At 39.1% G+C, this 57,671-nt stretch carries 47 protein-coding genes (2 of these 47 only partly in view); 23 read left to right on the top strand and 24 right to left on the bottom strand.

Annotated features, from left to right (window positions below; all coding sequences use genetic code 11):
* Positions 1–628, bottom strand: the 5' portion of a protein-coding gene (locus BMSHG_RS09085; protein ID WP_019154136.1) for a GntR family transcriptional regulator. Its footprint begins 122 nt before the window's first position; only the first 628 of its 750 coding nucleotides appear in the window; the start codon lies at positions 626–628; its stop codon lies beyond the left edge, outside the window.
* 176 nt (positions 629–804) lie between these two features.
* Here BMSHG_RS09085 and nagZ point away from each other — a divergent pair, with 176 nt between their 5' ends.
* Positions 805–2,442, top strand: coding sequence for a beta-N-acetylhexosaminidase (nagZ, locus tag BMSHG_RS09080; RefSeq protein WP_019154135.1), 1,638 nt, complete (start codon positions 805–807; stop codon positions 2,440–2,442).
* Between the two features lie 92 nt (positions 2,443–2,534).
* On the opposite strand, the gene BMSHG_RS09075 is transcribed toward nagZ, so the two are convergent.
* The 8 genes from BMSHG_RS09075 to BMSHG_RS09040 form a co-directional block, all read right to left on the bottom strand.
* The gene (locus tag BMSHG_RS09075; RefSeq protein WP_019154134.1) at positions 2,535–3,920 is read right to left on the bottom strand and encodes an MBL fold metallo-hydrolase; all 1,386 of its coding nucleotides are present in this window, start codon (positions 3,918–3,920) and stop codon (positions 2,535–2,537) included.
* Between the two features lie 82 nt (positions 3,921–4,002).
* Positions 4,003–5,346 (bottom strand): ABC transporter substrate-binding protein, encoded by a 1,344-nt coding sequence (locus BMSHG_RS09070; protein WP_019154133.1) that lies wholly within the window; start codon positions 5,344–5,346, stop codon positions 4,003–4,005.
* Positions 5,347–5,445: 99 nt separating this feature from the next.
* Positions 5,446–6,273, bottom strand: a complete 828-nt coding sequence (locus BMSHG_RS09065; protein WP_235776345.1) for a carbohydrate ABC transporter permease — start codon at positions 6,271–6,273, stop codon at positions 5,446–5,448.
* Positions 6,274–6,290: 17 nt separating this feature from the next.
* Positions 6,291–7,184 carry a carbohydrate ABC transporter permease gene (locus tag BMSHG_RS09060; RefSeq protein WP_034658648.1) on the bottom strand — a complete coding sequence of 298 codons (894 nt, stop codon included), beginning with the start codon at positions 7,182–7,184 and terminating at the stop codon, positions 6,291–6,293.
* Positions 7,185–7,193: 9 nt separating this feature from the next.
* Positions 7,194–8,285 (bottom strand): ABC transporter ATP-binding protein, encoded by a 1,092-nt coding sequence (locus BMSHG_RS09055; protein ID WP_019154130.1) that lies wholly within the window; start codon positions 8,283–8,285, stop codon positions 7,194–7,196.
* Between the two features lie 445 nt (positions 8,286–8,730).
* Positions 8,731–9,447 (bottom strand): 3-ketoacyl-ACP reductase, encoded by a 717-nt coding sequence (locus tag BMSHG_RS09050; RefSeq protein WP_019154129.1) that lies wholly within the window; start codon positions 9,445–9,447, stop codon positions 8,731–8,733.
* A gap of 84 nt (positions 9,448–9,531) precedes the next feature.
* Complete coding sequence (locus tag BMSHG_RS09045; RefSeq protein ID WP_019154128.1) at positions 9,532–9,882, bottom strand: ArsR/SmtB family transcription factor; 351 nt, start codon at positions 9,880–9,882, stop codon at positions 9,532–9,534.
* A 17-nt stretch (positions 9,883–9,899) separates the two neighbouring features.
* Entirely contained in the window at positions 9,900–11,642 is a 1,743-nt protein-coding gene (locus BMSHG_RS09040) for a SulP family inorganic anion transporter (protein ID WP_019154127.1), read from the bottom strand.
* 252 nt (positions 11,643–11,894) lie between these two features.
* On the opposite strand from BMSHG_RS09040, the gene BMSHG_RS09035 reads away from it, so the two are divergent.
* The 3 genes from BMSHG_RS09035 to BMSHG_RS09025 all read left to right on the top strand — a co-directional run bounded on the left by BMSHG_RS09035 (position 11,895) and on the right by BMSHG_RS09025 (position 14,902).
* Entirely contained in the window at positions 11,895–13,082 is a 1,188-nt protein-coding gene (locus BMSHG_RS09035) for a GTP-binding protein (protein ID WP_019154126.1), read from the top strand.
* Positions 13,083–13,100: 18 nt separating this feature from the next.
* Positions 13,101–13,250 (top strand): 50S ribosomal protein L33, encoded by a 150-nt coding sequence (gene rpmG / locus BMSHG_RS09030; RefSeq protein WP_019154125.1) that lies wholly within the window; start codon positions 13,101–13,103, stop codon positions 13,248–13,250.
* Between the two features lie 116 nt (positions 13,251–13,366).
* Positions 13,367–14,902 carry a histidine kinase N-terminal 7TM domain-containing diguanylate cyclase gene (locus BMSHG_RS09025; protein WP_019154124.1) on the top strand — a complete coding sequence of 512 codons (1,536 nt, stop codon included), beginning with the start codon at positions 13,367–13,369 and terminating at the stop codon, positions 14,900–14,902.
* A 573-nt stretch (positions 14,903–15,475) separates the two neighbouring features.
* On the opposite strand, the gene BMSHG_RS09015 is transcribed toward BMSHG_RS09025, so the two are convergent.
* A complete protein-coding gene (locus BMSHG_RS09015; protein ID WP_019154122.1) occupies positions 15,476–15,913 on the bottom strand; it encodes a hypothetical protein in 438 nt (145 codons plus the stop codon).
* Positions 15,914–15,931: 18 nt separating this feature from the next.
* Positions 15,932–16,690 (bottom strand): hypothetical protein, encoded by a 759-nt coding sequence (locus BMSHG_RS09010; protein WP_019154121.1) that lies wholly within the window; start codon positions 16,688–16,690, stop codon positions 15,932–15,934.
* A gap of 272 nt (positions 16,691–16,962) precedes the next feature.
* On the opposite strand from BMSHG_RS09010, the gene BMSHG_RS09005 reads away from it, so the two are divergent.
* From BMSHG_RS09005 to BMSHG_RS08980, 5 genes are all read left to right on the top strand, one after another.
* Entirely contained in the window at positions 16,963–18,663 is a 1,701-nt protein-coding gene (locus BMSHG_RS09005; protein ID WP_019154120.1) for a DUF3450 domain-containing protein, read from the top strand.
* 218 nt (positions 18,664–18,881) lie between these two features.
* Positions 18,882–21,956 carry a formate dehydrogenase-N subunit alpha gene (fdnG, locus tag BMSHG_RS08995; RefSeq protein WP_083879304.1) on the top strand — a complete coding sequence of 1,025 codons (3,075 nt, stop codon included), beginning with the start codon at positions 18,882–18,884 and terminating at the stop codon, positions 21,954–21,956.
* Between the two features lie 3 nt (positions 21,957–21,959).
* Positions 21,960–22,802: a 4Fe-4S dicluster domain-containing protein gene (locus tag BMSHG_RS25980; protein ID WP_019154117.1), complete on the top strand. Its 843-nt coding sequence runs from the start codon at positions 21,960–21,962 to the stop codon at positions 22,800–22,802.
* Positions 22,795–23,484, top strand: a complete 690-nt coding sequence (locus BMSHG_RS08985) for a formate dehydrogenase subunit gamma (protein WP_019154116.1) — start codon at positions 22,795–22,797, stop codon at positions 23,482–23,484. Before BMSHG_RS25980 ends, BMSHG_RS08985 begins: the two co-directional genes overlap by 8 nt.
* Positions 23,485–23,566: 82 nt before the next feature.
* Positions 23,567–25,018, top strand: coding sequence for an aminotransferase class V-fold PLP-dependent enzyme (locus BMSHG_RS08980; protein ID WP_019154115.1), 1,452 nt, complete (start codon positions 23,567–23,569; stop codon positions 25,016–25,018).
* Between the two features lie 182 nt (positions 25,019–25,200).
* On the opposite strand, the gene BMSHG_RS25975 is transcribed toward BMSHG_RS08980, so the two are convergent.
* The 4 genes from BMSHG_RS25975 to BMSHG_RS08955 all read right to left on the bottom strand — a co-directional run bounded on the left by BMSHG_RS25975 (position 25,201) and on the right by BMSHG_RS08955 (position 29,019).
* Positions 25,201–25,593 carry a winged helix-turn-helix domain-containing protein gene (locus BMSHG_RS25975; RefSeq protein WP_019154114.1) on the bottom strand — a complete coding sequence of 131 codons (393 nt, stop codon included), beginning with the start codon at positions 25,591–25,593 and terminating at the stop codon, positions 25,201–25,203.
* 146 nt (positions 25,594–25,739) lie between these two features.
* Positions 25,740–26,648: a nuclease-related domain-containing protein gene (locus BMSHG_RS08970; protein WP_026073382.1), complete on the bottom strand. Its 909-nt coding sequence runs from the start codon at positions 26,646–26,648 to the stop codon at positions 25,740–25,742.
* 740 nt (positions 26,649–27,388) lie between these two features.
* A complete protein-coding gene (locus BMSHG_RS08960) occupies positions 27,389–28,594 on the bottom strand; it encodes an MFS transporter (RefSeq protein WP_019154111.1) in 1,206 nt (401 codons plus the stop codon).
* A 5-nt stretch (positions 28,595–28,599) separates the two neighbouring features.
* Positions 28,600–29,019, bottom strand: a complete 420-nt coding sequence (locus BMSHG_RS08955) for a MarR family winged helix-turn-helix transcriptional regulator (protein WP_019154110.1) — start codon at positions 29,017–29,019, stop codon at positions 28,600–28,602.
* A 183-nt stretch (positions 29,020–29,202) separates the two neighbouring features.
* On the opposite strand from BMSHG_RS08955, the gene BMSHG_RS08950 reads away from it, so the two are divergent.
* From BMSHG_RS08950 to BMSHG_RS08915, 8 genes are all read left to right on the top strand, one after another.
* On the top strand, positions 29,203–29,988 hold the full coding sequence (locus tag BMSHG_RS08950; protein ID WP_019154109.1) for an SDR family oxidoreductase: 786 nt from the start codon (positions 29,203–29,205) through the stop codon (positions 29,986–29,988).
* 125 nt (positions 29,989–30,113) lie between these two features.
* On the top strand, positions 30,114–31,541 hold the full coding sequence (treP, locus tag BMSHG_RS08945; protein ID WP_019154108.1) for a PTS system trehalose-specific EIIBC component: 1,428 nt from the start codon (positions 30,114–30,116) through the stop codon (positions 31,539–31,541).
* A gap of 208 nt (positions 31,542–31,749) precedes the next feature.
* Positions 31,750–33,423, top strand: coding sequence for an alpha,alpha-phosphotrehalase (gene treC, locus BMSHG_RS08940; protein ID WP_019154107.1), 1,674 nt, complete (start codon positions 31,750–31,752; stop codon positions 33,421–33,423).
* A 15-nt stretch (positions 33,424–33,438) separates the two neighbouring features.
* A complete protein-coding gene (treR, locus tag BMSHG_RS08935) occupies positions 33,439–34,155 on the top strand; it encodes a trehalose operon repressor (protein WP_019154106.1) in 717 nt (238 codons plus the stop codon).
* Positions 34,156–34,328: 173 nt separating this feature from the next.
* The gene (locus tag BMSHG_RS08930; protein WP_019154105.1) at positions 34,329–35,156 is read left to right on the top strand and encodes an electron transfer flavoprotein subunit beta/FixA family protein; all 828 of its coding nucleotides are present in this window, start codon (positions 34,329–34,331) and stop codon (positions 35,154–35,156) included.
* On the top strand, positions 35,156–36,181 hold the full coding sequence (locus BMSHG_RS08925) for an electron transfer flavoprotein subunit alpha/FixB family protein (protein ID WP_019154104.1): 1,026 nt from the start codon (positions 35,156–35,158) through the stop codon (positions 36,179–36,181). Before BMSHG_RS08930 ends, BMSHG_RS08925 begins: the two co-directional genes overlap by 1 nt.
* On the top strand, positions 36,174–37,469 hold the full coding sequence (locus BMSHG_RS08920; RefSeq protein WP_019154103.1) for an FAD-dependent oxidoreductase: 1,296 nt from the start codon (positions 36,174–36,176) through the stop codon (positions 37,467–37,469). The genes BMSHG_RS08925 and BMSHG_RS08920 overlap by 8 nt, the downstream gene beginning before the upstream one ends.
* Positions 37,469–37,765: a ferredoxin family protein gene (locus BMSHG_RS08915; protein WP_019154102.1), complete on the top strand. Its 297-nt coding sequence runs from the start codon at positions 37,469–37,471 to the stop codon at positions 37,763–37,765. Before BMSHG_RS08920 ends, BMSHG_RS08915 begins: the two co-directional genes overlap by 1 nt.
* Before the next feature lie 180 nt (positions 37,766–37,945).
* On the opposite strand, the gene BMSHG_RS08910 is transcribed toward BMSHG_RS08915, so the two are convergent.
* Positions 37,946–38,788, bottom strand: a complete 843-nt coding sequence (locus tag BMSHG_RS08910; RefSeq protein WP_019154101.1) for an aldo/keto reductase — start codon at positions 38,786–38,788, stop codon at positions 37,946–37,948.
* A 54-nt stretch (positions 38,789–38,842) separates the two neighbouring features.
* Positions 38,843–40,057, bottom strand: coding sequence for an MFS transporter (locus BMSHG_RS08905; protein WP_019154100.1), 1,215 nt, complete (start codon positions 40,055–40,057; stop codon positions 38,843–38,845).
* Positions 40,058–40,292: 235 nt separating this feature from the next.
* Between BMSHG_RS08905 and BMSHG_RS08900 the strand changes: the two genes are divergently transcribed.
* Positions 40,293–40,667 carry a winged helix-turn-helix transcriptional regulator gene (locus BMSHG_RS08900; RefSeq protein ID WP_019154099.1) on the top strand — a complete coding sequence of 125 codons (375 nt, stop codon included), beginning with the start codon at positions 40,293–40,295 and terminating at the stop codon, positions 40,665–40,667.
* Positions 40,668–40,712: 45 nt separating this feature from the next.
* On the opposite strand, the gene BMSHG_RS08895 is transcribed toward BMSHG_RS08900, so the two are convergent.
* From BMSHG_RS08895 to BMSHG_RS08885, 3 genes are all read right to left on the bottom strand, one after another.
* Complete coding sequence (locus BMSHG_RS08895; protein ID WP_019154098.1) at positions 40,713–42,164, bottom strand: carbon starvation CstA family protein; 1,452 nt, start codon at positions 42,162–42,164, stop codon at positions 40,713–40,715.
* A gap of 481 nt (positions 42,165–42,645) precedes the next feature.
* Positions 42,646–43,377: a LytR/AlgR family response regulator transcription factor gene (locus BMSHG_RS08890; RefSeq protein ID WP_019154097.1), complete on the bottom strand. Its 732-nt coding sequence runs from the start codon at positions 43,375–43,377 to the stop codon at positions 42,646–42,648.
* A 2-nt stretch (positions 43,378–43,379) separates the two neighbouring features.
* The gene (locus BMSHG_RS08885; protein ID WP_019154096.1) at positions 43,380–45,116 is read right to left on the bottom strand and encodes a LytS/YhcK type 5TM receptor domain-containing protein; all 1,737 of its coding nucleotides are present in this window, start codon (positions 45,114–45,116) and stop codon (positions 43,380–43,382) included.
* Between the two features lie 193 nt (positions 45,117–45,309).
* Here BMSHG_RS08885 and BMSHG_RS08880 point away from each other — a divergent pair, with 193 nt between their 5' ends.
* On the top strand, positions 45,310–47,061 hold the full coding sequence (locus tag BMSHG_RS08880; protein ID WP_019154095.1) for a methyl-accepting chemotaxis protein: 1,752 nt from the start codon (positions 45,310–45,312) through the stop codon (positions 47,059–47,061).
* A gap of 48 nt (positions 47,062–47,109) precedes the next feature.
* Here BMSHG_RS08880 and BMSHG_RS08875 read toward each other — a convergent pair whose 3' ends face one another.
* Entirely contained in the window at positions 47,110–48,033 is a 924-nt protein-coding gene (locus BMSHG_RS08875; RefSeq protein WP_019154094.1) for a proline dehydrogenase family protein, read from the bottom strand.
* A 377-nt stretch (positions 48,034–48,410) separates the two neighbouring features.
* On the opposite strand from BMSHG_RS08875, the gene BMSHG_RS25970 reads away from it, so the two are divergent.
* From BMSHG_RS25970 to msrA, 3 genes are read left to right on the top strand one after another with little or no spacing between them, the layout of a single operon-like run.
* The gene (locus tag BMSHG_RS25970; protein ID WP_034658644.1) at positions 48,411–49,796 is read left to right on the top strand and encodes a sigma-54 interaction domain-containing protein; all 1,386 of its coding nucleotides are present in this window, start codon (positions 48,411–48,413) and stop codon (positions 49,794–49,796) included.
* 14 nt (positions 49,797–49,810) lie between these two features.
* Positions 49,811–50,707: an aminoglycoside phosphotransferase family protein gene (locus BMSHG_RS08865; protein ID WP_019154092.1), complete on the top strand. Its 897-nt coding sequence runs from the start codon at positions 49,811–49,813 to the stop codon at positions 50,705–50,707.
* 12 nt (positions 50,708–50,719) lie between these two features.
* The gene (gene msrA / locus BMSHG_RS08860; RefSeq protein WP_019154091.1) at positions 50,720–51,676 is read left to right on the top strand and encodes a peptide-methionine (S)-S-oxide reductase MsrA; all 957 of its coding nucleotides are present in this window, start codon (positions 50,720–50,722) and stop codon (positions 51,674–51,676) included.
* Positions 51,677–52,197: 521 nt separating this feature from the next.
* On the opposite strand, the gene BMSHG_RS08855 is transcribed toward msrA, so the two are convergent.
* Positions 52,198–54,306, bottom strand: coding sequence for an MMPL family transporter (locus BMSHG_RS08855; protein WP_019154090.1), 2,109 nt, complete (start codon positions 54,304–54,306; stop codon positions 52,198–52,200).
* A gap of 109 nt (positions 54,307–54,415) precedes the next feature.
* Positions 54,416–54,991, bottom strand: coding sequence for a TetR/AcrR family transcriptional regulator (locus tag BMSHG_RS08850; protein WP_019154089.1), 576 nt, complete (start codon positions 54,989–54,991; stop codon positions 54,416–54,418).
* Between the two features lie 245 nt (positions 54,992–55,236).
* Here BMSHG_RS08850 and BMSHG_RS08845 point away from each other — a divergent pair, with 245 nt between their 5' ends.
* Positions 55,237–56,790, top strand: a complete 1,554-nt coding sequence (locus BMSHG_RS08845) for a BCCT family transporter (protein WP_019154088.1) — start codon at positions 55,237–55,239, stop codon at positions 56,788–56,790.
* Between the two features lie 45 nt (positions 56,791–56,835).
* Here BMSHG_RS08845 and BMSHG_RS08840 read toward each other — a convergent pair whose 3' ends face one another.
* Positions 56,836–57,671, bottom strand: partial view of a tetracycline resistance MFS efflux pump gene (locus BMSHG_RS08840; RefSeq protein ID WP_019154087.1) — the 3' portion only. 340 nt of this gene lie beyond the right edge of the window; 836 of the gene's 1,176 nt are visible here — the last part of the coding sequence; its start codon lies beyond the right edge, outside the window; its stop codon occupies positions 56,836–56,838.

Raw genomic sequence — 57,671 nt, 5'->3', positions numbered from 1 at the left:
CCATCAGGTTTCGATCTTTTGCCTTTATCGCTTCAATATACAATTCATGGTTGTTAATAATTCTTGTAAAATCCTCATTTTTTTCGGCAAAGCGCATTCGCATTGATAAAAGAATGAAGCCTTCCATAACCGGTTTTAAATTCTCCCAAATCATCAGGATATAAGAGTGGTCAATGGCACGGATGATGGTTTCGTGGAACATCACATCTTGAAAGGAAAATTCATCTGCGTCAGAATAATTAATAGCCACTTTCATCATTTCTACTATTTTGCTCAGTTCCTTTGCTAAAGGATTCGAGTCCATTTTTACGAGACGCTCAAATACGAATGATTCAATCAATAAGCGCACATCGTAAATTTCTTTGATCTCTTTATCAGTAAGCCCGATTACGACGGCTCCCATTCTTTCTAAACGGATCATATTTTCAGAAGCCAAAATTTTTAATGCTTCTCGAATCGGTGAACGACTTACAGAAAAATCGGCGGCCAATTTATTTTCAGAGAGAACTGTGCCACTAGGGATGAAACCAGAAATAATTCGCATCCTTAGCTCACGAGCAACACGTTCACCTGAAGAAGCTTTAGAAAGCCATTTTTCTGGGTATAAAAAAGGAATAGGTTCAGTCATAAGTCCACCTTCAATGCTTGAGTAATCAAGTATTTAAGAATTGGAATTCAAGTATACTTGTATACAAGTATTATAATCCAATTTATGAAAGATGTAAACGCTTTTCATAAGAAAGGAAGTTCGTTAGTATTTTAATTAGTATTGTTCGGTTGCCGGAATACATAAGGAGGCAAAAAATGTTAAAGAAAATTTTCTTTATTTGCTTTTTCGTCGTGATTTTGGGATTCGTGATTTTCTTTTTTTTCAGAGGGGAAGAGGAGAATAAAGGATCAGAAAAAGTGGAGGATACCTTTCTAGAAGAAATACAGACATGGGCGCAAAAAGGGATGATTATGGACGCCCCCATTATAGCTGGTGATTCTCCATATAAAGAGGTTGCAGACATACTGGGGGAGTATGAGAGCCTCGACGAGACGTCTATTGGTCCGTTTGCCGTTTATCCAGAACATCAAGTGACGATTGGATATCGGAACTCAGTTGCAGTTGATTTACGTTCATACGATAAGAAACTACAGGATATTCACTATCAAGAAATCATCGATCAATTTGGGGAAGCAGATGAAAAGAAGTATTACCAAGATAGTGAATTTAATCAAATCATTTTAATTTATCAAGTAAACCGTAATTATCAGCTAAAGTGGATTCTTAACAAACCAACTGAGCAAGAACCCAATCCTCCTGTCCATCATATTTCTCTTGTTGCAATGGAAACACCGAAACAAGCATCCGTATCTGAAACAATTAAGAATATGAGTATCGATGAAAAGCTCGGACAGATGATTTTTGCTGGCATCTCAGGAAAAGAAATCGATGAAGGAGCAGAGCGCTTAATCGAGGAGTACAAAGTGGGCGGAATCATTGTGAATGGAAAAAACATTACTAATCCAAAGCAAACAGTAGCATATATCAATGCTTTAAAATCGCTTAATAACCTAAATAAAATCCCACTCTTTTTCGGGATCGATCAAGAGGGTGGAAGGATTGCTAAGCTTCCAGGGGATTTAATGCCAATGCCTACCAATTTGGAAATAGGGCAAAAAAATAATCCTTCCTTATCTTTTGAAATCGGCAGTCTTTTAGGTAAATTAGTTAAGGCTTATGGATTTAATATAAATTTTGCTCCTGTTTTGGATGTAAATAGCAATCCCGATAACCCGGTAATTGGTGATCGTTCATTTGGCGATAATCCTAATCTTGTAAGCGAATTGGGAATAGAGACGATGAAAGGACTCAAGTCGGAGAGCGTCATCCCGACGATCAAACATTTCCCTGGTCACGGTGATACCTCGGTTGATTCTCATGTGGAGCTACCGACCGTTCAAAAATCGCTTGCGGAACTTGAGAAACTAGAGTTAATTCCATTTAGAGAAGCAATTGTAGCAGGGGCGGACATCGTCATGGTCGCTCATATATTACTACCCAAGGTCGATCCGGATTATCCATCTTCCATGTCTAAGAACATCATCACAGATCTTTTAAGAGACAAGTTGGAGTTTAATGGAGTTGTTATTACTGATGATATGACGATGGAGGCGATTGCAGGCAACTTTGATCTAGGTCGTGCTGCCGTCACTTCAGTGCAAGCCGGCAGTGATATCATCATGGTTGCCCATGGGAATGACAACATGATAAAAGTCATTTCAGCATTAAAGGAAGCGGTAGAGAATGGAGAAATTGAAGAAGAGAGAATAAATGAAAGTGTGACAAGAATTCTTCAATTAAAAGCGAACTACGATCTTGATGATTTGTATGTGGAAGAGGTCAATAACGAAGAACTGAATCCATTCATCGAATCCGTTCTAACTCATTTTTAGAAGCTAGCATAGGAGCGTATTTCGGAGGTTCGAAAAAGAAATAAGAGATAAAATGAAAGACTGTAGATCCATTTCATCTACAGTCTTTCATTTTAGAGTTCAGTGAGTTTTCCTTTACTTAATACATAGCTTTTACCGTATTGAGGTAGTAGTTGGACTCCCGTTTTTGGCTTAAGTCTCTCCGGGTAAAAACTATGGAGAGGAATAAGAATGGCAGGGTCTAGCTTATCGACGATGTATTTAAGGTTTTGAGGAGTCGCATGTCCACCAGTCCCCATGTGGATTTTCTCAAGACCAACAAGCTGTAAGATTCGATCTAGGTTTTCGAAAGCGGGATCATAGGGGCCTAACGGGACTCCGTCTGAGTGCAGATAAATCCCATCTTCCACATGCAAATCAAATAATTCAAGAGAGCTGGCGTAAGAATTTTGTACGAGATATTGATTAGGATTTTCATTGATTTCCTTATATGAAATAGCTGGGATTTGATTTAATAAATTTTGCCGCCATTCTGATAATGACGAGTGTCTTAATTCATCAGATTCATAGACGAGGAAATTTTTAGATTCCATCAATGTTAAGGCAAGTTGAGCTGTTTCCGCTTCAAATACAACTTTTCTACCAGACTTTTTCCCTGCTTGTAAAATACCGTGTATCCGATCAATATTTCGATGGTAAATATTAAAAACACCTAGACCTTTTGTTTCAGTTAAAATATCTGCCATTTTGAAAGGAAGGAGTGTCTCTGTAAGAGTATCCTCGGAAAGCTCCTTATTCGCAATAAGCATGTCTTCAGGTGTTTCTTCTTCACTGCGGATGCTCGTTCCTTCCATGATCACAGCATCAAAGCCCAGTTTCTTTGCTTTTGTTATAAAAGCTTCTATCCATTCTGGATGAGAGCCGTGCATCCGTACATCGCCAGTATAAATAATGGCACCGTCTGGTGTTTCGATATGAAAAGCACATGCTCCTAAAATATCGTGATCGACCTGAAGAGGAGTAATCGAGATATCACCAACGGCAAAAGATTGATTGTAATGACAGGTCTGATACTTTCGGTTGCCAGCTACTCCTTCGCCAATTACGTCTAGTGTGTCATACAGTCGAAGAGAATCCTCCGTCATATAAACAGGTATTGTGGCGTCAATCAAGCCCATTGCTCCTATGTGATCTAAGTGTAAATGGGATACTAGGACAGCTGTGTTCCCAGAATAGCCATCTGCTGCCACAATAGTTGAGTCGTTTGAGAGGTCATCTTTGCTGTAAATGCCATCAATATTTGGGATAATCCCTAGCTTCAAATAATCTCTTACAAGAGCGTTTCTTCTTAGTTTGATATGTCCATCAAAGATGTTTTTCTGTGGATTGTAAACTAGTCCAAAATCAAAAATGACGCGGGAATCTCCATATTGAAGAGAGATGATCGTACCACCAATGGTGTTCAGACCGCCATAAAAAGTAAGGGTTGTCTTATTCATGAAGTGTCTCCTTTTATAAAAGATAGAAGGAACCCTGTAAATAGCGGTTCCTTCCTGTGAGTCTATGAAAATAGCAAATCAATTATTGGCCAAGTTCTCTTTTAGCTGCTTCTTCGGCATTTTTTAATCCTTCTTCAGCAGAAATTTGTCCTAGTAGTACACGGTCAAGTTCTTTCGCAACTGCATTTTTCAATGCGTAAGCACCTTTGATACGTGGGTCATAGAAACCAGCATCAAATTGCTGTTCTCCTATACCATATTCAGGGTTTTCAGAAGTGTAGGCTTTCCACTCATCACTCTCTAAAGCAGAATAGCGAACAGGTAGGTAACCTGATTGCATAGCCCAGTAAGTTGTATTTTCTGTGTTAATCAAGAATTTGATATATTCCCATGCAGCAAATTTTTCTTCTTCAGTAGCAGAAGCAAAAACAGATACGTTTGTCCCAGCGAATGGTGTAGCTGCTTGCTTCCCAGCAGGTAATACAGCTGCAGCCCAGTTCGTACCATTTTCTTCAGCTGGTGCCGCAACATAAGGGATACCTGCAGAAGAACCAATATAGAGCCCTACATCACCACGTGCGAAAGGTTCTGACATGTAGCCATCTTCACCAGCAGTACGAGCAATACCATCTTCAATCATACCGTAAACAAAATCGATTGCTTCTTTTCCTTCTGGTGAGTTCATCTTAAATTCAGATGTTGCTTCATCAAAGTAAACACCGCCAGCTTGGTGTACCCATTGGTTAAATTCTAACGTTACTGAGTTTTCTAATCCAAGTCCAATGACGTTTCTACCCTCTTTATTACCTGTTAATTTTTCAGCAGTAGCACGAAGCTCCTCCCAAGTTGTTGGTACTTCTGCACCAGCTGCATTTAAGTAATCAACATTATAGAACATAATACGTGTACTTTTGTTAAAAGGCATTCCGTAGTACTTGCCATCCCAAATATTCATTTCGCGGAAAACTTCTACAATATCATTGAGTTCATCGTCACTGAATCCAACTTCAGGATGTGTTACATAAGGTGTTAAATCGGCTACTAAATCATTTTCTAAATACTCCGTAATCCAATCTTCATAAGCTTGCGTTAATACAGGAAGATTATTTGCTTTGGCAGCAGCCATATTTTTTGTGGACAGGTCATCGTAGCTACCTTGGTTCACCAATTTTACCGTAATCATATCTTGAGATTCATTGAAATCATTTGTAATTTTAGTTAATGCTTCTTCATGTCCACCGCTCATCGCATGCCAGAATTCAATTTCCACTGGTTCACTTAATGAAGCAACAACCCCAGTTTCTTCTTGTTCAGAGGTATCTTTATTTGGCTCAGCATCACTAGTCGATGCCTCATCATCATTCCCACAAGCAAAAAGAACAGCGGCAACAAGGGAAATAAGTAATGTTAATAAGAACTTTTTCAATCTAATTTCCTCCTAAATGAATAGTATTTAAGGTTATGTATCTTGTAAAAGATAGAAACGTTGATTTGGTTGAACCACCTCCTCATAGGATTGCCTGATTTAGCCTTTAATTCCAGCCTTTGCAACCCCTTCAATGATGTATTTCTGCAAAATTAAGTAAAGGATAATCATCGGTAATATAATCATTGTAGAAGCAGCCATTAATAATTCATAAATCGTTCCAGCTTCCGTACTGAAGGAGGTAAGTCCAACAGGTAGTGTCCGCATTTCTTTTGACTGAGTGACAATTAATGGCCAAAGGAAGGCATTCCAGCTCCCAATTGCTTTTAAAAGGACGATCGTAATAAGCGCTGGTTTGGCTAATGGAACCATGATCGACCATAAGAATCGAAAATCTCTGCAACCATCAATTTTAGCTGCATAGGACAATTCTCTCGGTATTCCCAGAAAGAATTGGCGTAATAAAAAGATAGAGAAGATGCTTGCGAGCCATGGAATAATTAATGCTTCATATTGGTCAATCCAGCCGAGATTGGCTAGGGTGACATAGTTTGGAATTAATAGAACTTCTCCTGGCACCATCATCGTACCTAAAAGAACCGCAAAAATAATATCTCGTCCATAAAATTGTACGCGCGAAAAGGCGTAAGCTGCTAGAATGGTCGTTAATAGCTCCCCGATCGTTGATAAAACAGTTACAATTACACTGTTTAAGGCATAGCGGAGAAAGGGGGCGATTGCCCAAGCCTCTTGATAGTTTTCCCACTTTAAATCAGCGGGAATCCAAACAGGCGGGAGGGCTGTTACTTCTCCAGGTGATTTCAAGGATGTACTAATCATCCAAATAAAAGGAAGCAGCATTAAAAAACTTCCAACAATTAAAATGAGGTAAATAAACCCTTTTGAAAAGACTCCTTTAGTTGGCACGGTTCCTTCCCCTTCCATTAGTAAGTGACCTTGCGTTTTCCAATATACAGTTGGACAAGGGTAAAGATGAAGATAATGATAAATAAAATATAGGCAGCGGCAGAGGCAATCCCAAACTGCCACTCATTATAAAATTTTTCATAAATATAATAGACGATTGTTTGGGCGCTATATGCCGGCCCAGGTTTCCCGCCAAATAAGGCAAAGATTTCATCAAACACTTTAAAATTATTGATAATCGCCACAATTGAAACAAAGAAAGTGGTTGGTGACAATAAAGGCACTGTAATATGTAGGAATCGTTTAAATGGTCTAGCACCATCGATTTGGGCAGCTAAATAGTATTGCTTGTCGATATTCTGTAAGCCTGCTAGGAAAATAATGATGTTATAGCCGAGTCCTTTCCAAATGCTCATGATAATTAGTGCAGGCATGGCCCACTGAGGGTCTGTTAACCATTTAATTGGATCAATATGGAAGAGACCAAGAAAATAATTCATTAATCCGTATTCGGTATGGTAAATCCAACGCCAGACAATCGAAACCGCAACGACTGAAGTAACAAAAGGAATGAAATAGATCGAGCGGAATAATCCTCTTAATTTAATATGGGAATTTAATAGAATCGCAATTCCCAGAGAAATTAAAATAGAAAGGGGGACAACCCCGAGAACAAAAATAAATGTATTTTTAATAGAAGTCCAAAATTCCTGATCACGAAAGAGATAAGCGAAATTATCAAACCCATATTCCTTTACGATGTCATTAAAGTAGTCATAGTCTGCATAAAAACTCATTAAAAACGATTTAATGATCGGATAAATATTAAATACTCCTAAAATGATTAGTGCCGGAGCTAAATATAGAAGAGCTTTTAACGTACTTTGTAATGTTGGTTTTTGATTCAACATAAGCCCTCCTTATACATGTTCCACTAACAAATTTTCTTCGGACTCAGCATCGAATAAGTGGAATTGATGATTACGAATCGCTAAATGGACGATATCACCAGGTTGGACATGCATATCAGGACTAACAAGTGCTCGGATGGAGTGTTCGCCAATCGTGGCACTTAATAATGTGTCCCTTCCTATTCTTTCAACTATTTCAACCCTTGCCTTTAATGATTCGGCTGTATTCGTTTCAGCAATGAGCCAATCCTCCGGGCGAACCCCTAGCATCATTTGATGGTGGGAAGAACGGGGAGGATGTAAAGGTTTGCTAATCGCTAGCGATTCCTTTGTTCCGTTCACAGCGAAGGTCGAATTCTCTTGGTTATAGATAACCGGCACCATATTAATAGGAGGGCTACCCATGAACTTGCCAACAAAGGCATTAACTGGAGAATCATACATTTCCTGCGGTGGACTATATTGTTGATACTGCCCGTCTTTCATTAATAGGATCCGATCTGATATGCTCATCGCTTCTTCTTGATCATGGGTAACAAAAATAGTCGTGATTCCAACCTCTTGTTGAATTCGGCGTATTTCTTCTCGCATTTCAAGACGTAGACGAGCATCTAAATTGGATAGTGGCTCATCTAAAAGCAATAGTTTAGGTTTTTTTACAAGGGCACGGGCGATCGCTACACGCTGTTGCTGTCCACCTGAAAGTTGCTTTGGTTTGCGGTCAAGCAAATGTTCAATTTGCACAAGCTTGGCCATTTCAGTGGCTCTTTCCTGCGCTACTTTCTTTGGCATTTTTGCCATTTTTAATGGAAACATAATGTTGTTGAGAACGGTCATATGTGGATAAAGCGCATAGTTTTGGAATACCATCCCTATTTCCCGGTTTTCTGGTTCTACATGGTTGACTAACTTATCGCCAAAATATAACTCACCAGAAGAGGGCTTATATAAACCAGCTAACATGAATAATGTTGTACTTTTACCACAACCACTAGGGCCAAGAAGGCAAACAAGTTCACCTTCATTAATGGTGATGTTTAAATGATCAACAGCAGTTATTTCATCGAATTTCATCGAAATATCTTTTAACTCTAGTTTCAAAATGAAGCCTCCTAGAAATATAAGTGAGAAAGTTACAATGTTCATTCTATATTTCGTTTATTAATCGAATGTAAATATTCTGTTAATTACGATGTTGTTTCTATTGATTTCGTGTAAATAGTAGAAATAGATTAGGAGATTTGACGAGTTAAAGTGAGAGGGATATTTAAAAGGATCAAAAATTCCACCTAAGATATACATTCTTAGATGGAACCGTGTAGAGAAATTAATACCAGCTCCCCCAAGCCAATTCAAAACATTTAATTTCGAGACGTTATTTGGGAGGAGCAGAAGAGTTATCACAGTAGTAATGAGCAAAGAAGAAAGCAAGCGTTTACCGGCAAGCTTAGTAAACGTAAAGAGCGGTCAGTGATGGCTAGACTGTTTCCAGGGCTAATAAGAAAGGACATACCAGATAAAGGAATCTGTTATGTCCTAATGTATGTTAGGGATTCGTTGACCATAATCCTGCAGTTTTGACGAACACTCTTGGGTTTAGTTTTAATCCAGCTACAAGAAGATCAGCGAGATCCTCTGGTTGCATTACATTTTCAGGATTTCCAGAAATAAGGTTTGTTTCAATTGCAAGATCTGTGGCTACTGTACTTGGCGTTAAGGCTGTTACACGAATATTATGCTTTCTGACTTCAAGGGCAAGAGATTCCGTTAACCCTAATACAGCAAATTTTGACGAACTATAAGCACTTGTTACAGGAGCTCCTTTTTGACCAGCTGTTGACGAAATATTGACAATATCGCCTGATTTTCTTTCAATCATTTCTGGTAAAACCGCTCTTGTCGCATTATAGACTCCCATAACATTGACGCGAATAATGTTTTCCCACTCTTCCGGTGTTAAATCAAGGAACCCACCGAATTTAGCAGTTCCTGCATTATTGATGAGAATATCAATAGGTCCAAGATCAGCCTTGATATGCTCGACTGCATGGGTAACGGCTTCAAGATCTGCCACATCTGCTGTTGCTGCAGAAATATTTATATCATAGGCTTCTAGTTCAGTTGCAACCTTTTCAAGATTGGACATCGTTAAGCCGATTAACCCTAGATTCACGCCTTCTTTTGCTAATGCGATTGCAATAGCACGTCCGATTCCTCTACCTGCTCCGGTAATGATCGCTGTTTTTCCTTTTAGTGAGATCATATCATCATCCCTTGTCTTAGAATTTTAAAAACATCATAATTGTTATTTAAAACGAAGGAAGATGAAAATGCAAAAAATTAAACTCTATTTTCCTTCATCGATCCGACTTGACCCGACATTTAACTGGTCTAACATTTGAATCGTATCAACTAAATGATTGTTGAAAATCTGGCGGGCAACGGAAAGAAGGTCAACAATCATCGGATCACGAAGGGAATAAATGACCCGATTTCCATCTTTCGTTCCGGTCACAATATTTTTCCCTCGCAATATCGTTAATTGCTGAGAAACAGCAGAACCCTCGCTTCCAGCCAAGCTTTGGATCTCATTGACACTTTTATCCCCATCAGCCAATAACTCAAGGATTCTAATTCTAAGTGGGTGGGCAAGGGCTTTAAAAAAGTCTGCCTTGAACTTTTGCATTTCTAAATTCAATGTTCGTTCCTCCTAAATTAGGTCGTAAACAGATTCTCCTTTACCCGCTCATGAGCACGTGAAAATGTGGAGCATTCCTGAAAAGCGAAGTGTTTACACCCAATGCATTTCTCTTTGTTTACATGTGAAAGAGCGTAGTTAATGGCATCTCCTGTATGCTCAAAAAAGTGAGTCTCTCCAATTAAATCATATAATCCGCTCTTCATTAACACATTTTTTGGCTGTGTATTTAAACCAGAAATAAGAACGACCCCATTCTTTGAAAAATCATGTATGATGCTTGATAAATAAGACTCTCCGGTCATATCCATAAAGGGGACTTTCCCCATTCTTAGTAAAAGTACGTTTGGTTTATAGTTAATGGTATTCATAATACTCTGTTGGAACGTTTGCGCTGCCCCAAAAAAGAGTGGGCCTTCCACATTATAGATGCTAATTTGTGGGCAATCATGAGATTCCGTCACAATTTGTGCATCTACTTTATGTTCAGGATTAGGCAATACCTTTGCCGTAACCATTATATCACTCATCCTTTTTGTGAAGATAATGATAGCCAATATGAGACCAATACCGACTGCCCAAGTTAAATTCAAAAATACCGTCAGTAAAAAGGTGATCGCTAAGACGAGTGAATCCCCAGTTCGTGTCTTTAACAATTGAAAAAAGACGCGGCGTTCACTCATATTCCAGGCAACAATCATTAAGATCGGTGCCATACTAGCTAACGGTATTTTCGATGCATAGGGAGCAAAAAGTAAAAGTACGAGAAGAACAACAAAGCCATGAATAATTCCAGATAGAGGAGATGTTGCCCCGTTTTTAATATTGGTGGCAGTTCTTGCAATAGCACCAGTAGCTGGAATTCCACCAAACATTGGTGTGATCATATTGGCAATTCCTTGCCCCATTAATTCACGGTTGCTATTATGCTTACTATTTGTCATTCCATCAGCCACGACAGCTGACAATAAGGACTCTATCGCTCCAAGAAATGCGATGACAAATGCGGGTCCAATCAGCAATTGAATGCGATCCAACGTAATAGCAGGAACATCAAAATGTGGTAATGAACTAGGAATCGTACCAAAGGTTGAACCGATGGTGGCAATATCGTTAGGGTAAAGAAAGGTTGCCACAAGTGTTGAAAAAACAAGTCCAATAAGAGGACTTGGGATATTAGGCAGCCATTTCGGCATGATTAATATCGTTAATAAGCAAATTCCGGCTGTTAATAAACTATACAGATTAATCGTATCAATGTGATGGAAAATTTCACGTAAATTTTGAAGAAAATATTCATGGTTTTTAACATCTGTGAGACCTAAGAAATTTGCAATTTGGCCAACAAAGATAATGACGGCAATCCCTGAGGTAAATCCAATCGTCACCGATCTGGGAATGAATTTAATCAAGACCCCTAGTTTGAAAATCCCCATCAAGAATAAAATAATTCCAGCCATAAAGCCTGCAATTAGTAAATTTTCATAGCCATAAGTCATGATGATGCCAAATAAAATCGGAATAAATGCCCCGGTTGGACCGCCTATTTGAAATTTTGATCCTCCAAATAAAGAAATCAAAATCCCTGCAATAATCGTTGTGTAAATTCCGTACTCAGGTTTCACTCCTGAGGCAATAGCAAATGCCATGCCTAAGGGAATAGCGATAATTCCGACAACAAGTCCTGAAATAATATCCTTTTGCAAGGAGTGAAGCGAATAGTTGCTATACCGGCTGTTAGAAAACCACTTTTGTATCATAAATACCCTTCTTCTCTTTAAATATTTGTATATCTGATTATTTGAATATAGTTCATTATGGATGTATGATCAATAGTAATTTTGAAAGTAAAATGGATTGCTCTAAAAAACTTGACCTTTAAAAAGGATTATATTATATTTAATCGTAATGATTTCGATTTACAAGGTATAGCTTATTGAATAACCACTGAAGGTTATTTTTTAAGCTTTAAATCGTAATGATTTTGATTTGTGAGAATGAGGAGTGAAAATATGACAAAAAGAATACCTGTGACAGTACTAAGTGGTTACTTAGGTTCTGGAAAGACGACGCTGTTAAACCACATATTAGCGAATCGAGATAATCGAAAAATTGCGGTCATCGTCAATGACATGAGTGAGGTCAATATTGATGCTTCAATGATAAAGCAAGGTGGATTTTCAAGAACGGATGAAAAACTAGTCGAGCTTCAAAATGGCTGTATTTGCTGTACATTAAGGGAAGATTTGATGATTGAAGTGGAGAAGCTTGTGAAGGCAGGTGACATCGATTACATTGTGATCGAATCATCAGGGATTTCGGAGCCGATTCCTGTTGCCCAAACCTTTACCTATATTGATGAAAACGTAGGGATCAATTTAAGTGAACTATGTAAATTAGATACGATGGTGACAGTGATTGATGCAAATCGCTTTTGGCATGACTTTGCTTCAGGGGAAACATTGCTTGAGCGAAATCAAGCCAATGATGAGCAAGATACTCGAGAAGTAGTTGATCTTTTAATCGATCAGATTGAATTTGCTAATGTTCTTATTTTAAACAAAATTGATTTAGTGGATGAAGAGGATGTCAAGGAATTGAAGGCTGTCCTTCTTAAACTAAATCCAGATGCAAAAATAGTGGAAAGTGTTCAAGCAGAAGTTCCCCTACAAGAAATTCTAGATACGAATTTGTTTGATTTTGAGGAAGCAAGTCAAGGCGCAGGCTGGCTGAAGGAATTAAATGAGGAGCATATCCCTGAAACAGAGGAATATGGAATCTCTTCTTTCGTTTATCGTAGGAAGAGGCCGTTTCATCCAGAAAGATGGATGAAATGGCTCGAACAATGGCCAGTCGATGTCGTTCGTGCCAAAGGTTTCTTTTGGTTGGCAACACGCAATAACATTACAGGATTACTATCACAAGCAGGACCATCGATTATGATTCAAGGAGCAGGAGAATGGATTGCTTCATATCCCGAATCTGAAAGAGAGCAAATTCTTAAGGAAGAACCGGAATTATTGGAGAAATGGGATGAGGAGTTCGGAGATCGAATGATTGAACTTGTAATGATTGGCATTGAAATGAATCGGGATGAAATCGAGTCCTCTTTAGATAAATGTTTGTTAACAGACGAAGAAATGAAGTTAGACTGGAGCACATTGAAAGATCCGCTTCCAGCATTCACAACCGCAATTTAAACGATAGGAGGAAGAAAAATGAGAGTCAAAATTACATTAGCATGCACAGAAACTGGAGATCGTAATTACATTACAACGAAAAATAAAAGGAATCATCCAGATCGTATTGAACTGATGAAATATTGTCCACGGTTAAAAAAGCATACATTGCATCGTGAGACAAAATAATAATAATTGGGAATAAAAACCTGTTATCTAGGATAAAGGTCTCGGTTGATAGTCCACTTTTATCTTCTTTTATGCTACATTAAAGAAAATGTAGTTATAAAAGGAGTCTCTAGATTGTGAATTCGGAATTAACAGCTTTTGTCACTCTTGCTAGTACTTCAGGTGTTCTCAACTTATTTTTATGCTTATATGTCTTTTTAAAGAGACAGCACTATACGAAAATCGCTCATTTTTTCATTGTCTATACGGCGACAATCGCCATTTATTGCTTTGCTTCAGCATTTGGCTTGATGTCGACAACACTTGAGCAAATAAAGATTTGGACCATCATTCAATATGTGGGAATGCCCTCTTCGGCAGCGTTAGGGCTATTATTTGTCATGCAGTATTTAGGAATGAATGTAACTGCAAAGAAGTATACAGCCATTTTAGCAATTCCTTTTATAACTTTGTTCATAGTCATGACAAATGATTGGCATCATCTTCATTACCGTGTATTTGAGATGGAGCCGAATTTAGGGCTTCCCTATATTCATCAAGAAATCGGGATTTGGTATGTGATTCATGGTATTTATATCTTTTCTTGCATGCTTGTTGCCTTCTTTCTTGTAATATCTCGTTGGCGGGAAACTTCAAACTTATATCGTCCCCAACTTCTTGCCATAGCGTTTGGTCAATTTGTTCCGATCGTAACCGCTTTTCTTTATTTAGTCGGTTTTACACCTCCGGGTGTTGATCCGGTGCCGATGGTTTTATGGTTATCTTCCTTGTTATATTTGTGGTCGATAAATTCTTCGCGACTATTCACGCTTATGCCGATTGCAAAGGACACGATTTTTAACAGTATTAATGATGGGGTTATCGTATTAGATGAAACGAATCGACTCATTGAATTTAATCAATCTAGCAAGAAAATATTTGCAAATTTGAACAAGACACAGCTTGGAAAAGATTTTACCGAAGTTTGGTTCGAATTGGCAGGATGTCCATTGCCTTTTTCATTAGCGCAGACGTCTGCTTTTGAAATAAAGTTAGGAGGAAAAACCTATCAAGTTCGAATTTCTTCCTTACAGCATGGTCAAGGAAATAAAGGAATATTAATGATTTTTACGGATATTACAGAGGTAAAAAGATTACAGCTTAAATTGGAGCACCAAGCTTATTATGATGAACTGACAAAGATTTATAATCGGCGAGCTTTTTTTCATATGTGTGAGCAAATAGTTAATGAAGCAAAAGGGCATCCCGTACCCTTTACGGTTATATTAATGGATGTGGATCATTTTAAAAAGGTGAATGATACATATGGTCATGATGTAGGGGATCAACTACTGTTCCATGTCGCCCAAATTTGCCAAGCTGAGATGGAAGAAGGAATGGTATTGGCTCGCTATGGTGGCGAGGAATTTGTCATTGGACTAAAAGGAAAGACGATAGTAGAAGGCGAGGCGTTAGCTAACCGTTTACGGGAACAAGTTGAGAACAATCCGCTTATTATGCTAGACGCTGTTGTTTCGGTTACGTTAAGTAGTGGTGTTGCTGGGATAAAAGATGAGAGATGGGAAACGTTGCAAGAAATTTTGATTCGAGCGGATAAGGCATTATATCATGCGAAACGAGAGGGACGAAATCAAGTTCATGTTCATATATAAGGGGTACTGCATCCTGGATACATTCGGGCTGCAGTTTTTTTGTGTTCCAGGAATTTATAAATTGCCTCGATTTATGGGTAAAATCTTCGTATAAACGGTAGGCGTATCGGTATGAAAACCTAACAGGAAAAATTCCGCTTAATAAGCAACCATCATGAAAAAGAGCCGAAATAACAGGAAAAATTCCTGCTATTCTCTCAAAAAATGCCAAAATAAACGATTTTGCCCTTCATAAGCGGAAAATCTTCCGTTATTTCCCCTAAAAGGGACGTCATTGAGGAAATAACAGGAAAAATTCCGCTAAAGGGTGAGAGATGGTTGAAGCGAAGATTGAGACAAACCGCAAGCTTCCTACATTTTGTAGGCGCTTTTCTCATAGAAATGAAGCAATAGGGTTATTTGCAAAAAGAACAACGGCTCTTCCAATTTCTGATATTGCTAGAGCGATAGTTTATAGGAATAGTAGAAGTTTTATTCCTATTCTCTCAAAAAAATGTCGGACAATCCCCAATCAATTCGTAAATATTGATGAAAGATGAGCCCTATATCAATAATGGGCTCTCTTGAATTTTTCTACATGGACTGATCCGATTTTCCAATGGATAGAGCTTGATACTTTCGTAACAAAGCAATAATGGACTTTGTTTGTTCTTTATGACACTGTAAGATAACCGTGGCCTCGTCCATTCGCTCTAACTTTCGTTTGCGACTTTTTTGTTTTTTCAAAAGTGTATGTGCCAGTAATCCGATCGTAAATCCAATCGCTGCCCCAATTAGTCCCCACAGGATCGGTCCCCATGTTAAGACAAACCCACTAGATGCTCCAATAACTGCTCCTGCAGTACCACAAGAAATCCCTATTTCAAAAGCATGAGGACTATGAACATCGCTTTCGACTTGCTCCGCATCCATAAAGAATAGAAGGATATGTTCTTTTGGGATCAACATTTCTAGTTCAGCAAGTGCTTGCTCTAACTCGATCGATTGTTTAAAAATCCCGATTATTAACATGAAAAAGCACCTGCCTACTTAAGAAAATATTCGAAGTCTAGCTTGCTGGTATCTTTTCATCAGATAGTGCTGCTGCTCGATTTGAAAAAGTCTATTATGTTCGATGGTTGTACGGTAGGTGAAGTAAATAGAACCAAACAAAACAGATGGCATAAAGAGCAGCCAGTGTGGGTGAAGAATAGAAATGGAATCTTCTAGTCGTCCATGCCAAAGAAATAAGATGGATTCATGGAAATTTGAAAGTATTAAATAAATCCACCACCAAAACATCGCATAAAAAGCTAGTCCGAATCGTTGATTATATAATTGCCCTAAACCAGGAAAGAAGAACGAATACAGAGCGCCGATGAGCGGATTTTTCTTTTCTATATATTGTATTTCGATGGGGGAAATATGCACTGTATGATTTCCTTTATACTCTAACAGGGCAAGCTGGTGTAGTTTATTTTGATAGATGGCCGAGCGGAAACTGTCTCCAACGGCAATTAAATAGATGGCAAGGTAGCCAAATGCCCATTTAGGCTCGATCACAGATTTAGCAAGTTCAAATTGACCGCTGAAAGAATAAACCATCGCTTCATTGATATGGGCTAACGTATTAATAATAACCTCAGCTAATGTCAGCAGCGTACCTCTTAAATATTGGCAAAGTAAGTAATGCCCGAATCCTGGGAATACTGCAGACCACCAGGCGACCATATAGGGGCTCTGGTATTTTAATTGGGATATTCCAAATACACTAATATTTGCGAGCAAATGTCGGTTCTTTGATGCCATACTTTGTACCTTCTTATCCATTTTTATCCATAGTATGGGATTGATTGGAAAATTTCATTCATTAGAGATGCATATCTTTTAAAGCGTAATTGTAGATAGGAAACAAAATGAGAATTGTATCCAATTTGTGTCAGCGTTATAGAACGTAATTTTGTTGTTCACAATTTAGACAAAAAAATAACAAAACTAAACAAAACTTAACAAAAATGTGACATTTAGCATAGAGTCCAGAAAAAACAACTTTTATAGTAGTGCATGAAGGGGGTGGGAGATTGAATGAACAAGCAAGTAGATTAAAAGTTTCTAACAATACGATGTATGAGCTACTTATGAAGGGAGAGCGACACGGTTATAAAAAAGGGAACGTAGTCGAAACAAAGAAAAATGAACATGGTGAGCAGTCCCACGTTGTGATCGAGCAGCATTATTTTTCTAAAGAGGTCAAAGTAGAGCAGCTGTTTCTGTGCATTTCATTAGGTGGGAATTCCTATTTGCATCCATACATTGATAATTTGTATCGGAAAAAGGAGTGGGAATATTACGAAGCCTACCAGCAAAGTGCCTTAAAAGAAAATCCTGTTTTTTCGATGTATACGACGAAAAGTGAAGAAAAAATTAGGCAAATAGCAGGGATACTCGAATGGAGCAATCGAACGGGACAATATGTTCAATTAGATCAATTGATTAAAAGAGGATATAAATTTGCCTATCAATATTTTCGACAACATGAACAAATTGACTTAGAAGACTTTATGAGAAGTTACGCAAAAAGAAAAAAGATTAAGATTGTCAAAGAAATTGAGTTACTCTATCAAAATATTGTTCTTTGGTATTTATGTGTTCGTGAAAAGAAATGGCTCAACACTGATAATGTTGCCTGGAAGTCATTTCAGGAAATCATGAGTGGGGCAATAAATGAATCTCAAGTCCAAAAGTCGATGTTTTCGAAAGAAATATGCCATAAACATCGGAAAGAGCTTGATCAACTTTATATAGAATACAATATTCCCACCAATCATCGATTTGATTCGCTTGGGTTCTTTTTAGAGTATTTAATTGGTCAGTGTTTTAAAAAAATCTATGATGTTCATCCTAATTGTCATTTAGAAATGGCAGAGAAAAAGGTTTTTCAAAGAAGCCCTGCAAATTATATCGGGGCATTAGGGGGATGGTTGAAAACGCTTAAAATCCATGAGCTCGATGCAACCGAACAAATCCCTTTTACAAAACAAGATTTAGATATCGTTTTTTTGGAGCTCTTATATGCGAAAAAATACAATTACATTTCAAAAGAAAACCAAGATCTATTTCTTATCTCCTGCTTATATGTGAAATGTCTTAGCTCACTGTACCTGGAAACGAAAGAATTATATTTGGATAAGTCAAAATTAGATTACTATTACGAAATGAAAGCAAAAGAGGAGCAAATTGTTCAGAAGGAAGCGGCTCTCTCGCAACAACAAAAGAAGTGGGAAATAGCAAATCAGCATAAGGAAGATAAAATAGAAGGCTTGACCGAAGAACTACGTCAAGCACATAGCAAAATCAGACAGCTAGAGCAACAGATTCAATCCATGGAAGACTATAGACATGAAGTGCACGCTCTGCGGAAATTTGCCTATCTAGCAGAACATGATGAAACTTCGCTGGAATCAGAACCTTCATTGGAGACGATGGTACAGTTTATCCAATCAAAGCGATTGGTCATTTTTGGTGGACATTCGAGTTGGCGCCAGAAATTAAGAGAACAGTTATCAAATGTGGAGTTCGTCGATGTAGATGAAATGAATAGGGATATTTCAAAGGTTAAGAGAGTAGATGCCGTCTTCATTAATACATCTGTCTTTGCCCATGCTTTTTATAAAAAAGTGTTGAAGGCACTGAGTAATAGTGAAACCCCGCAATTTTACTTAAACAGGCAAAATAATGTGGAAAAGACGATCTCAGAGATCTATAAATGGTTAACAGAATAATAGCGCATAGCGTAAAGAGCTTTATTTGTAGGTTTTTGACTGAAGGAATTATGTCAGATTTGACATATGTCAGAAAGCGATTGATGAAGTTTATTATTGTGATCACTAGTTTCATATGTCAAAAAAGATCTATTTGTTAGAAAATCGATTTAATTTATATATGTCTAAATTGACATAATCGTCTACGAGAAAAGGATTGGAAGAAGGAGAGGAACTATATGCCAAAGCTTTCTAGGCGTCAGTTTATGAAATATACAGCAGCATCTGTTGCTGCTTCCTATTTGGCAGAGAAACGTGTCCATGCCGAATCAGGAGAGGAAAACAAAGTATTCCCATTAATGACTGCTGGTGCTACTACATCGTATGGGATTTGCCATTTCTGTTCTGTCGGATGCGGAATTGAAGTCAAGGTAAAAGGGGATGAAATCGTTTCAACAGAAGGGTTGAAGGAGCATCCAATAAATGAAGGAGCACTTTGTCCAAAAGGACGCTCGCTTAAAGAGATGCATAATTCTGATATGCGTCTAACCCATCCATTGGTTCGCAAACCAGGAAGTGATAAATGGGAGCCTATTTCTTGGGAAGAGGCAATTGATAAAATTGCCCATAAAGTGAAGGATGTGCGGGAGAAGACATTTACAGACGCAGTTGAAATAGATGGGAAAAAGGTTACCGTTAATCGTCTTGAGGGCATATTTAGTTTAGGAAGTGCCGAAATCGATAATGAAGAGGCGTATTTATATACGAAGTTCAACCGTGCTTTAGGAATCCATAACTATACTCACCAGGCAGAGATATGACACGCTCCAACGGTGGCTAGTTTAGCCCCTTCATTCGGTAGTGGTGCGATGACAAACAGTTTTACAGATATGAAAAATGCCAAAGTGATTTTGATTGGTGGGAATAACACGGCTGAGACTCACCCATTAGCGATGCGCTGGGTATTAGAGGCGCAAAAGCGAGGCGGAACCTTAATTGTAGTAGACCCTAGATTTAATAGAACGGCGAAGGTCGCTGATATTTACGCACCTGTACGACCTGGAACAGATATAGGCTATTTAGGTGCGATCGTCAAATACATTTTAGATAACGAACTTTATGATGAAGAATATATTAAAGCCCATACGAATGCGCTGTATAAGGTCAATCCATCCTTCTCATTTAGTGATGGCGTCTTTTCAGGATATGACGATAAGAGCTTCAAATATAGCAGGGATAGTTGGACATACCAACTTGGTTCAGATGGCAAACCATTGCAGGCAGAATCATTAACGGATCCGAATTGTGTACTTATGAAATTGAAGCAACACTTTAGTGAATACACATTTGAAAAGGGATCTGAAATTACGGGCATGCCAGTTGATAAAATGAAACTCATTGCTGAGACATTTACAAAAAATCGCCCTGGGACCATTTTGTATGCTTTAGGAATGACACAAAAAACCGTTGGTGTACAAGGGATTAGAATGTATGCCATTATCCAATTATTACTTGGGAATATGGGAATGGCTGGTGGAGGCATTAATGCCAACCGCGGAGAGCCAAATGTACAAGGATCAACAGACATTGCTTGTTTACCACATATTCTACCAGGTTATATGCCAATCCCTACAGATGCTCAACCAACGCTTAATGATTATGTCAAAGCAGTTGGAACAGCGAAAGCTAAGAAAACAATCGCTTTATTGAAAGCTTGGTATGGAGATAAAGCAACGGCAGATAATGAATTTTATTATCATTATTTACCAAAACGAAGAGCGCAAGATTCAGCAGCAAACTATGTGCCGATTTTTGAAAAATTAAATCAAAATGAATTTAAGCTTGGTTTTATTTTTGCGCAAAATCCAGCTGTAAGTACGCCTAATCTGGATATGGTTTGGAAAGGCTTGAGTAATTTAGAGATGCTTGTAGTGTCAGAAATTTTTGAGACAGAGACGGCATCATTTTGGCAATATCCTGGTTTGGATTCGAAAGAGATTCAAACGGAAGTCATTTTATTGCCAGCGGCGATGGCTTTTGAAAAAGCAGGGACGATGACAAACTCTGCCCGTTGGATTCAAGGGAAACCAGTCGCTGTACGTCCTCCAGGTGAAGCGAAACCAGATGGGGATATTATCTACGAAATTATGCATCGGGTAAAAGAGTTATATGCGAACAGCAGTGACCCGAAAGATAGAGGGATTTTAGATTTAACTTGGGATTATGTCGTTCATGGCGAAGAAGAAGTTGATATGGAACAGATCCTTAAGGAAATGAATGGTTATGATCTCAAGACAGGTAAATTGCTTAGTACAGGTGCACAGCTTGCACAAGCAGAACCTGGAACAGCTTCTTCTGGTATGGGTGGCCTTTATACAGGCGTGATAACAGAAGAAGGGAACCATTCATTAAGGCATAATAACGATGATCCGAGTGGCCTTGGATTACATTCACAATGGACATTTGCCTGGCCGAATAATACGAGAGTTCTTTGGAATCGAGGTTCTGTCGATATGAAAGGAAAACCTCGTGACAAAGAACGGGCTCTTGTAGAGTGGAATGGAACAAGCTGGGTTGGACATGACATTTTGGACGTTGCCGCAAAGGATAAAGCACCAGATACACCAGAGGGAAGTAAGGTGTTTTCAAATGGAGAAGGGAAAGGCGCTTTATTCCGCACTGTATATGCACAAATTCAAACAGAGACAGCGGACATGACGCTCAACCCTGGTTATGATCCGAATGTCTTCAAAGTTGCACCTGTTATTACAGAACCTGGAATTGCAGATGGACCATTGCCAGCTCATTATGAACCGTTTGAATCACCTGTTCAAAATTCAATGTTCAGCCAGCAATCGAATCCGATTATTCGCCCTTTTGCATTACCAGATATCCAAAAAACAGGGGAAGCAAGTGAATTTCCATATGTTTTAACAACGTATATGGTAACAGAGCAATTCTTATCAGGTGGTGTTACACGAAATACACCGCAATTAAATGAGTTAATGCCATCTAACTTTGCTGAAATTAGTAAAAATTTGGCGAAAAAGCTTGGCGTCACTTCAGGAGAAAAGGTGACCATTTCCACAGCGCGTGGGAAAGTTGCAGTTGATGCCATGGTAACAGACAGGATCCAACCATTAGACGTTAATGGCCAAGTAGTAGAAGTAATTGGTGTTCCATGGGGATGGGGCTATAAAGGGTTGGTACATGGTGAATCAGTCAATAAAGTGACCAATTCTGCAGCTGACCCGAATACAGGAACTCCAGAATATAAAGCTTGTATTTGTAATGTGACAAAGGGAGGCAACTAATATATGGCTAATAAAAATGATAGGGCAATTTTAGTCGATACCTCTCTTTGTACAGGGTGTAAAGCGTGCCAACTAGCTTGTAAAGAGTGGCATAACTTACCTGCAACTGAATTTGAGAAAGTGCCGGGAACGTACCAAAACCCGGCAGACCGTTCAGTTAATACGTTAATGTTAATGAAATTTACAGAGAAATATGACCGAAAGACAGAAACATTTGAATGGCTGATTCAAAAGGAGCAATGCATGCATTGTTCAGATGCTCCATGTGTAGAGGTTTGTCCATCAAGTGCCTTGTATACACATGCAGATGGATTTGTTGGTTTTCAAAGTGATAAGTGCATTGGCTGTGCTTATTGTGGCAAGGCTTGTCCGTTTGATGTTCCTCGGTATGAATCAGACCCGTTGACGGGAAAGAAGAAAATGAATAAATGCGATTTTTGCCAGGACCGTGTTACAAATGGGGAAATGCCTGCTTGTGTTCAGACTTGTCCTACCACGGCTTTGACGTTCGAGCATTGGGAAGAAGCTGTCAAGCAAGCATATCAACGTGTGGAAAAAATTAAAGAGCGTTATCCGAATGCCAATGTTTATGGAGACAAACATATGGGTGGCACCCATTATATTTACGTGTTAACAGAAAAACCAGAGGTCTATGGCTTGCCAACACAACCAATAACCAATGAGCTAATCGGCTTCCGTAAAGATGTCATTAAACCAGCGACCCAATTATTAATGGGAGCGACAGCAATTGGATTTCTTGCTAATTTTATCGTATCTGCCGCAACTTACAATGATAAAGAGAGTGATCTTGAAAAAATAGAAAGTGGGGGAAAGGAAGATGAGTAAGCGCCAAAATAAATTGATTCGTCGCTATCAGTTGATAGACATGTTGATGCACTGGTCAGTAGCTCTAGGATTTGTCTTGGCGCTGATTACCGGATATTTGATCTTTTTTCAAGGAACTTCAACCTTAATGGATCAATCAGCAGGACATACTTCCCGCCTCATCCATCGCATTGGAGCTGTTTTGTTTGTCGTGGCACCGGTGCTCTATTTCATTTTTTCAAAAAAGCGCTTTGGATTTTTAAGTGCGTTTAAATGGAGTAAATCTGATCTTGGTTGGCTGAAAGCAGCACCGAAGCACTACTTTCTTGGTGGAGATCTTCCACCACAAACGAAATATAATTCAGGTCAAAAGCTGTATTATCTTTTTGCATTAATATTTGGCCTTTTGTTAGCGGTGACTGGATTTGCCCTTTGGTTTGACTGGTTCACCGGTGCAGCAGGTATCATCATGCTAGTTGTGCATGATATATCAGCGCTAGCACTAACATTATTCTTTGGTGTTCATGTTTACCTCACTGTATTTCACCCAAGTGAGCGATCCTCATTTAATGCTATGGCAACAGGATATATGGATTCGGAATATGCAGAGCATCATCATGAACTTTGGTATAACGAAGTGAATGGTCAAGATCAAAAAAACGATGAGCAGCTTCAGGAGAAACCTAAGTCTTATACCATGTAGTAATGTATGGAGAGCGAATCGTGTACGTAATGCGATTCGCTTTTCTCATCACTTTGAAAAAGAGTTTGGGAAGGAACAGAAGATGGAATTAGAAAAGCATTTTCATCATTTTAGAGGAAATATCATTGGAAATAAACAAGATTTTCACACTCATTATGGAAAGAAATATATTCTATATGCAGACTGGACCGCAAGTGGAAGGCTATACAAACCAATAGAGGATAAAATTCTCCATCAATTCGGTCCCTTTGTTGCGAACACTCATACAGAGACAAATGTTACGGGGAAAAGTATGACATGGGCTTATAAGGAAGCAAAATCGATTATAAAAAAACATGTAAATGCTTCTGACAGTGATCTTCTTTTCTTTGAAGGAACTGGCATGACAGGTGCTCTGCATAAAATACAAAGATTATTAGGATTAACCCTTCATGAAAAATACAGAGTTGTAGTTAGAGAGACACAAAAACCAGTTGTTTTCATTACACATATGGAACATCATTCCAATCAAACCTCTTGGGAAGAAACGGTTGCCGACGTGGTTGTTATTCCCCCTGATGCGAAAGGTGAAGTATCTCCTAGAATGCTTGAGCAAGCCATAAAAGAATACGGTGATAGACCTTTGAAAATAGGCTCTTTTACAGCTTGTTCGAATGTAACGGGAATACAGACCCCCTATCATCAATTAGCGGAAGTAATGCATCGTCATGGAGGTATCTGTTTTGTCGATTTCTCAGCATCTGCTCCGTACATTCCGATTGATATGCATCCTAAAAATCAACAGGCATACTTAGATGGAATCTTCTTTTCTCCTCATAAATTTTTAGGAGGTCCTGGTTCTATGGGGGTGGCCATTATCTCTAAAAAACTTTACAAAAATAAAGTCCCAGATCGCCCAGGTGGTGGAACCGTTCTTTGGACAAACCCTTGGGGTGAAAAATCCTATATTTCTAATATTGAAGAAAGGGAGGACGGAGGGACCCCAGGATTTTTACAAGCGATTAAAACAGCATTAGCGATTTGTTTAAAGGAAGAAATGGGCAGCGAACTCATGTTAGCGCAAGATAAGAAACTGGTTCATTTATTGCTTGAGCGCTTAGCGGAAAACAAAAAAGTAGTAATTTTGGAAGAGCGCAGATGGGATAGACTTCCGATTGTATCCTTTTATGTGGAAGGTGTACATCATCAAATTATCGTTAAACTATTAAACGATGTCCATGGAATCCAAGTGAGAGGTGGATGCTCTTGTGCGGGCACATACGGACATTATTTATTAAAAATTGATGAAGGACAATCCTTCGCTATAACAAATGAAATTGATAAGGGAAATCAACTTGTAAAGCCTGGCTGGATAAGGGTATCTCTACATCCAACAATGACGGAAAAGGAAGTTCTATATATTGCCAAGGCCATTGGCAATATCGTGGAACAAATCGATCAATATAAAGAGGATTATCGGTACATTCCAGAAATCAATGATTTTCAGCATAAAAATGAGCCAATTATTAGCTATGAACAGTGGTTTGCATTTTAAAGTAAAGGCTCTTGTCTGCGCTCATTGTTTATTTTGATGGCCACAACTTTCTGACAGACACACTAAGACTATAATGTGGAAGCGACAAAGTACCGTAGCGAACTTAATGTATAGCAGTACCATGGTAACGACAATGTCTGCGTAAATATTGAAAGTAAAAGATGTAAGGAGACACGATAACCTTACATCTTTTTTTCTGTATCGGTATGTTGTTTTAGGTGGTGTAGCAGTCCCCCAAGATGGTCTTCGAATAATTCATCAACCGCTTTTTGTGCTTTTTTTTGAAAGATTTCATATTGTCGAAGCAGTTCTTTTCCCGTAGGAGTTAAAGTAGTCCCTTTTTTCCTATTTCCTTGTTGGCGCTCCACTAACGGCATAGCTAATCTTTCCTCTGTGGCGGTTACTTTCCCCCATGCTGCTCGATAGGACATTCCAAGTAAAGCAGCAGCTTGACTCATGGAACCCGTTCGTTCAATTTCTCGAAACAGCCGAATGCGCCCAAGTCCAAAAACAACTTCATCATTAAGTTCGATCCAGATTTTCGATTTTACCTCAAGAGATTGCTTAGCACTCATCAGATCTCCCTCCTTACTAATTAATGTACCATTGAGCTTTTCAGTATCATAGAGCATAAAATGTCAGTCATATGAATTTTTGAGTAACTTGGAAAATAAGATAGAAATGTTATTGAAATTAAGGCTGCTCTTTTCGGCTTTAGCGTTTATTTATAATAGACACCATTCGTTTTCTTTTGTTTAGTAAAATATTTCGTTAAAATGCGGCGAATGGTTCTTTCATTTAATTCAGTTTTGCACCATTCATAAATGTTGTGAGTGGTGATCTTTTTTTCAGGAAATAGCAAGTTGAATTCCTTCGTATGTCTCAAGATTGCATCTTCTATTTTCTCTATTGATCCACAACTTTTGCACACAAAATGGTGAAACTGTATAGCCATTGAAAAGGAATAGCATTGATGACAGTATATTCCTTTCTGAAGTTGATCAAAATGATATTTTGGTAAAGTGGAAAATGGATTTTTGGGTTGGTGGAGGGAAAGAAGTTTTTTGGCTAATTTCTTATGATGATCGTTTAGAATAGAAGCTGTTTGATTTAATTCTTTTAAGAAACGAGTGAGTTGAGTAGGAAATATAAAAGGGGCATCTAGGGGTGTTTGATACAAAGTGAATTCCGAATTGATAAAGATTACATGAGATTCAATTAGAGAGGGGTACTTAATGCTTTGAAGTAACTGACGAAGAAGGGTGGTACAGCGTTTTAGCTGATCTGCGGGGTTTTTATATTCTTTACCAGATATTACGGAATAAAGTTTGTCCGAATCTAAACGAAAATCACCTTCATAATTTTTAATATCAATAAGGTGGATAGCTCTCTGAGAAATAATTAATGTATCAATCTGGAAAAATGAATTGTTTACTTCAAATAGTAAATCATTAAGAACATATCGCTCCTCTTGTAAATCTTCTAGTAAGATATCAAACTTTTTTTCACCCTCATAGCCTTTTTCAAGGTTAAAGTAGTAAGTCTTTTCCTTCTCAGATAATTCCATTCGCCTATGCAAATATCTCCTACTCAATAATTCTTCTGATTCTGACCGTTCTTTTAGTATCATAAGCCACATCCTTTTTATTGATATAAGTATATTTTACAAAAAAATTGTTAGATGCACATTTATTTTTAGGAATATTTTGTTAACTTTTTAGTGAAAGTTTCATTACTGTTACGACTTGCATCCCAAATGACAATGGTAACTGCTGTATTTTACTTAAATAGAAATAAGCTCATCATTCGGACAGAGTGGAGCGAAAAAACAAAGAGGGAGTCCGAATAATAGCTGGATTCGGACAGAACGGAGCGAAAAAACAAAGAGGGAGTCCGAATAATAGCTGGATTCGGACAGAGTGAAGCGAAAAAACAGAGAAGGAGTCCGAATAATAGCTGGATTCGGACAGAGTGGAGCGAAAAAAAGAAGAGGGAGTCCGAATAATAGCTGGATTCGGACAGAGTGGAGCGAAAAAAAGAAGAAGGAGTCCGAATAATAGCTGGATTCGGACAGAGCGGAGCGAAAAAACGAAAAAGGAGTCCGAATAATAGCTGGATTCGGACAGAGTGAAGCGAAAAAACAGAGAAGGAGTCCGAATAATAGCTGGATTCGGACAGAGCAGAGCGAAAAAACAAAGAGGGAGTCCGAATAATCACTAGATTCGGACAAACCAGGATTGAGAATGCACCGAATAGCTCAAGCGAATGGACTGAATTCATTGGGAACTCAGTCCGAACGAGAATGATTCACAATTGATTTTTGCTGCCCTTGTAGGTGTTTCAATTCCAACAAGCTGAACATAAATTAGACTATACAGAAGTAGATGTTTGCACAACCGTAATCCTGTCTTTTTTTCCATGCATGAAATAATAAAGAATCGAGCTGGCGAGTACAAAAATGCCTAAAATGATATATAAAGTACTGTATCCTGTTAATGGAATAATAAATCCTAAGATATACGGACCAAACCCGAGCCCTGCATCAAGAAAGATGAAAAAGGTCGAAGTGGCAAGCCCCATGCGGTGTACGGGAGTTAGCTTAACAGCAACAGCCTGGGTGCAGGATTGCATGTTCCCGAAGCCGAGTCCAATGAGGACACCGGCTAATAGAAAGGTAAAGCTATTACTCGTTTGACTTAAGAGAAGTAACCCAGCAGCAAAAATGATGAATGCAGGGTACATGACGAAGTTCGCACCTCTCATATCCATCAAGCGACCTGTAAAGGGTCTTGAGATCAGAACTGCTGCTGAATAGGCGATAAAGAAAAAGCTCGCAGCACTCACGAGATCGACTTCTATTGCGTAAAAGTTGATAAATGATAGAACGCTTGAGTAGCAGAACGCAATAGCTAATGTTATAAAGGCGATGGGGATGGCCTTCGGTTCGATAAAATCGGAGAGCTTCAACCCTTTTTTATCTGTATCAGAGTGGGACATTTCTACCTTCGGGACATAAATGAAGAAAGAAGTGACCAAACTTAAAATTCCAACAGCCAAGCAAAGAGCAAAAATCATCTGAAAAGAAGTATGTTGACTCATGTAAAGACCGATGAACGGACCAATCGCTGTAGCCAATGTGGCACTCATGCTAAAATAGCCAATTCCTTCGCCCTTTCGATTTTTCGGGATAATTTGGGCGATGATTGTACCACATGCTGTGCTTGCCATTCCTAACGTCATCCCATGGATAAAGCGATTAAAAAGCAAAAAGCCAATTCCAAGATGCACATAATATAACAAGGTTGTAATCGTAAATAAGATCAGTCCGATAATTAATGTGCGCTTACGTCCGATAATGTCAATGGTACGACCAATAAAAAGTCGCCCGATTAACGTACCAATAATGAAAATGCCGGTAACAAGTCCAGCTTGACTAGTAGTTGCATCATACTCATCCACCGCATATACCGCAATGGTGACCATTAATAAAAAGAAGACAAGTGTTAAGAAAAAGTTAGCGGAGGATACGACGATGAAATCCTTCGTCCATAGTTTATTGTTGGTCGGTTGTTCCATTTATATCACCCCTTAATGTTATTGCGGATTTCTGTCATGATACGAATGGCATCATGTTGTTCTGAATCAGTTATTCCCCTCAATATTTCTTCCTCAAATTGATCGATCGTCACACGCACCTTGTTATAGATTTCTTTGCCTAGTGCAGACAGCTGAATTCGTTTTTCACGCTTATCCTGACTTGGAACTTGCTCTACATAACCGAGCTTTTCTAATTGGTGAATCGTTCTTGTAATCGTTGGTTTTTCCACACTTTGGTAATTAGAAAGATCAACAAGCGTTGCAGAACCAAAATTGAACAGGTAGTAGAGAATCGTCCATTGCGCCCGTTGGAGATGATGTTCGTTAAGGAGAAGTACTAGTTTATTCTCAAAAGGACGGTAAAGCATTAATAATTGATGGAAAAATCGTTGAGATGTCTTCAAAATATCACCTCTGCATAATAGTTATCATTGGTAACTAATAAACTATAACAAAGTGAGAAAATGATGTCTAGGGAAAAAAGTCGCAGCACTTATTGAAAAAGGGAGGATTTTTCTGAGAAAGCCGTATAAATAACCTGATTAAATACATGACTAATAATAACAAGCGGTGAAGGAGGATGTTCGATGGAGAAACGACTTCAAGATCAAGTGGCTTTTATCACGGGAGCGGGTTCAGGAATTGGCAAAGCCGCAGCACTCAAACTTGCTGAAAACGGAGCAAGAGTAGCCCTCGTTGATTTACATAAAGAGAATATAGAAGACGTAAAAGCACAAATTGAGAAACTGGGAAGTGAAGCCATAGTTTTAGAAGCAAATGTTTCCTCTGCGAAAGAAGTAGAGCAATGCTATAAGAATACAATACAACAGTGGGGGAACGTAGATATTGTCTTTGCTAATGCGGGAATCAATGGCGTCGTGACACCGATTGAGGATCTGGAACCAACTGAATGGGAACTTACAATATCGAATAATTTAACAAGTACGTTTTTAACAGTTAAATACGCTATCCCATACATGAAGAAAAATGGCGGAAGTATCATCATTACGAGTTCGATTAATGGAAATCGAATATATCGAAATATTGGCATGTCAGCATACAGCACTTCTAAAATTGCTCAAATGGGATTTGGGAAAATGGCAGCCTTGGAGCTAGCGGAGTATCACATTAGAATGAATATGATTTGTCCAGGTGCAATCGAAACGAACATAAATGACAATACGTGGAAAGAAAAAAAGAACTTAAAGAAGGTCGAAATTCCTATTCAATATCCTGAAGGAAGTCAGCCCCTTGAACATCAGGCCGGTAAGCCCGAACAGGTAGCAGACCTCGTATTATTTCTTGCATCTAACCAATCGAGTCATATAACAGGAAGCGAAATTTATATTGATGGAGCAGAGTCATTATTATAATAATGAGAAATTTTTTAGAAAAATGGATTGACAAAACATGTATATACAAGTTAAGATGAAAACGCAATCATAAAACATGTATATACAAGTTGTTTTAAATATAACTACAGAGAGTGGGGGAAAAAATGAGTAAATATACTCAACCAGCACAAGAGTTACTGGAGCACATTGGCGGCAGTGAAAACATTTCAGTTGTGACCCATTGTGCGACTAGAATGCGATTTGTTTTAAAGGATCCAAAGAAAGCGGATGTTGAAAAAATTGAAGCGATTGGGCTTGTAAAGGGGACGTTCACACAAGCAGGACAGTTTCAAGTTATCGTAGGAAATGAAGTTTCCACATTTTATAATGAATTCACGAAAATTGCAGGGGTAAGTGATACATCGAAGGATGAGGCAAAAGAAGCAGCGAAGCAAAATATGAACTTTCTGCAACGAATGATTGCTCACCTAGCAGATATTTTTACACCATTAATTCCAGCGATTGTCGTTGGGGGTCTTATTCTCGGTTTCCGAAATGTAATCGGTGACATTAAAATGTTTGAAGATGGCACAAAGTCATTAGTAGAGATTTCACAATTTTGGGCAGGTACACATGCCTTTTTATGGCTTATCGGTGAGGCGATATTCCACTTCTTACCGGTCGGAATTACATGGGCGGTAGCAAGAAAAATGGGAGCTACGCCAATTCTCGGGATTGTTTTAGGGATTACGCTCGTTTCTCCGCAGCTATTAAATGCATATGGAGTGGCAGAAGCAACAGAAGTTCCATTCTGGGATTTCGGATTTGCGCAAATTGATATGATTGGTTATCAAGCACAAGTTATCCCAGCTATCTTAGCAGGTTTATTGCTTTCATTCCTTGAACTTAAACTAAGAAAAATCGTACCGAATGCAATTTCTATGATTGTCGTTCCATTCTTTGCTTTAGTTCCAACAGTATTGATCGCACATACGGTTCTTGGACCGATTGGTTGGCAAATTGGAGCATTTATTTCAGATGTAGTATACTCTGGTTTAACTTCTGCATTTGGTTGGTTATTTGCCGCAGTCTTTGGTTTCGCTTATGCACCACTTGTTATCACTGGTTTACACCATATGACGAATGCCATTGATTTACAGTTAATGAGCGAATTTGATGGAACGAATCTTTGGCCGATGATCGCATTATCTAATATCGCACAAGGTTCTGCTGTTCTAGCGATGATTTACATCAATCGTAAGAACGAAGAGGAAAAGCAAGTTTCCATTCCAGCAACAATCTCTTGTTATCTTGGTGTCACAGAGCCAGCGATGTTCGGGATTAACTTAAAATACGGCTTTCCGTTCTTAGCTGCGATGATTGGATCAGCTGTGGCTGCCGTCATTTCGGTAGGAAGCAATGTCATGGCAAACTCTATCGGTGTTGGAGGAATTCCAGGAATTCTTTCTATCCAACCACAGCATATGCTCACATTCGCCATTGCCATGGTTGTAGCAATCGTCATTCCATTTATCTTAACCGTCGTTTTTGCTAAAGCAAACGTAGGTAAGATTAATTTCAATCGCAAATAGAAAAGAGAACTCCATTTTAACGACTTCTTAATTTCCTATACTTTGAGAGGGACATTCATATGTTCCTCTTTTACTATTCATGTCCATGTGAAAAATTAAGCTTTTCACTATTGGACACCTACAAGGAAATGCATCATGATTGAGACGTTTTCGCAAACTAAGCAAAACGTTCTCAGTACAGAAAAAAGTAAAGGGCAGGTGTGTTGGTTTGACTCAGCCTTGGTGGAAAAAATCAGTTGTTTATCAAATTTATCCGAAAAGTTTTTGTGACACGACAGGAAATGGTGTCGGTGACATACAAGGAATTATTCAAAAATTGGACTACCTATCTAAGTTAGGTGTGGATGTTGTCTGGATTACGCCAATCTATGATTCGCCACAAAATGATAATGGTTATGATATTCGTGACTATTTCAATATTTTTGAGCCCTATGGAACAATGGAAGATTTCGATCAGCTTCTAGAGGAAGCGCATAAACGCAATATTAAAATAATCATGGATATCGTCGTGAATCATACGTCGACTGAACATCAGTGGTTCGTCGAATCGCGCTCTTCTAAGGATAACGAATACCGCGATTTTTATATTTGGAAGGATGGCAAAGAGGGAGAGCCACCGACAAATTGGGAGTCAAAGTTTGGCGGCAATGCTTGGCAATATGATGAGCAAACAGGCCAATATTATCTTCACCTGTTTGATGTGACACAAGCCGATTTGAATTGGGAAAATGATAAAGTCCGAACTGCAGTCTACGATATGATGAAGTTTTGGCTTGATAAAGGGGTCGATGGATTCCGTTTAGATGTTATTAACCTAATTTCTAAAGATCAACAGTTTCCCAATGATGCACCACCTGGAGATGGTCGTAAATTTTACACGGATGGACCGAAAATTCACGAGTATCTCCATGAAATGAATACAGAGGTATTTGCCAAATATGATATGATGACGGTGGGAGAAATGTCTTCTACTTCTATTGATAATTGTATTAAATACACGAATCCGAATCGAAAAGAATTGGATATGACGTTCAGCTTCCACCATCTAAAAGTTGATTATCCGAACGGGGAAAAGTGGACGAAAGCTGACTTTGATTTTTTAAAGCTGAAGCGAATTCTTTCCGAATGGCAAGTTGAAATGAACAAGGGCGGCGGCTGGAACGCCTTATTTTGGTGTAACCATGACCAGCCAAGAATTGTGTCTCGTTTTGGAAATGATAAGGAGTATCATCGTGAATCAGCGAAGATGCTTGGAACGACGATTCATATGATGCAAGGAACTCCGTATATTTATCAAGGCGAAGAATTCGGGATGACCAATCCAAACTTTGATAAAATTGAAGATTATCGTGATATAGAATCTTTAAATATGTTTCAAATTTTAAAGGAAAGTGGAAAATCAGAACAGGAAATTTACGATATTCTTAAGCAAAAGTCTCGTGATAATTCAAGGACTCCTGTCCAATGGGATGACCGTAAACATGCTGGATTTACAACAGGTACACCATGGATTGGGACAGCAGCTAATTATAAGGAAATTAATGCGAAAAATGCGATGGCAGATGATAACTCCATTTTCTATCACTATCAAAAGTTAATTCAACTTAGAAAAGATTATGATATTGTGACAGTTGGCGGCTATGAATTGCTTTTACCTGAGCATGATGCTATTTTTGCTTATATACGGGAAAATGGAAATGAGAAATTACTCGTTGTAAATAACTTCTATGCAAAAGAGGTTAAATTTACCCGACCTGAACAAGTGGACATGAAGGGTTACTCAAGTGAAATCTTGCTTTCAAACTATCCTGACTCACCACAGGATCCGAATCGATTCACATTGCGTCCATATGAATCGATTGTCTACTATTTAAAAAAGTAAATTGGAGTTTTTGAGATGACGAATAAGTATTTAATGATTCATAACGATATTGTTGGGAAAATAGAGGCGGGGGAACTCGCCTTCAATTCTCTTTTACCATCTGAACATGAGTTGAAGGATCATTATAATACTTCCAGAGAAACGATCCGGAAGGCATTAAATCTTTTATCACAAAATGGCTATATTCAGAAGATTAGAGGAAAGGGATCTGTCGTTATAAAAAGTAAAAAAGTCGATTTCCCTGTTTCTGGTTTAACGAGCTTCAAAGAATTAACGACGAAAATGGGCAAAAAACATCGTACGATTGTCCATGAATTAGCGTTGGTGAAGCCAGAGAAACAAGTTCAAAGCCACTTATCGATCACTAGCAAGGACCTCGTTTGGCAAGTTTTTCGAGTTCGGCAGATCGATGGAGAAAATGTGATCTTAGATAAAGACTATTTAATGAAAAAATTTGTTCCGGAACTGACAAAGGAAGTTTGTGAAAACTCAATCTATGAATATCTCGAAAATGATTTACAGCTAAATATTAGTTTTGCTAAAAAAGAAATCATCGTCGAGGAACCAACAGATGAAGATCGAGAACTTCTAGACTTAGAAGGTTTTCACAATGTCGTGATCATCAAAAATTACGTCTATTTAGAAGATGCAAGCCTATTTCAATATACGGAATCACGCCATCGCCCAGATAAATTTAGATTTGTTGATTTCGCAAGACGGAATCATCTTTAAATAAGAAAGAAGGTTTTTCTTCGATAAACATGTCCATGCGGCATTTTATCGAGGAGAGCCTTCTTTTTTATGGGGTTTTTTGCGAATATTCGAATTTATGAACCTAGAGCTTAATATAGTTAAAGTAAACAGGCTAAGGCATGCTTCTCAGGTACTAAGAAGGAGGGGATGGGATGCTGCATATTGTAGCGTGTATTAAACAAGTTCCGGACACGAAGATTATCAAAATGAATCCGAAAACAAATACGATGGACCGAAGGACAGCACCAGCGATTTTAAATCCATATGATGCCCATGCAGTGGAAGAAGCCGTACGTTTGAGGGGGCGTTATGGCGGTATTGTTTCTGTGTTGACGATGGGGCCACCACCTGCTGTTAAGGCAATTAAGAAGTGTATTGAAATCGGTGCAGATGAAGGCTATTTGATTACTGATCGGAGGTTTGCTGGTGCGGATACGTTGGCGACGAGTTATGCGTTAACAAAGGCGATCCATAAAATTTCAAAAGAAAAACCTGTGGACCTAATCATTTGCGGGAAGATGTCGATCGACGGGGATACAGGACAAGTTGGACCAGGTATTGCAAGACGTCTTGATATTCCCCCGCTAACCTCTGTTAATAAAGTCGTTGAGGTCAGCAGAGAAGAGGGGAAGATGGTTGTTCATCGTAAGCTCGAAGACGGATATGAAGTCGTGCAATCGACGTTACCCTGCTTACTTTCCGTGGAAAAAACGATTAATGAAGTGCCGTATTCACCATTTCCGAACATGCTAAAAGCAGCACAATACAATCCGCATATTTGGTCTGTCGATGATTTAGAGGATGTTGATATTAAGCAATTAGGATTAAAGGGTTCACCAACAATTGTCTCAAAGGTATGGGCACCGCCAAAACCTGAAGGAGGCATCATGCTTGAAGGGAACCAACAGGAACAAGTGGAACAATTACTGTCTATCCTTCTAGAAAAGAAAGAACTGTTTACTGTAAAGGGGGAATCATAATGGATTTCCAAGATTATCAAGGTGTTTGGGTATTTATTGAAGTAAATGAAGGGGTAGTTGCCCCGGTATCTCTCGAGTTATTAGGGGCAGGCAGGATGTTAGCGGATAAAAGAGGGGGAGAGCTAGCAGGGGTTTTAATCGGTGATAATGTAGGCCATCTTTCAAAAACAATTTTCGAATATGGGGCAGATGTTGCTTACGTGTACGATGATCCCATTTTTAAACATTACCGTACAGAATCCTTTATGAAAGCATTATTGGATTGTTCGCAAAAGCATAAGCCAGAAATCATCCTTTATGGTGCTACTTCAACAGGGAAAGACTTAGCTAGTGCGGTTGCAACAGATTTGCCGACAGGGTTAACAGCAGATACAACAGAGCTTGATGTGGAGGAGGATACAGGATTATTACTTGCAAGTCGACCTGCCTTTGGGGGCAATATTATGGCAACAATTTTATGTAAGAAATATCGTCCGCAAATGGCAACTGTTCGGGCAAAAGTTATAAAAGCGTTATCTCCGGAAGTTGGAAGAGCAGGACGAGTGGTGGAGGAGAGCATCTCACTTAAAGAAGCTGACATTCGTACAAAAGTGTTGGAGATTGTGAAAGAAACAACAAGGAAAGTGCGAATGGATGAAGCCGATATTATTGTGGCTGGTGGTAAGGGATTAGGAAGTGCGGAAGGATTCCAGTTAGTTCACGAATTAGCAGAGACACTAAATGGGGCCGTTGGGGCGAGCCGAGATGTTGTGGAAGCAGGTTGGATTGAACATGCCCATCAAGTAGGGCAAACGGGGGTGACGGTCACGCCAAAAATTTATATTGCCATCGGTATTTCTGGAGCGATCCAACATATTGTCGGAATGAAAAATTCTGGTCTTATCATCGCCATTAATAAGGATCCAGAAGCACCTATATTTGCGTCTTGTCACTACGGAATTGTCGGAGATGCATTTGAAATCGTACCGATGTTGATTGAACAATTTAAACAAGTGATGTCGAGAGAGGGGGTTAGTCATGTCTGATCAATTTGATGCGATTGTCGTAGGTGCAGGTCCAGCTGGGATTTCATGTGCTTTTGAACTGGCAAAAGGAGGAGCAAATGTCCTTCTGTTAGAAAGAGGAGAATACCCAGGCTCCAAAAATGTTATGGGAGGAGTTCTCTATCGCAAAATGATGGAGGATATCATCCCCGAATTTTATAAAGAGGCTCCATTAGAACGCCCTATTGTTGAGCAACGCTTTATGATGATGGATAAGGAGTCAGCTGTCACGTTTAGTTATAAAGGGATGGAGTGGGGCAAAGAGCCTTATAACAACTTTACCGTTCTGCGAGCCAAATTTGATCAGTGGTTTGCTGATCAGGCTGTTAAGCAAGGGGCTGTCCTCATTAATGAAACCGTTGTCTTAGAATGTATCGTCGAGAATGGCAAGGTTGTCGGCGTGCGTACGGATCGTCCCAATGGTGATGTTTATGCAGATGTCGTTGTCCTTGCAGATGGAGTAAATTCACTCTTAGCACAATCGCTCGGCTTTCATAAGGAATACCAACCAGACGAAGTGGCATTAGCCACGATGGAAATATTGAAGCTGGATAAAAAGGTGATCGAGGACCGTTTTAATTTGGAAGACAATCAAGGCTGCACGATTGAATTATTTGGTGATGCAACGAAGGGGATTCTGGGTACAGGATTTCTCTACACGAATAAAGACACGTTAAGCATTGGCGTAGGAACTCTTTTATCAGGATTGATCAAACACAAAATTAAGCCTTATGAACTGCTTGAATATGTGAAAAATCATCCGATGATTCGCCCATACATTCAAGGGAGTGAGTCACAGGAATACTTAGCGCATCTCATCCCAGAAGGTGGCTATCACTCGATGGGGAGAATTGTCGGGAATGGGGTCATTGTCATTGGAGATGCATCCCAATTGGTGAATGCAATTCATCGAGAAGGATCAAATTTGGCGATGACGTCTGGAAGATTAGCGGCGGAAACTGTTCTTTTAGCGAAACAAGCAGGAGACTTTTCTGAGAAAATGCTCGACCATTATCGCCAGCGATTACTAGATGGATTTGTCGGTCAAGATATGAAAAAGTATAAGGATTCCACCCATCATTTTGATCAAAATCCACATTATTTTGATGAATATATCCCAATGCTCAATAAAGCAGCTAGCCAAATGTTTACCGTAGATGGCCAGTCAAAATGGGAAAAACAAAAGAAAATCTGGAAGGATCTTGGCTCTCCAAAGGAAAAAATGAAAATGGCGCGCGATATGTTTCGGGCTTGGAAGGTGGTCAAGTGATGAGTGAACAAAAGAAACACCAATCCATTGAAGAGAAGCAATATCTTGTTCGCTTCAATGCTGATACGAAATCCCATCTCCATGTTAAGGACGAAGATATTTGTTTAACGAAATGTCCGGATAAAATTTGTACCATTTTTTGTCCTGCTGAGATTTATAAATGGGAGGACATCCGTATGCATGTCGGCTATGAAGGCTGCCATGAATGTGGAAGCTGTCGCATTGGTTGTCCCCATCAAAATATTAAATGGGAATATCCAAAAGGTGGCCATGGAATTGTTTTTCGATTAGGTTAATAGAAAAAGCCGCTACCTGTTGTATGGGGTAGCGGCGGTTTAAAAGCGGAATTCCGTAAGAATGAGCAATAATTCCGTAACTTTGGGACTTAATTCCGTAACTTTTTCATTAATTCCGTAAAAATACGATTTTTTCCGGAAAAACCAGCAATAATTCCGGAAAGTGGCCATCGCCCCATTCTAGAAATCAATATGGTCTGGATCCGGTCCAACTCGATGATTGCGATTAAGTTCATCAATCGCAGTCATGTCCTCTGTCGTCAATTCGAAATCAAATATATTGGCGTTCTCGACAATGCGATGCTCTTTTGTTGATTTTGGAATGGTGACGACTCCGTTTTGTAGATCCCAGCGTAAAATAATTTGTGCGCTGGATTTATTGTATTTTTGCGCAATAGCTGTAATAACAGGGTGATCCAGAAGCTGTCCTTGCATTAACGGCGACCATGCTTCAAGCTGAATTCCATGCTTCTGGCAAAAGCTTTGAACTTCTTTTTGCGTTAAGTACGGATGGTACTCAACTTGGTTAATCATCGGTTTAATTTCAGCATCTTTCATTAAATCCTCTAAATGATGCACTTGGAAGTTGCTGACGCCAATGGCTTTTACTTTTCCATCCTTATAAAGAGTTTCAAGTGCTCGCCAAGCATCCTTATACTTTCCTTCAACAGGCCAGTGAATTAAATATAAGTCTAAGTAGTCTAGTCCGAGTCGTTGTAGACTTGCTTCATAGGCAGCTAATGTCGCTTCATATCCAAGGTCAGCATTCCACACTTTGGACGTTACAAAAAGCTCTTCTCTCGTAATCCCTGCTTCTACAAGTCCTTTGCGAATCCCTTCGCCGACCCCTTCTTCATTTCCATAAATCGATGCGGTATCAATGCTACGGTACCCATGCTTCATCGCAAATTTGACTGCATGGATCAATTCCGGTCCTTCTTCTACTTTAAATACGCCGATCCCAAACCAAGGCATTTTTACTCCATTTTTTAGTACGGTTGTAGATTGTAAATGTTGTGTCATGCTATTTTTCCTCCTCTGTAATCTTTTTTCATGTATTTCATGAAGAACGATCGTCTAGTTCGCATTCCTGTATGGTGAAAATGATGCGACGTCCTCCTGTTTTTCCAATTTTCTACTCCATCCTGTTAATAGTGCGGCCGCAGTTACCATGATTGCGCCCACCCATGTCGTATGGATGAGACCGATGGAGTCTGTGATGATGCCTCCTAAATAAGAACCAATGGCAATTCCGGCATTAAAGGCGGCGATATTTATGGCAGAAGCGACATCGACAGCTGAAGGAACAAAACGTTCGGCGAGCATAACGACATAGACTTGTAAGCCAGGTACATTCATGAATGCCATTAATCCCATTAAGAAAATAGTTAGCAGCCCTATGATTTTAAAAGGGGCTGTGAACATAAGGATAAAGAGCACAATCGCTTGAATGATAAACATATAAAATAATGCTTTTGTTGGTTGTCGATTAGACAGTTTCCCGCCAATCATATTTCCTATCGCTATCGCAATTCCATAAATAAACAAAATAATCGCAACAACACTGTCTTTAAAGCCAGTAATAGATTGTAGAATTGGGGATAAATAAGTGAAGACAACGAACGTTCCCCCATAGCCTAATGCTGTAATCAAAAAGACCAGCAATAAGCGTCCATTTTTAACTAATTTGACTTGCTCTTTGAATGAAGCCCCTTTTCCTTTAGGTAAATTTGAAGGGACAAGTACGCTGTTGGCAATAAAGGCAATAATGCCAATGATGACGATGACGATGAATGCCATTCTCCACCCAAATTGCTGTCCGATAAAGGTGCCAAAAGGGACTCCTGTCACGGTCGCAACAGTTAGTCCTGTAAACATCATCGAAATGGCGCTTGCTCGTCGATCTTCAGAGACAAGATTAGCAGCAATGGTGGAGCCAATCGACATGAAAATCCCGTGGGCAAATGCTGAAATGACACGAGCTGCTAAAAGAAGAGAAATGCTCGTGGCCCCAGCCGCAACACTATTCCCAATAATGAAAATGACCATAATCCATAGAAGAAGCGTCTTCCGCGAAATATTTGAGGTCAAAGAAGTTAGAATTGGTGCCCCAAAGGTAACACCTAAAGCGTATAAAGAAACGGTTAGACCTGCATACGTAACCGATATATTTAAATCATTAGCAATTAATGGCAATAAGCCAACGCTAATGAATTCTGTTGTACCAATAGCGAAAGCACTAATTGCTAACGCAAGTAAGGCAAAGGTATTTTTCCCTTTATTTATATCCATTGTGTTCCTCCATCTAAACAAAATCGATTCATCATGCTGCGCACCCGCCTAGATGGTCATCATCTATTTGGACATAATGAAATAGACTATCAATTTGAACCGGCAAATGTTATTATGAGCAATGAATGACAAAAAGAAAAGTACGCACTTTTAAGTAATATAGGTACCAAAAAGTTCTATAGGTACTTTTTAGTGCCTATAGTGTGATATGTGATAAAAATCAAGGAGATGTAAGATGGTGAAGAAGAAGTACAATATTTCAGTGGAAGCTACGCTCGAGGTTATCGGAGGAAAGTGGAAATGTGTGATTTTGTGTCATCTCACACATGGAAAGAAGCGAACGAGCGAATTGAAAAAATTAATGCCGGAAATTACTCAGAAAATGTTGACCCAACAATTGCGAGAACTAGAAGCGGATGGAGTCATTAATCGCATTGTCTATAATCAAGTCCCTCCAAAAGTTGAGTATGAATTAAGTGAGTATGGATGGAGTCTTGAGCATATTTTAAATGCTCTTTGTGATTGGGGAGAAACCCACATTACGAAAGTATATGGAGACAAATTTTCAGTCTTAGAAGAGAGTATTTTGAATGAGAATTTGAAATCGTAACAGAAAAAAATCGCATGCGCTTATAAAGCACATGCGATTTTTTTCTTAAGCGCTCTGTTTCCAGTCGGAAATGTCTTCTTCCAGAGCGATATTGTTTTCTCGATTCTTTTTCGCAGCGATAAAGAATAGTACCATGAGGATAGCAGTACCGATAAAACCGCCAATCCAAGAGGCATTCATAGACATCCTAAATCCAATTTGCGCATTAAGGATATAGGTAATAACCATCACGAGCATGAAAGCACCTGGAATAAGTGGGATGAAGTAATTCTTTTTGGCAATGTATAAGTACATCGCTCCCACAAATAATGCGATTACCGCTGTTGCTTGGTTCGCCCAACTAAAGTACCTCCACAAGATATTGAAATCAATTTGAGTTAATACGACAGATACAGCGAATAATGGAACAGCAATCCATAAACGGCTAGATAGTTTCTTTTGTGCAATATTAATATATTCGGCAATAATCATACGGGCACTGCGGAATGCTGTGTCCCCTGAAGTAATTGGAAGAATGACGACGCCGAGAATCGCAAGTGTTCCCCCAATTGCCCCTAACATTGCAGTGGATACTTCACTTACAACCGCACCTGGTCCACCAGCAGCTAACACTTCATTTAAGCCGTTGTAACCATTAAATAAACTCATCGCAGCTGCAGCCCAGATCATAGCGATAATTCCTTCTGCAATCATCATGCCGTAGAAAATTTTTCGTCCTTGTTTCTCTTTTTGAGTTGTACGAGAAATAATCGGAGTTTGCGTTGCATGGAATCCTGATAATGCCCCACATGTAATTGTAAAGAAAATTAATGGGAAAATCGGTGCATTGTCAGGGTGGAAATTCGATAATGATAATTCTGGAATTGGTGCTCCCGTTACTACTAAAGCGATTCCAACACCAAGTGCACTAACAACAAGTAATGCTCCAAAGTATGGATAGAAACGTCCAATAATTTTATCAACTGGTAAAAGAGTAGCTAAAATATAGTATAAGAAAATGGCGGCAATAATGATTCCTAATGCAATTTTTCCGTCCATGAGAACATGAAGTAAGCTTGCAGGTGTTGAAACAAACACCGTCCCTACTAATAAAAGAAGTAAAACAGCAAATGCATTAACAACATGCTTCATCGCTTTTCCTAAAAATTTGCTTGCAAGCTCAGGTAAGTGAGCTCCACGGTTACGAATGGAAATCATTCCTGTTAAATAGTCATGAACAGCACCAGCAAAAATACAGCCAATGACAATCCAAATGAAAGCAACTGGTCCGTAAAGCGCCCCCATTATTGGTCCGAAAATAGGACCCGTTCCCGCAATATTTAATAGCTGAATCAATGAGTTTTTCGGTGTGCTCATCGGCACGTAGTCAACACCATCACTATTCACATAAGCAGGCGTTGCACGCTCTTCCTTTACTCCAAATACTTTTTCAACAAATTTCCCATAAGTGAAATAACCAACAATCAAAAGAGCTATCCCCACTAAAAATGTAATCATGCGCTCTTCCCCCTTAAATATATAAATAAAGCGATTTCATTAAAATGTTGAATTCGTTCTTGATGTACCGTCTTTAGTATATAGGCGTTTTAAATTTATAGGGGGATTTGCGAACAAAACGTAGAAATTGAATATTATGATGCAAAATGTAAGGGTTATCATGCATGAAATGATAACCCTTACTTCAAGAAGGAGAACATCTTCTTTTTATTGAAGTAAAGAAGCAGGTCGTATTTTTTCTAGAAAGGTCATTAGATCCCCCAATTTATAATTTCAATAAAACCAAAGAAACAATTGAAAATGAACCTGATTATGTAACGGGTTTAGTTTAACATCATAGAAAAAAGCTTGAGAATTGTAAAATTCCACTCAAGCTTTTTGTGTGCGATTTTCAAGGTTAGTTCTACTATGAAATCGGATATTATGGGGGGATTAGAGTTATTGTCATGTCACTGGAACTGCTTTGAGCCCTTTGTAATCTTTAAATTTCCAACCGCGCTCTTAAGCCTTTAATATAATTGCGGCTAACAGGTAAAAGTTCCTTTCTTCCTGTAATCTCAAGCTGAAATGCCCCGTTAAACCATGGAGTCAAACGGACAACATAATCTAAGTTGACGAGAAAGCTTTTATGGATTCTGAAAAAACCGTGGGGGAGAAGTCGAGCCTCTAAGTCTTTAAGGGCTACTTTTGTCTCGTATTCTGTTTCCCTCGTTATAAGCTTGGTCATATTTTCTTCACGAACGATATAAAGAATATCTTTTGGTTCGATGTAAAAAATTTCTCCTTCTGTTTCAACAGCCAATTTTCCAGTAGATTTGACTGGTTCTGTCTCTTTCTGGGCAAAAATGATCTTTTCAATTCTTTGAATGGTTTCTTGCAGTTGCTCTTCATCATACGGTTTCAATAAATAATCGATTGCTTCATAGCGAAAAGCTTCTGCTGCAAATTGAGGATATGCTGTCGCAAAGACAACTAATGGGCTTTTCTTAAATTCTAGTAAAGCTTCCGCCACCTTCATCCCGTTCATTTTAGGCATTTCTACATCAAGAAAGACAACATCTGGTTGAAATTGAATTGCCTTCATGACTGCAGCTTCCCCAGAATCGGCTTCCCCGACAATTTTAATAGAAGGAAAAGCGCTTAATAAATGCTTCAATTCATCTCGGCTGTATGGCTCATCATCCACAATAAGTGTTCGTATCGATTTTTCCATGACTATTCCACCTTATCTGCTGGTAGGGAAAATGAAATTTCCGTACCGACATCGATTTCACTTTTAATTTGTAATGCGGCCGTCTCACCAAACATAATTATGAGACGGCGATTTACGTTATATAAAGCAAGTCCGGTGCCACTTTCAGATGTAATCGGATTTTTGCTTACTTGTTCTAATCTATCTTGTGGCATTCCGACTCCGTTATCCTTTATTTGAATAAAAGTATGTTCACTGTGCTTCTCGATGATGATTTCCAAAATGCAATTGTTCTCTTTATCCTTCATCCCATGCTTAATGGCATTTTCAACGAGAGGTTGAAGGGTAAGAGGTGGGATGATCTGTGTTAAAGCATCCTCATCAATTTGGTAAAAAACCTTCAGCTTATTGGTAAAACGGACTTCCTCGATCGCAAGGTAGGCTTTCACATGCTTTAGCTCTTGCTCAAGGGTTGTCACTTTTTCTGTTGTACTCGCTAAATTTTTGCGAATGAACTTGGATAAGGAAACAAGTAACTTTCTCGCCTTATCTGGATCCGTTCGCACAAGTGAAAGGATCGTGTTTAGTGAATTAAAGAGAAAGTGTGGACTAATTTGTGCTTGAAGTGCTTTGATTTCAGCTTCCTTTGCTAGATGATAGGCGTTGTCCGCATCGGCAATCTCAAGCTGATTACTTAAAAGTGTGCTGAGCCCTGTAATAAGTTCCATAATGACAGGAGTGACTTCTTTTTCCGAACGAAAATAAAATTTTAACGTACCAATGGTTTCTCCTCTTTGTTTTAGAGGAGCAATAACCGCTGCACCGAGTGGACATCCTTCGATGCGACAATGAATCATTTCTTTATTTGCGACAATGATTTCTCCTTTTTGGATCGCATCAATCGTGATCTCTGTTTGAATGGGGATGTTGGCACGATGATGATCCTCTCCCAATCCAACATGTGCGAGGATATCTGTTGTATTTGTGATCGCCACTGCACTCGTATTAATTTCTTTATGGAGGATATGGCAAACAGTCCGTGCGGAATCAAAGGTTAACCCTTTACGTAAATAAGCCAGCGTTTTGTCGGCAATTCTTAAAGTCTTTTGGGCAAGTGTGGCACCCGCTTTTTCTTCCTCATTGACAACGCTTTTTATGATCAAAAGAAAGAGTGCACTTCCTAGACCATTTGCGACAATCATCGGTAGTCCAATGATTTCGACAAGTGCGGCTGCCTTTTCAAATGGACGAGAAGTGAGCAAAATGATGATCATTTGCACCGTTTCCGCAATCGCACCAATCAGGAAGGCTGATTGTAAATGAAGCCGTTTGTTTCTTTTATGAAAGGCTCCTGAAATAATTCCTGCGACAATGGCAGCGAGTCCACAAGAGAAAGCGGTAAAGCCACCTAATGTGAAACGATGAATTCCGGCAATCAGTCCCGCACCGATTCCGACTTTATACCCTCCGAGGAGTCCGGCAATGACGATCCCGACCACACGGGAGTTCGCGATCGCTTCATCAGCAGCAAGTTCAGAGGCCCAAGGGTTAAATTGGAGACTATTAACACTCAACGTTAATCCGGAATAGGTCCCGATGATGCCGAAAAATCCGAAGAAGAGAATGGCGGTAATTTGTTGTTTTCGATGAAGTTGTTCTTGGTAAATCATATCGCGCGAGAAGCGAAATCTTGTCAAGATAAAGGCGATCATGACTAGAATTCCAAGACGCTCCACCATCGTGATCAACAATTCGAACATGAGAATACTCCTTTACTCACAGGAAAAATATTTAGTAGTGTTAATTATAAAGCATTCTAATGCTTTATAGCACGTCGTTCCCTCTACTAATTTACATGAACTTAAAAAAACCCTTCTTCGTCTTAACATAGCGTTTACAAATGATCTGTATAATTTTTCATAGGAAAATAGTTGTGTAATAGGAGGAATCCTTTTGAAAAAAAGCAGATTTAAAACATTAACATCTTTGAAAAATATGAAAGGATCGGGTGAGAAATTCATACAAAAGCTATCATTGGGGATGAGGTTATTTATTTTGTTCATCTCTCTCTTAATTCTAGCTGTTGTAGGTGTTGGCGTAAGCTCGTATATGAAAGCACAGGAAATCACGATGGACACGATCGAAAAAAGATTAGTGAGAGAAACGGAGCTAATTGGTTATATCGCAGAAAACTTGAAGTTTGTCTATGTTAGTGATGATGACTATTTTATGCAGCAGTTAGAAAGTAGTGTTCGTTCTCAACAAGAGGTGCTGAAGAGAGAGGGAATTGAATCGGAAGTTATGTACATAGCTGATGGAGCTGCTATTCCCTTCAAGATTAGTGAAAAAAGTCTTCCAAATCTATCACCAGAGCTGTTGAATGAAATGACCGGAATGAAAAATGGCCTTATGCATAAGACGATAGATCATAAGGAATATACGATCACTTTTCGAGAGTTAGAGGAAGTAGGTGGAATCTATGTAATGTTGATTCCAACGAACTCTTATTTGCAGCCTGTTCAACAAATGATCTATTTTATCCTCATTGGGATTGGAATTAGCGTGCTCGTTACGACGATTATTATTCTACTATTTGTTCGAACCATTACGAAACCTCTCAATATCCTACGTAATACGATGCGAGAGGTACGTGAAGGGAAATTCAAAATGACAACTGGAATTAAGACAACGATTCCAGAAATTACGTCATTACAAAAAAGCTATCATTCGATGATCGATCATATGAGTGGGATTATACATGAACTGCAAGAGACAACGAAGGAATTGTCTAAAACAGGTGGAGATTTAATGAAATCATCTGAGCAAACACTAGATTCAAGTCATCATCTAGTCTCTGCCATTGATTTGGTGAGACTGGGTGCAGAGCAAACGGCCAGTAGTTCAGAGGATAACGCCAATAGCTTTAAAGAGATGAAGCAATTAATTGAAGCAATGATTGCCAAAATGGAAGAGATTTTTACAAGTTCTCATAATATGAATCATACAGCTGAAGACGGCGAAGTGAATATAAAAGAGTTAATATCAATGATCTATCAGTTCGAGGAAGACTTTGAGCATTTGACGGGAACGATTACAGAAGTAAAGCAATTCTCCGGTTCGATCACGAAGCTTGTCGGTTTAGTGAGGGGAATTTCAGAGCAGACGAAGTTATTGGCACTGAATGCATCGATTGAAGCGGTGAGAGCAGGTGAAGCTGGAAAAGGATTCGCTGTTGTCGCTCAAGAAGTTCGTAAACTAGCAGAACAGTCTTCAAAAGCGACAGAAGATATATCCAATGCGATTGGGAAAATGGAAAATATCACAATTGGTGCAACGGAAGAATTTGAACAAATGCTTGCCAAAATTAATATCAATTTAAAAATGGCAAGTGCTTCAAGGAATTCCTTTGATGAACTAATGAAAGAAATTGGTGAAGAAAGTAGTCGATTACAAGGGATGAAGGAAGAATTGTCCCAGTTAGCTGGCATTTTACCAAAACTTGAACAAGCTACAGTAAGTTTTACATCGATTTCACAAGAAACGTTAGCGAGCTCTGAGGAAATGCTTTCTGTCAGCGAAGACCAAATTGAGCATATGGAAAATACGAATCACATTGGAACGAAGCTGCATCATTTATCACAAACACTAACAGAAATGGCCAATCGTTTTCAATTTGAAAAAGAAACAAGTACTGAAAAGGTGTAAAGTTAAATCACTCAGGGGGAGCATCCCTTGAGTGATTGTTTAGTTGAACTATTTTTTTGAGAACAATCCTCTTAATGCAAATCCGACATTTTGTGGTCTTTCAGCTAAACGGCGCATGAAATAGCCAAACCAATCATCCCCGAATGGGACGTAGACCCGCATATTATACCCTTCGTTTACAAGGCTTTCCTGCAGTTCTTCACGGAAACCATAGAGCATTTGAAATTCGAATTGATTACGAGGAATCTTGTTGTCTGCTGCAAATTTCTTTACCTTTGCAATAATATGGTGATCATGAGAAGCGATTGCCGTATAACTGCCACTTAGCAAATGTTCCTTAATGATGGTCATATAATTTTCATCTATCTCTTTTTTATCTTGATAGGCAACAGATGGATCTTCTTTATAGGCTCCTTTGACAAGTCGTAGAGGAATCCCTTTTAAAGCCCTTACATCATCAAGCGCACGATGCAAGTATGCTTGAATAACTGTCCCGACATGTTCAAAACCATACACTTCTCGAAGTTCTCGCAAAATATCTAATGTTACTTGGCAGTGAGCGTAGTCTTCCATATCGATTCGAACAAAATTATTTGTTCGTTTCGCCGCATCAAGAATCTGGCACATATTTTTTACACAAAAATCACGATCAATATCAAGGCCCAGTTGTGTCATTTTCACCGATAAATGACTTTGAACACCTGCTTTCCCGATCGCTTCAAGCGTGCGAACATTATATTCTGTCGCAAGCAATGCTTCTTCCGTACTACTGACAAACTCTCCTAAATGGTCTAAGGTGCATAAGATTCCTTTGTCATTGAGTTCCTTCACTGAATGAATGGCATCCTCAATCGTCATCCCTGCCACCACCTGTGCCGCTCCAAATTTCAATCCCCATTTTCTAGCAGCTTTGTTCAACCCTTTATGTTGAGATACATAGAGAAAAAAATTTTTAGAAACAGTCGCTAACATACCATTTCCCCCATTTATATATATTTTCCACTGGCAAACTTTCACCATAAAAACGGTGGTAATAAAGAATACACGCTGGTATTCATACTTTTGCAAAAATCGTGCCAATATTTAATATTTAGAAAATAATTGTTTGATAATGTTCGAAAAAGGATGAATCGTTTAGACGAAATCGTTAGCAATTTGCCTTCTACTTATTTTTAATAAGATGAATCTTTTCCGAAATTTCGTTAATAGCGATTAAGAAATTAATTCATTATATAAAATATTCTTTACATGTTGTTTTTGAGACTGTATTGTTTGGTTAACAAAAGTGTTTAGAAGTGTATACTTTTTATACAAAAATGAGGAATATTGCTTATATAAAAGGTGGGTCGATGTACATGGAAGATCGGTTTGCAATTCAAACGTTACATGCGATTTTATCTTCATTGGAAGAAGCGATTTCAGTCGTCAATACAAAGGGTGAATTGGTTTATTGGAATGAAGCGGCAGAAAGGACGTATCAAATAAAGAAAGAAGAAATTTTAGGTCGAAATATCCGCGACTTTTTTCAGCAAGAGGATGTTATGCACTTAAAGGTTTTAACGACACATAAGCCTGTCCGTGATGTCTACCATGTGCCTAGAGCAGACAAACATGTCCTGATCAGCACAAACCTTCTCTATAACGAAGAAAAAGAAGTGATCGGGAGCTTATCGATTGAAAAAGATATTACCTCAACCATTCAATTGAATGAAAAGTTATCATCTGCTTCAAAAGAATTACAGCAGTTAAGACAACATATCAACCAACAGCACGATGATCCATTTTCCAAAATAAAAGGGGTTCATGCCTCGATTCAACACCTTATTCATCAAGCAAAAAAAATGGCGAAGTCAGATGCAACCGTTCTCATTAGTGGCGAAAGTGGTGTAGGGAAGGAACTATTTGCTCATGCGATTCACGAGAAAAGTGTGAGGAAGGAGAAACCGTTTATCCCGATTAATTGTGGGGCCATTCCAAATGCCTTGTTTGAAAGTGAGCTCTTTGGCTATGAATCTGGTGCTTATACAGGTGCTTCGCGCGGTGGGAAACCGGGGAAATTAGAGCTGGCTAGTGGCGGAACACTATTTTTAGATGAAGTGGGAGAGCTTCCTCTAGATATGCAAGTGAAATTACTACGAGTTTTGCAAGATAAAGAAGTCTATCGCATTGGCGGACTTAATCCGAAAAAAGTTGATATTAGAGTGATTGCAGCGACTAATCGACCGTTAGAAAAAATGGTCGCAGAAGGAACCTTTCGTTCGGACTTATATTATCGTTTAAATGTATTTTCCGTAAAGATTCCACCTCTGCGGGAGAGAAGAGAGGATATTCCTTTACTCGTCTATGATTTTCTCGAAGAGTTTTCCTTCAAATATCAAAAACAAGATTACACCATAAATAAAGATGCATTATCGATCATGCTTGATTATGATTGGCCTGGTAATATTCGTGAGCTTCGCAATTTAATAGAAAGACTAGTCGTGTTGAACGAAAGTGGTGAAATAACAGAAACTGATCTTTATCAAGTCCTTCATGTCGGGGAGGAGCCTTCTGTTCATCTTGATTTACAGGTCGCTTCATTGACCGCAGAGAAAGAAAGGCTGGAGAAAGAACGAATTATGGAAACGCTCCAAAGTACATTTGGAAATAAGAGTATTACGGCAAAGAGATTAGGGATGTCACGTGCAACCCTTTATAAAAAAATGCGGAAGTACGGAATTGTATTTGAAAAATGATAGGGAGAGAGACGATGCAAATTCCTAGTTCATTTCGGAAAAAAATGATCGGAGCCTTTCGTGATCAAGGTTCACTCTGGTTAGAGAGTCTTGAAGAAAAAGTGAATCACTATTTAGCAAAATGGAATTTAATTTCTATGGGGCCTGTTTCAAATTTGTCTTACAACTATGTATTACATGTGATAGATGAAACCGGGGTGGAGCGGATTTTAAAAATCGCTCTCTCTAGCCGTGAAATGAAAAATGAAATCAGAGCATTGCAGGTATACGATGGGAACGGATGCTGTAAGCTTTTAAAAGCAGATGAAGAGAATGGAGTCATTCTGTTAGAAAAATTCGTTCCAGGAAGGATGCTTTCAGAGTTAAAGGACGAAGAGCAGGTACTAGAGCAATTTATGAAGGTTTGGAAAGCGATCCGACGAGAAGCGCCAAAGGAGTACGATCTCCCATCGATTGAACAATGGGCTTCTAAGCTTTTAGCTTGCAGACAAACAGAAGAATATGTAAACGGCCAATTTTCTGAGAAAATTCTAGGTCTAGCTGAGCGTTTTTTTGTGGAAATTAATGATCAAACAGAATTGCTCCATGGAGACCTCCATCATGAAAATATTCTTTTTTCCGAGGAGAAAGGGTGGATGGCGATTGATCCGAAGGGTGTGATGGGGGATCCGTATTTTGATGTCGTCTCGTTTCTTATGAACCATCTTCAGGAAAAAGAAAATCCGAAGAAAGTGCTCAGAGAAAGAATCGATACGCTTTCGTCGGGATTGTCATTTGACCGAGAACGACTCTTAAAAGCGGGATTAGCAATGACGACGTTGTCTGCCTTTTGGAGTGTGGAGGAATCAGATTCGAAATGGGTGCAAACCTATGAGTATGCTTTATGGTTTTGCGAATGGCTAGAAATGTAAGGAGGCTTGGTTATGATGGAACAATGGGAAAGGGCGACCTTTGCAGGAGGGTGTTTTTGGTGTATGGTCCAGCCTTTTGACGAACATCCTGGAATCAAAAGAGTGATTTCAGGTTACACAGGTGGGCATAAGGAGAATCCATCGTATGAAGAAGTGTGCTCTGAAACAACAGGCCATTATGAAGCTGTTCAAATTACCTTTGATCCGGCAGTTATGCCTTATGAGAAACTTCTTGAAATGTATTGGCAACAAATCGATCCAACAGATGCTGAAGGTCAATTTAATGATCGGGGCTCTTCATATCGAACGGCCATTTTTTATCATCATGAGGCTCAGAGAATAGCAGCAGAGAAATCGAAAGCAGGGTTAGCGGCAAGCGGCCAGTTTTCAAAGCCGATCGCGACAAAAATTTTACCAGCAAGTCCTTTTTATCCAGCAGAAGATAAACATCAAGAGTATTATAAAAAGAATCCTTTTCATTATCAATTGTATAAGGAAGGTTCAGGAAGAGCGCAATTTATTCGCGATAATTGGAAGAAACCGCCTTCAGAAGAGGAGCTTCGCAACATATTAACTCCTTTGCAGTATGAAGTAACTCGAAATAATGCGACAGAGCCTCCTTTTCAAAATGAGTATTGGGATCAGGAAGAGGAAGGCATTTACGTTGATATCATTTCTGGTGAACCATTGTTTAGCTCCCATGATAAATATGATGCAGGTTGTGGCTGGCCAAGCTTCACGAAACCACTCCGGCGAACGGAGTTGGAAGAGAAATTTGATACGACCCACGGAATGCGAAGGATTGAAGTTCGTTCGAAAACCTCTGACGCTCATCTTGGTCATGTCTTCGATGACGGACCTGGACCGGATCGGGCCCGCTATTGCATCAATTCAGCCGCATTGAAATTTATACCTAAAAGTAAGCTTGTGGAAGAAGGGTATGGCCAGTATTTGAACCATTTTGAATGAAAAGAGGCTGGGTCAAAAAGTCGGTGGTAACGATCTTTTGAATCTAGTTTGGAGTGGATAAAGCGTTCGTATCAACAGTTGGCGTATCGGTAGAAAAAACAACAGGAAAATTTCCGCTTAATGAGCAACCATCATGAAAAAGAGCCGAAATAACAGGAAAAACTCCTGCTATTCACCGAAAAAATACTAAAAGAAACGATTTTGCCCTCCATAAGCGGAAAATCTTCCGTTATTTTGCCTAAAAGGGAGTCCATCGAGGAGATAACAGGAAAAATTCCGCTTAAGGGCAAGAGATAGTTGAAGCAAAATAGAGTCTTTTAGTAGAAATTTAGATACAACGGAAATCGATTGGATTTTTGAAGGCTAATTTGCGTATCACTCGATTTTTTTATACGAGGAAAACCGAAGGTCTTGCGTTAATGGCAAAATGAACAGACAAAAATAGAGAAGGGTGAATTTGAGTATCCTCAGGATTCACCTTTCTCATTATTTTGAAGCTAGTTATGTCCAAGCCTCTTTGGTTATTTTTCAGATGCTTGAGCTTGATCTTTTTCCAGTAATACGATTAGTCCTGGTAACAGAACGCCTCGAATTAAGAAAGTATCCAATAAGATCCCAACTGCAACAATGAACCCAAATACAAATAGCAGTTCAACTGGCTGAGTCATAAGGACAGCGAAGGTAGCTGCTAAAATGAGTCCAGCTGATGAAATCACACCACCCGTGTTGGCGACAGCAATTTCTACTGCATCCCTGACAGAATGTTTTTTTCGTTCCTCTTGGAACCGGGAAACAAGCATAATGTTATAGTCAATTCCTAAGGCGACTAAAAACACGAATGAATACAGCGGGACGCGATCGCTGATAGAACGAATATCAAAGAATAGATGACTTAAAAATGTTCCAAGTCCTAAAGCGGCTAGAAAGGATATTAAAATGGTACCCATCATGTAAAGAGGCATTTTAAATGACCTGGTTAGGAAAATGAGTAAGACAAAGATGAGAATCGTTTCTAAAACAACAATGAGAATAACATCTCGATCATTGATCTTTCTGTCATCAACCTTTGAAGCAGTTTCGCCAGCAAAATATAGCTCTCCAGTAACATGGCTATCAGATAGGATTTTCTCGCTGCTAGCGATCATTTTTTCCAAGGCATCCATCGAGTTAATACTATAGGGATTACCTTCAAACGTTAAATTGTATTGAATGACCTTTTCGTCTTCCGTAACTCCGTTCACACGAACATTGCTAACAAGAGGTTGAGCGGCCAATATGGTCTTTAAATTTTCTTCTTGCTCGGCTGTTACAGCTTCTGTTGATTCGAATAAGACGGTCGTAGGCGCAAGGTCTCCTTTTTCAAACTGCTTTTCTAGAATTTCATAACCTTGACGGGAAGGCATATCTTCTGGAAATGACTTCATCGTGTCGAATTCATATTGTAGGTTGAATATATTGCTTGCAGCTATTAGTAAAATAATGCTGACAACAGCAACAGAGAGCCCAGGCTTTTTCGTAATAAGCCGCCCAACTTTTCCCCAAAAAGTCTGTCTTATCGTACTTTGCTCTCCTATTTTAGGAATTCTAGGCCAGAATGATTTTCTTCCGAATAATGTAAATAGGGCAGGGATTAATGTAATGGACGCAATCATGATGATCATCATAGTCGTTGCAAAAGTCGGTGCGAAATTACGATAGTCCCCTGATTGGGCAAAGAATAAAACAAGCATAGCGGCGAGTACAGTCCCACCGGAGAAAAACACTGGCATGCCCGTTTCTCTCATTGCGATTTGCATGGCCTCATATTTGCTTGCATGTGTTTTCAATTCTTCACGGTAACGTGAGAATACGAATAAGGAATAATCAATGACCGCTGCAAATAAGAGTATGGACATGATCGATACGGTTTGACTACTGATCGCCAAGCCGCCTTTTCCCATAATCCCAAGTGTTTGTGTGACAACTTGATAGACAAATACAGCTCCAAAGAGTGGGATAAGGGCTAATAATGGTGAACGGTAGATCACAATCAATAGGACTAAAATGATCCCGACAGTTGAAAAGATAAGAACTAAATCAGCGCGGGAAAACAAATCTACGGTATCAGTCGCAATTCCGGCTGGCCCTGTCACATACATTTCTAAATCAGAAGAGTCTTTTACGATTTGCCTCATTTGTGTCATTGCCTTTTGCATTTCCTTCGTTTCTAAGGAAGAATCAAAGGTCATCGGAATTAAAGCCGTTGTTTGATCTTCTGAAAAGAATTCAGTTGTTGCTTGAGGTGGCAGGTGTGATAAGGGAACGACTTGTTGCAATCCTGGAATTTTTGCCTTTTCGAATTCATCAATAACAGCAGTTAGAACCGGAAGGCTTACTTTACTGTCCTTTGACTGAAAAACCAAAATGGCAGGGATACCCTCATCATCTTTAAAATACTTTGCCACTTTTGCTTGAGCGACAACAGATTGAGCGTCTTCAGGAAGTGTATCTACTTTCGAAACTTGATAGTCATGGATGCTAGGTGCAAATAAAGTCAAGGAAACGGTTGCAATGAGCCAAATGGCTAAAGTGATCCACATTCCCTTTTTGGTTGTAACACGATCAGTGATCGCTTGTATGAATGTTTTCATCGTATAATCCTTTCTAAAATTACCTAAAGTATCACAAGTGTCACTTTAGGTGAAGCAATAGTAACACTTGTGTCACTAACATTATCTTTCAAAGTAACACAAGTGTCAATTAATGAATTTGTAAAATTCCGTTGCAAAGGATCTCTTTTAGAGATTGAACCCATACGGAATGAGGAATATCAAAATGATTAGGGATCATAATTGATTGAAAGATAAACCCTAATATCAAGGCATCTGGGATTGATGGCTTCAACTTCTGTTCCTCTCTGCCAAGGTCAATAAATCCTTGGAGGTGCTTGTACATTTCGAGGCGAAGGTCTTCTAGCTTAAAGAAATCTTCTTTGACCTTTATGTTTTCGTTAGTGGGAATACGCTGCCCTATCTCAATTAATCGTGGAACCGATGGATTTTTAAAGATTAAATCCAGTAAAAAAGTTAATTTTTCGTCAAAGGTAGAATATTGTTCAATTTCCAATAGCTCTACAAGAAAAAGGTTCATTTCATATCTCATAAAATGGATAACTAGTTCTTCACGGTTATCGAAATATTTATAAATAGCCCCTCTGGAAATATCCAATCGTTCTGCTAAAAGACTAAAATTAAATCCCTCATAACCTTGTTGAAGCAAAATATGTTTTGTTGCATGATATAAATCTTCTGTTGAGAATTTACGATCACGTGCCATTGGGTCACCCCCTAGCCATTATTATAATGCAATAAAATATACAAAGAAATAATTGTTTGTTCTTTGTCATGATCGTTATGTTTAATCAAACGTAACAGTTATCTACAAACTGAGCTCATAAAAATGGAAATACTATGCAAATTAGACGGAGATATCGATCAAATACGATTGTTTTGCTTGCTTGCGAATTCATCTAGAAAAACAGGTCAAAATAACGTTGAGATCGAATTTTATAGGGGGTTTACATGGATAAGAATTTATGGAAAAATCCCGTTTTTTCAATATCAGCCGCCATTATTATGATTCTTGTGATCATTGGGGCGATTGCACCTGTGAAATTCGGGGAAATTGCTGGAAGACTATTTAACTTCACAACGGTTAATTTCGGCTGGTTCTATCTTCTTGCGGTCTTTATCCTCATTATCTTCTTAATAGGATTGGCTTTTAGTAAATATGGAGGCATTCGTTTAGGAGGAGAGGAAGAGCGTCCTGAATTTTCATTTTTTACATGGATTGGCATGTTGTTCTCTGCCGGATTTGGAGCAGGTCTCGTCTTTTGGGGTGTAGCTGAGCCAATGAGTCATTTTTTCTCTACCCCATTTGCTGGAGTTGAACCTCAAACCGAGGAAGCGGCTAGAATCGCGATGGGCTATTCCTTTTTCCATTGGGGAATCAGTCAATGGTCCGTTTTTGCGATTGTCGGACTCGTGATTGCCTTTCTCCAGTTTCGTAAAAATAAAAATGGACTTGTTTCCACTGCGCTTGAACCGGTTGTCGGGGACAAACCAATTGTAAAAAGTTCCATAGATACGCTATCTGTTATAGCGACCGTCATGGGGATAGCAACATCCTTAGGACTAGGTGTCCTGCAAATGGCGGGTGGACTTCACAGTGTATGGGGGACAGGCAATTCTTTTATGATTCAATTGATCATTATATTTATCATTTTTGTTGCCTATATGTTGTCTTCTACAACTGGTTTGGATAAGGGAATTCGCTTTTTAAGTAATTTGAATTTAGGACTTGCCATTCTTCTCCTTTTGTTTGTTTTGATTACAGGCCCAACCGTGATGATTTTAGAAAGCTTTACATTAGCAATTGGTGATTATTTTGCTAATTTTATTCAATACAGTTTGCGCATGCAACCTTATAAAGGGGGAACATGGGTCCGTGATTGGACGATTTTCTATTGGGCATGGGCGATTGCATGGTCTCCCTATGTAGGAGCGTTCGTGGCTCGTGTCTCCAGAGGAAGAACCATTCGAGAGTATATTATGGGGGTAATGATTATCCCGCCTTTAATTGCTTGTCTTTGGATTGCTGCTTTCGGTGGGACGGCTCTTTGGAATGATTTAAATACACAAGCAGGGATAGCAGAGGCAGTTAATGCAGATATTACAACAGCTTTGTTTACGACCTTTAACCAATTGCCATTATCAACTTTGATGTCAATTCTTGCGATTCTATTGATCTTTACCTTTTTAGTGACATCAGCCGATTCAGCTACTTATATTCTATCGAGTATGACGACATCTGGCAGCTTGCATCCTCCGCAAGTCGCAAAGTTTGTGTGGGGATTTTTGATGTCAGCGATTGCTACGGTTTTGCTATATGCAGGGGGGCTTGAAGCCCTACAAACGGCTTCATTGATTGCGGCTCTTCCGTTTACGGTTTTATTATTAATGTTAACGTTAGCTATTGTGAAATTGTTGAAGCATGAACCACTCCCGATTCGGAAAGCTGATTTAAGCCGATTCCGACGACTTGAAAAAGCTGCAAATAAAAAAAATAAGACGTAGTGAAAAAGGTCATGTTGAGAAATTTTCAACATGACCCTTTGCTCTTTACCCTTGATTCTCGATCACAAGGTTTTTTTGTTTACTCGCATACATGTGGAACATAAAGATCGCAATGATCGATAAGATGATCCCACTCAAATATGGCAGTCCGATAGAGATGGAGAAGAGCCATCCTCCTAATGGTGGTCCGATGATTCTGCCGAGAGAATCAAAGGATGAGAGCATGCCTGTTGTACTTCCGTGACCAGTACTTGATTTCTTCGTAAGCAATGAGGATACTCCTGGTCGGATAAGTCCATTTCCTACACCGAACACCGTTAAATAAAGAGCGGCTGTCCAAAAGGAATTGGAAAGGAGAATCAGACCGAATCCGATCCCAGAAATGACGATGCCCATTTGAATAACAGGCCCTTCGCCATAACGTTTCGTGAGTTTTCCAATTAAACCACCTTGGACAAATGCCTGAGCCAGTCCCATAATCATAAAAATATACCCTAGTTTGACGGCGTCTAGGCCAGCTTTGACAGCTGCAAAATAGGCAAAGGTTGCTTCTAATCCTGCTAATGAAATCGAGACAAACAGCTGTAAGAAAAAGAGCAACGAGACAGGGCTATTGAACGCTTCCTTCCACGGAGTCTTTCGCTTAGAGGTATGTTTGCGATCTTCGACTTGTAAGGATTCTTTTAAAATAAAGAAAACCAAAAAGAAAGTGAAAAGTGAAGAGGCTCCAGCAATATAGAATGGCAGGCTTAATGCGATTTCGGAAAAGACTCCACCGACAGCAGGACCGAAGATAAAACCAAGACCAGTGGCTGCTCCAATCATTCCCATTCCTTTCCCTCTGTTCTCCTCAGACGTAATGTCTGCCACATAGGCCATCA

This window comes from Robertmurraya massiliosenegalensis JC6 (assembly GCF_000311725.1).
GTDB lineage: Bacteria > Bacillota > Bacilli > Bacillales > Cytobacillaceae > Robertmurraya > Robertmurraya massiliosenegalensis.
The sequence above is the reverse complement of the archived record's forward strand: the minus strand, read 5'-3'. Positions and strand labels throughout refer to the sequence as shown.

Coding starts and splice junctions, on each gene's coding strand:
- BMSHG_RS08865 (WP_019154092.1), top strand. CDS start 49,811: ATGCAAATTCCTAGTTCATTTCGGAAAAAAATGATCGGAGCCTTTCGT.
- BMSHG_RS08910 (WP_019154101.1), bottom strand. CDS start 38,788: ATGACACAACATTTACAATCTACAACCGTACTAAAAAATGGAGTAAAA.
- BMSHG_RS25975 (WP_019154114.1), bottom strand. CDS start 25,593: ATGAGTGCTAAGCAATCTCTTGAGGTAAAATCGAAAATCTGGATCGAA.
- BMSHG_RS08875 (WP_019154094.1), bottom strand. CDS start 48,033: ATGTTAGCGACTGTTTCTAAAAATTTTTTTCTCTATGTATCTCAACAT.
- BMSHG_RS08895 (WP_019154098.1), bottom strand. CDS start 42,164: ATGATTACATTTTTAGTGGGGATAGCTCTTTTGATTGTTGGTTATTTC.
- treP (WP_019154108.1), top strand. CDS start 30,114: ATGAGTAAATATACTCAACCAGCACAAGAGTTACTGGAGCACATTGGC.
- BMSHG_RS08920 (WP_019154103.1), top strand. CDS start 36,174: ATGTCTGATCAATTTGATGCGATTGTCGTAGGTGCAGGTCCAGCTGGG.
- BMSHG_RS08930 (WP_019154105.1), top strand. CDS start 34,329: ATGCTGCATATTGTAGCGTGTATTAAACAAGTTCCGGACACGAAGATT.
- BMSHG_RS09035 (WP_019154126.1), top strand. CDS start 11,895: ATGACAAAAAGAATACCTGTGACAGTACTAAGTGGTTACTTAGGTTCT.
- BMSHG_RS08885 (WP_019154096.1), bottom strand. CDS start 45,116: ATGTTCGAATTGTTGATCACGATGGTGGAGCGTCTTGGAATTCTAGTC.
- BMSHG_RS09075 (WP_019154134.1), bottom strand. CDS start 3,920: ATGAATAAGACAACCCTTACTTTTTATGGCGGTCTGAACACCATTGGT.
- BMSHG_RS08900 (WP_019154099.1), top strand. CDS start 40,293: ATGGTGAAGAAGAAGTACAATATTTCAGTGGAAGCTACGCTCGAGGTT.
- treR (WP_019154106.1), top strand. CDS start 33,439: ATGACGAATAAGTATTTAATGATTCATAACGATATTGTTGGGAAAATA.
- BMSHG_RS25970 (WP_034658644.1), top strand. CDS start 48,411: ATGTACATGGAAGATCGGTTTGCAATTCAAACGTTACATGCGATTTTA.
- BMSHG_RS08950 (WP_019154109.1), top strand. CDS start 29,203: ATGGAGAAACGACTTCAAGATCAAGTGGCTTTTATCACGGGAGCGGGT.
- BMSHG_RS09040 (WP_019154127.1), bottom strand. CDS start 11,642: ATGATACAAAAGTGGTTTTCTAACAGCCGGTATAGCAACTATTCGCTT.
- BMSHG_RS08925 (WP_019154104.1), top strand. CDS start 35,156: ATGGATTTCCAAGATTATCAAGGTGTTTGGGTATTTATTGAAGTAAAT.
- BMSHG_RS08855 (WP_019154090.1), bottom strand. CDS start 54,306: ATGAAAACATTCATACAAGCGATCACTGATCGTGTTACAACCAAAAAG.
- BMSHG_RS09060 (WP_034658648.1), bottom strand. CDS start 7,184: ATGTTGAATCAAAAACCAACATTACAAAGTACGTTAAAAGCTCTTCTA.
- BMSHG_RS08985 (WP_019154116.1), top strand. CDS start 22,795: ATGAGTAAGCGCCAAAATAAATTGATTCGTCGCTATCAGTTGATAGAC.
- rpmG (WP_019154125.1), top strand. CDS start 13,101: ATGAGAGTCAAAATTACATTAGCATGCACAGAAACTGGAGATCGTAAT.
- BMSHG_RS08980 (WP_019154115.1), top strand. CDS start 23,567: ATGGAATTAGAAAAGCATTTTCATCATTTTAGAGGAAATATCATTGGA.
- BMSHG_RS08905 (WP_019154100.1), bottom strand. CDS start 40,057: ATGGATATAAATAAAGGGAAAAATACCTTTGCCTTACTTGCGTTAGCA.
- BMSHG_RS09050 (WP_019154129.1), bottom strand. CDS start 9,447: ATGATCTCACTAAAAGGAAAAACAGCGATCATTACCGGAGCAGGTAGA.
- BMSHG_RS09010 (WP_019154121.1), bottom strand. CDS start 16,690: ATGGCATCAAAGAACCGACATTTGCTCGCAAATATTAGTGTATTTGGA.
- BMSHG_RS25980 (WP_019154117.1), top strand. CDS start 21,960: ATGGCTAATAAAAATGATAGGGCAATTTTAGTCGATACCTCTCTTTGT.
- BMSHG_RS08850 (WP_019154089.1), bottom strand. CDS start 54,991: ATGGCACGTGATCGTAAATTCTCAACAGAAGATTTATATCATGCAACA.
- BMSHG_RS08890 (WP_019154097.1), bottom strand. CDS start 43,377: ATGGAAAAATCGATACGAACACTTATTGTGGATGATGAGCCATACAGC.
- BMSHG_RS08915 (WP_019154102.1), top strand. CDS start 37,469: ATGAGTGAACAAAAGAAACACCAATCCATTGAAGAGAAGCAATATCTT.
- BMSHG_RS08845 (WP_019154088.1), top strand. CDS start 55,237: ATGGATAAGAATTTATGGAAAAATCCCGTTTTTTCAATATCAGCCGCC.
- nagZ (WP_019154135.1), top strand. CDS start 805: ATGTTAAAGAAAATTTTCTTTATTTGCTTTTTCGTCGTGATTTTGGGA.
- BMSHG_RS08970 (WP_026073382.1), bottom strand. CDS start 26,648: ATGATACTAAAAGAACGGTCAGAATCAGAAGAATTATTGAGTAGGAGA.
- BMSHG_RS09015 (WP_019154122.1), bottom strand. CDS start 15,913: ATGTTAATAATCGGGATTTTTAAACAATCGATCGAGTTAGAGCAAGCA.
- BMSHG_RS08960 (WP_019154111.1), bottom strand. CDS start 28,594: ATGGAACAACCGACCAACAATAAACTATGGACGAAGGATTTCATCGTC.
- msrA (WP_019154091.1), top strand. CDS start 50,720: ATGATGGAACAATGGGAAAGGGCGACCTTTGCAGGAGGGTGTTTTTGG.